The following is a 57,671-nucleotide window of genomic DNA, read 5'->3' on the forward strand; positions in this document are numbered from 1 at the left end:
GCAGCAAATACAGCAGAAGGTACACCGATCTATGGGATGCCAGTACTGAAGGCAGAAGAATCTAAAAATGTAATAGTGTTCAACCTTGATGATAAGCCAGGGTATTCAGGGGTAGAAAATGCCCTTTATAAAATGGAACACGTTCATATGATAATGGGTAATGCTTCTGAAACTGTTAATAAGCTGAATATAAGCATTTCAAATAATTAGATAAAAAATAAAGCTGACATAGATAATATTTATCATGTCAGCTTTATTTTAGTTGTATCATTATCATCAAACTGGATTAAACATCATATATATGTAAATAATATGGTTAGGTATTTTCAACTTAGATTTTATTTAAAATTATTACTTTTTAATAGTAAATAAGACTTGAGGTGATTTAATGAGAATTCCAAACCATATTGGGGTTATACCAGACGGAAATAGGAGATGGGCAGTATCAAATGGAATGACAAAAGAAAAGGGATATGCAGAAGGATTAGACCCTGGGCTAGCACTTTTTAGACTGTGTAAGGAGGTAGGAGTAAAGGAACTCACTTATTATGGATTTACTGCAGATAATACCAAGAGGCCATCTGTACAAAGAAAAGCCTTTACAGATGCATGCATAAATGCAGTACAGATGCTTTCGGTAGAAGATGCCTCTTTGCTAGTAGTTGGGAATATTGAATCTTCGATGTTTCCTAGAGAGTTGATTCCATATACTACAAGAAGGATCTTTGGAAAAGGTGGAATGAGAGTAAATTTTTTAGTGAACTATGGATGGGAATGGGATTTAAACCAACTAAAAGCAGTAAATGATAAAAAAAAGAACATTATAAAGCATATCAAATCTAGTGATGTATCACGAGTTGATTTAATAATTCGTTGGGGAGGTAGAAGAAGATTAAGTGGCTTTCTCCCAGTTCAATCAATTTATGCGGATTTTTATGTAATAGATGAATATTGGCCTGATTTCAAGGAAACTCACTTTTTCCAAGCTTTAAAATGGTATAATGAACAAGATATAACTTTAGGAGGATAATAAATAAGACTTGTAATAATAGGTCTTTCAATATAGACTATATTATATATATAAAATAACTTGAGCAGGTGAAAACATGTTCTTTGTTGGAATATTTGGTGTAGAATCAAAGGAAAAGAAAATTAAAGAACTACCTAGCTTTTTATGTAAAAATTGTAATAAAGAAGTAATTGGACAATTGATAAAAACATATAGTTACTTTCATTTCTTCCTTTTACCTATTTTAAAGTGGAATGAGAGTTACTACATAATGTGTAATAGCTGTAATACAATTTATGAAATAACAAGAGAGAAAGGTAAAAAAGTGGAACGAGGGGAAGATGAAAATATTTCATATTGGGAATTAAAAGAACTAAGAAAGTACAACAATACAAGAATTTGTAATTCGTGTAATTATGAGGTGGAGGATAGATTTTTATATTGTCCTTATTGTGGAAAAAACTTGAATAATTTTCTGGAGTGATAATATATGAACTCAAAAAAAATAGCAGAATTTAATGTTAATGAAAGGATAGAAGGATTTTACTTAATAAAAGAAATAGAAGCTAAGACAGCATCTAATGGAAATAGCTTCTTGGACATCAAATTAAGCGATAATACTGGAGATATAAATGCCAAACTATGGGATTGTAAGGAAGAAGATATATTCAATTATTCTAAGAATTCTATAGTAAAAATAAGAGGTGATGTCAGTGAGTGGCAAGGGAAAAAACAGATACGAATTGCTCTTATAAGGCTAGCTACAGATTCTGATAAAATTAATTTAGCAGAATATATACAAACTGCACCCTATGAACCTGAAGATATGTACAAACAGTTACAATACTACATAAGAAAAATTGAAAACGAAGATATTAAAAAAGTAGTTATAGATATTATAGAGGAATATAAAGATAAATTATTTTTTTATCCAGCTGCTAAGCAAAATCATCATTCTATTCGTTCAGGACTTCTTTATCATATCATGCGAATGTTAATGACAGCAGAGAGACTAATAGAAGTCTACACAAATATTAATAAGGATCTTCTATATGCGGGTATTATATTACATGATATAGCTAAAATAGATGAGATGGATGCAAATGAGCTAGGAATTGTTTCTGAATATACTGTTGAAGGGCAGCTGTTGGGACACATAATACAAGGAATAAAGATAATTGATAATGTCTCAAGGAGACTAGGAATAAATAGAGAAACCTCTATACTTTTACAGCATATGCTTCTTTCTCATCATTATGAGCCTGAGTTTGGAAGTCCTAAAAAGCCTATGATACCAGAAGGTGAGCTTTTACACTATATTGACATAATAGACGCTAGAATGTATGATATGGAAAAAGCATTATCAAGCGTTGGAACAAAAGAATTCACAGAAAAAATATGGATACTAGACAATAGAAAGCTTTTTAAATCAACCTTACACAATACAAACAATGAGCTAAAAGAAAAAGCAACTGATGAAGATATACGTAAAATATGTGTATTAGATAAGAATGAGATTTTTGACACTGAAACTTTTTCTAAACTGAATAAGTAATAAAATAGTAGTTTCTACTAGTAGAAAGGAAGTTATGAATGAATATTATTATTGTAGGTGCAGGAAAGCTGGGCTATATTTTAGCAGAATTTCTTTCCCAAAATGATAACAATGTTGTAATGATAGATATTAACGAAAAAGCACTTGAAAGAGCAAGCAATCAGCTCGATGTACTTATTTACAGAGGAAATGGAGCTCAGATATCAGTCCTTGAAGATTTCAATGTGAAAAATTCGGATTTATTGATTGCCACTACTAATAATGATGACACAAATATGTTAATTTGTTATCTTGCAAAAAAACTTGGCTGCAAAAGAGTTGTAGCGAGAATAAGAGACCCAGAGTACTCAGAACAAATAGAGATGTTAAAGAAACATTTAGATATTGATTATGTTGCTAACCCAGAGCTTGAGATGGCTAAGGAAATAGGAGCACATTTATTAAAAGGGCAAGCTCTTAATATGGAAGACTTTGCAAAAGGTAAGGTTAGCATAGTTAATTTTAGAGTAAATGATCTAGATGGCATGGAAGGCTTGAAAATTAAAGATATAAGAATACCTAAATCAGTTTTAATTGCTGCCATTCATAGAGGTGGTAAGATTATTATTCCTCATGGAGATACAGTATTACAAGGAAATGATACAGTTTATTTTATTGGTGAAAAAGAAAGTATTAGTCTATTTAAAAATAGTAGTCGCAATTTAGAAAATAATATTATTGTTAAGAAAGCTATGATACTTGGAGGCGGGAAAGCCACATATTATTTAGCAAAAAGATTAATAAGGCATGGTGTTTCTGTTAAAATCATAGAAATGGATGAAGGTAGATGTAGCTATTTAGCTCAAGAGCTTCCAGGAGCTCTTATTATTCATGGTGATGCAACGGATCCATATCTTCTTACAGAAGAGAATATTAGTGATGTAGATGCATTAGTTTCTCTAACCGGTTATGATGAAGAGAATCTCTTAATGACTTTATTAGCTAAAAAGTATGGTGTGGGAAAAGTAATTACTAAGGTAAGTAGATCTAATTATATTCCAATAATTGAGCAGCTAGGTATTAATAATTCAGTAAATCCAATAATGATAACAGCAGGAGAAATAATGAGATTTATTCAGGGCGGTAGAGTTGTTTCTTTATCTCTATTAATAGGTGGGCAGGCAGAAGTATTAGAACTTATAGCAAAAGAAAACTCTAGAGTTGTGGGAAAACCTTTAGTTGAACTTGGTTTGCCTAAGGGAATAATTATAGGTTCCATAGTGCAAAAAGGTAAGGTGATTATTCCAGATGGTAATTCAATAATTAATCCTGGTGATAGATTAATTGTTTTTTGTCTGCAATCAGAGGTTATAACCCTAGAAAAACTTTTTTATAAGACAAAAGGGGGATTAATTGATGAACTATGGGATCATTATAAAGGTTTTAGGGGACCTTCTTCTATTTGAGATTATAGCTCTTATTCCATCGCTTATAATATCTTTGTTTACAGGCGGAAAGGATCTCCTTGCCTTTGTGTATTCGATTTTATTGTTGCTCTTAATTGGTTTTCCTATGACTAAGGTTTCTGTAAAGACTAAAAGAATTAAAGCTAGGGATGCTTTATTGATAGTTACTCTAGGTTGGGTTTTTGCTTCTTTCTTTGGAGCTTTACCATTTGTATTTTCCTCAAGTATTCCATCTCTAGTAGATGCCTTTTTTGAAACTGTTTCTGGTTTTACAACTACAGGTGCCACTTTATTAAGTGATATAGAAGTGTTACCAAAAGGAATTCTTTTCTGGAGATCTTTTACACATTGGATTGGAGGTATGGGAATTCTTGTACTTACAATTGCAATTCTTCCAGCTATTGGAGTAGGAGGATATCAAATTTTTAAAGCTGAAAGCCCAGGTCCTATTACAGATAAATTAGTTCCTAAAATTAAAGATACTGCTAAAATATTATATACATTATATTTAGGATTAACTATTTTGCAGACTGCCTTGCTTTGTTTTGGTGGAATGTCTTTGTTTGAGTCCCTTATACATACTTTTGGAACAGTTGGGACAGGAGGATTTTCATCTAGAAATAGCAGTGTAGGAGCATTCAAAAGTAGTTATATAGTTTTTGTGATTGCAATATTTATGATAGCATCAGGGATTAATTTCCCACTTTATTATGAGATAATTAAGGGTAGATGGAAAAATGTTATCAAGAATTCCGAATTGAAGCTTTATTTAGGCATCATTGGAATTAGTACTATTTTAATAACTCTTAATCTATACGGAAAAGTTTATAGTTCTTTTTTTGAGACTTTTAAACATGCACTTTTTCAAGTTTCCTCAATAATTACTACTACAGGATATAGTACTACTGATTTCAATAAATGGACAGACTTTAGTAAAGGTATTCTGTTTCTACTGATGTTTGTTGGTGGAAGTGCTGGCTCTACAGGTGGAGGAATTAAAGTAATTAGATTACTAATTATGGGTAAGTTGGTTAAAAGAGAGATATTAAAACTACTTCACCCAAGAGCTTTTATACCTATTAAGCTCAATGGGAAAATTACTCAATCAGATGTTGTTGTAAGCGTCACAAGCTTTTTCTTTCTTTACATGGTTATTTTTGCTTTGTCAACACTGCTAATTTCTTTAGAGGGTATTGACTTTTTCAGCTCAGCAAGTGCTGTAGCTGCAACTCTTGGTAATATTGGACCTGGATTTGAAATGGTAGGCCCTACACAAAACTTTGGCTTTTTTAGTCCATTAAGCAAAATTTTATTTTCTCTTCTAATGCTTTTTGGTAGACTAGAATTATTTACGGTGTTTCTTTTCTTTGTACCTGAATTTTGGAAAAATAATTAATCTCATAAAAATGCGGTGAATGTTCATTTCACCGCATTTTTATGAGATTAATTATTCATCTACTTTTACAATCCAGCCTTCAGGTGCTTCTACATTGCCAAGTTGAATTCCATATAAGGTATCATATAGCTTCTTGGTTATTGGACCAACTTCTGTTTCACTATAGAAGACATGTAATTTACCTTCATACTCTATTCCACCAATAGGACTAATTACTGCAGCTGTACCACAAGCACCTGCTTCTTTAAACTCATCTAAATTATCTATAAATACATCTCTTTCTTCTACCTCTAGGTTCAAATAGTGCTCAGCTATATGCATCAATGAATATTTTGTAATACTTGGAAGTATAGAAGGCGATTTAGGAGTAACAAATTTATTATCATGAGTAATACCAAAGAAATTAGCTGCTCCAACTTCTTCTATTTTTGTATGAGTTGCAGGATCTAAATATATACAATCTGAAAATCCTCTTGCTTTAGCAATAGAATGAGGCATAAGACTACCTGCATAATTTCCTCCTACCTTTGCTGCTCCAGTTCCATAAGGTGCAGCTCTATCATATTCTGTTGTCACTACGAAATTCACAGGAGACATTCCACCTTTGAAGTAAGGTCCTACAGGAGAACAAAATAGGCAGAACATAAATTCTGGAGCAGTTTTTACTCCTAAATTATCTCCAATTCCTATTTCAAAAGGTCTTAGATAGAGAGTTGCTCCAGTACCATATGGTGGAACATAAGCTTCATTTGCCTTAATAACTTGTTTACAAGCATCAATAAATCTTTCTTCAGGGAATTCAGGCATAAGAAGACGTTTACAACTTCTATTTAAACGCTTTGCATTTTGATCTGGTCTAAAAAGCTGAACATGTCCTTCTTTTGTTCTATAAGCTTTTAATCCTTCAAAACACTGTTGGCCGTAATGAAGAGCTGTAGATGCTTCACTTATTGAAATTTTATTATCCTCAACAAGCTTTCCTTCATCCCACTTTCCGTTTTTCCATATAGACACGTACCTAAAATCTGTTTTTATGTAGCCAAACCCCAGTTGTTCCCAGTTAATGTTTACCTCTTTCTTCATAAAGTCCCCTCCTATTGATTTAATAAAATGAGTTCTATTTTAATTATATATTATAAATGGCACATAGTGAACATATATGAAAAAAGATTAATAAGTATTTGTAATAAAAACAAAATTTATAATATTATTTCACTAAATTGAAAATATCATTTTTATTCTTTAGTATTTTTTGTGATATTATATATTAGAGTATTGATAAATATATAATTTTTTGTAAGGGGGCAGATTATATGAAGTATAGAAAATTTGGGAAACTAGATTTTGAAGTATCAAACCTTGGCTTTGGATGTATGAGACTACCTACTTTAGATGGAGATAATGGAAAAATTGACGAAAATGAAGCTATTAAAATGATTAGATATGCTATAGATAATGGTGTTAACTATATAGATACAGCATATCCATACCATCAAGGCAATAGTGAACTATTAGTTGGGAAAGCACTTAAAGATGGTTATCGCCAAAAAATAAAGTTAGCAACAAAACTTCCAGTATGGCTATGTGAAACATTTGAAGATTTTGACAAGTATTTAAATGAGCAGTTAGAAAAACTTGAAACTCAATACATAGATTTTTATCTTTTGCATTCTTTAAGTAGCAAATCCTGGAACAATGCAAAAAAATTAGGTGTACTAAAATTTCTAGACAAAGCTTTAGCGGATGGAAGAATTAAATATGCTGGTTTTTCTTTTCATGATAATGTAGATGTTTTCAAAGAAATTGTTGATTCATATAATTGGTCTTTTTGTCAAATCCAATTAAACTACATGGATGAGCATTATCAAGCTGGCTTGCAAGGTTTAAAATATGCTTCTGAAAAAGATTTAGCAGTAATTATTATGGAACCAATAAAAGGGGGAAAACTAGCTAAACAGCCAGAAGGTGATTTGAAGATACTATGGGAAAAATCAGGAATAAAGAGTACACCTGCGGATCTTGCCTTAAGATGGGTATGGAATCATCCTGAGGTAACTTTATTATTAAGTGGTATGAGTACTATTGAACAAGTAAATGAAAACATAAAAACTGCCTCTAAAGCGCTCCCATTGTCTCTTGAGCCTAAAGAGCTCCAATTGATTAATGATATAAAAGATATTTATCATAAGCGTAACAAAGTTGGATGTACGTCATGTAGGTACTGTATGCCATGCCCAAATAAAGTAGCTATACCAGATATATTTGAAATATATAATAATTATTTCGTATATGAAGCTACAACTGTAGGTAAAAATAGCTATGAAAGAATGATAAAATCAGGTGTTGATTCATCAAATTGTGTAGAATGTGGTCAATGTGAATCTGTATGTCCACAAGGTCTACAGATAATTCATCATTTAAAGGAAGCTGATTTAGTATTAAAAAAATAAAAAAGGCTTCTGTTGAATCATTGGTACATTAAGACAGCCTTTTTTGAAACCTATTTTAGGAAAGTCTACACTAAGTAATTAGAACTTTCCTATGGTGTATAAGATAAATATCCGGTTGAAACCGGATATTTATCTTGTTAAAGGATTAATTCTTCTTAATATTTCTTCGATTTCAGCGGCAAAACCTGATAAAGGTTTACCATTTCTTATATCTTGACCAATATTGTCGATTCTCTTATATAGATCTGCATTTGCTGTAACAGATACATTTCTTATATTTTTATCAGTAGCTTTTACTGTGTCTTTAATTTTTTCTTTTAGATTATTTGTCATGTTTCCTTCTATATTATCAGCGATATTTACCCCTACTAAAGCAGTATTTCCTGAAATTACAACTGTTGCTCTATTAACTTCTTTTAGATCAGACACTTTATTAGTTATTTTATCTGCTCTATCTGAAGTTACAATATCCCTATTATTAATATTATTATCAGTTATATTTCTGTTGTTTAGGTTATTATCTAAATCTCTATTCATATCTGTTCTATCACCAGTAAAATTCATGTTTCTATTTAATTGAGTGTTATAAGGTGTATTTGGCCTAGCTGGATTTCTTGCACAGCCAACTGCACCAAGACTTATCACAAGTGCTATAATAGCAATAAGTGATATAATTTTAATTTGTTTTTTCATAATAACCACCTCCTATAATTATTTTGCTTTATTTTTTGTTTTTTATTATTAAAAGTGCATAGATAAATATGTAGAAGGAAGTAATTTTATCTATTAAAGCATTTTTTTATTATAAACAACATTTATTGCTTTTAAGAGCCTAATTATTAAAATTATATTTTGAAGAATAATATATATCATTACTTACTACAAGGTAAGAAAATAAATAAAAAGCTAATGTTTATATAATGAAGTGAAAAAATCTAAATGTATTTAAATGTCAAAAAAATTACAAATTAATTAATATTATATTTGTATAGAGGAGAAAGCATAAACCTGGCGAAAATATATATTATGTTAGCATAATATATTTTTTTGGAACTTTTTATTAATAAATTAGTCTAATTATTGACTAGTAGAAAAAGGGGTGAAACTAGATTGGCACTAATCGAATTAAACAATATTACAAAATGCTATAAGGTTGGACAAATACAGGTCAATGCATTAAATGGTATAGATTTATCCATTGAGAATGGGGAGTTTGTGTCTATTATGGGCCCTTCAGGGTCAGGTAAATCAACTCTACTTAATATTATTGGATGTTTAGACCAACCAACTACAGGTACATATAAGCTTGGAGATAAAAATGTAGAAAAGGTAAGCGATTGGCAATTATCTGATATTAGGAATCGTTCTATTGGATTTGTATTTCAGTCATTTCACTTATTGCCAGGCTTAACTGCCCTAGAAAATGTAGAACTGCCATTAATATACAGAGGCATTCTAGGAAAAGAAAGAAGAAAAAGAGCTATTGAGGCACTAGAGTCGTTGGATTTAGGTGATAGAATAAATCATCTGCCAACTCAGCTTTCAGGAGGTCAACAGCAAAGAGTCGCAATAGCTCGTGCCATTGTAGGTAATCCTTCTGTAATTCTTGCAGATGAGCCTACAGGTGCCTTAGATTCAAAGTCAAGTGTTAATATAATGTCAATATTTCAAAAGCTAAATAAGAATATGGGAATTACTATAGTACAAGTTACACATGAAGAAAATGTTGCTCATTATGGACACAAGATATTTAGACTTCTTGATGGGAAAATAGAAAAGATAGAATTGTTAGATGAACAATTATTAGCTATTGATTAATTCTTATTAGTATGAATTTGGAGGTGTTAGTTTTGACAAAAAGATTAATAATGATTTTAGTAGTAATTGCAATAGTAATTGGTGGAGGGTATTACGCTATTAAACAGCTTATGCCAGAAAAAACTGAAGAAGTACAAGGACCTATATACTCGACTTTCGAAGTGAAAAAAGGTGATATTTCTGCAGGAGTAGAAGTAACTGGACAATTAAATCCAACACAATCTGGTGGAATAAGAGCACCTGGGGATATGTATTCTGGAACATCTGTACAGTATGTTATAGAGGAGTTCTTAGTAGGTGAAGGAGATGAAGTTGTTCAAGGTCAAGTAGTAGCTAGGCTATTGGCAAATGACATAAATAATAAGATTAGCGATTTGATGGAAGAAATAGACTCGCAAAAAAAACAATTATCTCAGCTCACAGGATTATCAATAAATGAAGTGGATTACATTAATCCATCTCAGGGAATAAAAATCTTAGCACCTATTACTGGAAGAGTAGTAAATCTTGAGGCAACTGAAGGAAAGGAATTAACTCAAGGACAAATAGTAGCAAGTATAGTTGATGATTCTAAGTTTAAAATATCTGTAAAACTTACTCCTGTAGAATTTAAAAAGGTAAAAGAAGGAGATAAGGTAGTCTTGAACTTTTCATATTTTGATGGATTCTATGAAGGAAAGCTTACAGAGATTAATTCTAGTCCAATGCCAAATGATAAAGATGAAGATAAGTTTGGAACAAATTTTGTACATATGGCAACTATAGAGGGAGATAATCCAGGGTTAATACAACCTGGAATGGAAGTACGAGTAGGAACATCAGTAGGTAGTAATCCTGCTTCTGGTACAACATACTTCATGTATACAGGAAAAGTAGAAGGCTTTGTTGAAGAAGAAAAGATAGTTAATCAGGTAAAGGCTGTTGCAACTGAAGTACACGTGAAGAGTATGCAAGAAGTTAAAAAAGGTGATGTAATTATTACAATGTCAGGCTCTGATGTCAGAGAAATGATACAGGAAAAGGTTGACAAGATTAGAGAACTGAACAACGAGATTAGAGACTACTATGGAAAACTTGATCAATTAGAAATAAAATCACCAATGGATGGAATAGTTGCAGGAATATGGAGGCAACCAGGAGAAACTGTAAGAGGCGGAGAATGGCTAGGAGATGTCTACAATACATCAGATATGAGAATTTGGGCTGAAGTAGACGATATAGATGTATTACAAATAAAACAAGAGGCGCCAGTTACAGTTACTGTAGATGCTTTACCAGGTGAAAAATTTGAAGGAAAGGTAGTAAGAGTTTCTACTATGGGAAAAGATAGAAATAGCGGTTTAACTAGATTCCAAGTAGAAATAGAGGTAGTAGGTGGACCGCAATTAAGACCAGGTATGCAAGCACGTGCTAAAGTTGATGCAGGAAGTGCTCAAGATACTTTACTTATACCACTTGAATCTGTATTTGAAGAGGATGGTATTTCAAAAGTTGAAATCTTAGGTGATGATGGTATACCTAAAGTGGTTACTATCAAACTTGGACTTATGAATGATAGAATGGCAGAAGTCACAGAAGGACTTAAAGAAGGAGATAAAGTAATAACAGGAAGTACTGCAGACTTATTACCAAGTCAACATATTAAGTCAAATGATTCAATTCTCCCTTCTACTGGAGATAGCAATAATGAAAACAACGGGAGCAATGAAAACGGTGACGTCAATACTGATGGTAATAATTAAGGAGGGATATTTAAATGAAACAAAATAAAGGTTTATTTTCCTTCTTGATTAGACTATGGTTTACTGCCAAGATGGCTGCCCATGGGATTATTTCAAATACTTTAAGGTCATTTTTGACAATTTTAGGAGTAGCTATAGGAGTAGCATCTGTAGTAAGCTTGATGGGTATAGGAGAAGGTGCAAGACAATCTGTAGTAGAGCAATTTGAAAGCTTAGGGTCAAACGTAATTGAAATAAAGGCTCAGCATACAACTGTAGAGTTTGAACCTGAATTTGCAGAAGAGTTAGTTGAAAGAGTTCAAGGACTTGAAATGGCAACTCCTGTTTTCAATACTAATGCAACAATGAAATGGAGAAGAGCTAGGGGAACTGTAGATGTAGTAGGAGTAAATAATGACTTTCATAGAATAAGAGATATTGCTTTGCTTTCAGGTAATTTCTTTACTGAACTACATGTAAAGCAACGTTCACCTGTTGCAGTCTTAGGTTATAATATGGGTGTAGGACTTATGAATGGAAGAAATCCCGTTGGTCAGTCTTTTACATTGGATGGCCAGACATATAGAATTGTAGGAGTACTTGAGCAAAAAGGATCAGGCAATGCAGAGGATATAGATGATAAAATTATAATCCCATATAGTTCTGCATTAAAGATTGCAGATAAAAGAACGGTAGACCAGATATGGGGAAAGGCAGCTTCAAAAGAAGAAGCTGATTTAGTAGTGGTCCAGCTAGGTAGAATTTTTAAAAGAAAACTTGGTTTAGATCAAACAGCTCCTACTGGTTCCAAAGGAGAAGGAGAAGGTGATGGAGCTGTAGTTGAATCTGTAGATTATTATTATGACCCTTACTATGGTTATTATGATGAAGGACAAACACAGCCTGAAATCCCAAGCAGTGGAGAAGATCTTGTTACCATAACTAGTTTAAATCAACTAGTTGAAGAAGCAGATAATGCAAATAGGGTTATGACATTATTATTGGGAGGAATAGCTGCCGTATCCTTACTAGTAGGTGGATTAGGTATAATGAATATAATGCTAGTAGCTGTTACAGAAAGAACAGAAGAGATTGGTCTTAGAAGAGCAATAGGGGCTAAACAATCAGATTTACTTTTACAGTTTATTCTTGAAGCACTTTACTTGAGTGCTATAGGAGCTATTGCAGGTACTGCTTTAGGAGTATGGGGATTAGGTTTATTTGAAAGATATGGATTTAGCACAGCAATAAACTTCCAAGCTATTGAAATAGCAACAATTGTAGCTTTATGTTCAGGACTACTCTTTGGGGTCTATCCAGCAATTTCAGCTTCATCATTGCCACCAGTACAGGCTTTGAAAAGACAATAGTAATTCGATATAATGTCAGAGAAAGTATTTTCTCTGACATTTCTTGTTAGAGAAGTAAATTAACATTTAATATAGTACTTTAGTCTCATATATAGTATAATGTTTTTAATAAAGAGACAAAAGTAAAATAACTATGAGATATAAGGAGAATACGATGTACATAGATTCAGATACTAAACTTTACTGCTTAATAGGCAATCCTATTACCAAAAGTTTGTCGCCAATGATTCATAATTTAATATTTCAACTTAATTCGATAAATGCAAGATATTTAGCGTTTGATGTTAAAAACATAAGTAAACTAGAAATGGCTATCAATGGTATTAGGGAATTAGGAATACAAGGATTTAATGTAACAATTCCATACAAAATTGAAGTAATGAAATATCTTGATGAAATAGATGAAAAAGCTAAAATGTTGGGGGCAGTTAATACTGTAGTGAATTTAAATGGAACACTTAAAGGTTTTAATACTGATGGAGATGGATTTATCAAATCTTTAAGAGATATAGGAGTTAATCTGAAGAATAAAAGAATAGTTTTAGTAGGTGCAGGAGGTGCTGCATATTCAATTGCAGCGTCTTTAGCCTATGAAGGAATAAAAGAACTAATAATCCTTAATAGAACTCTTGAAAAGGCTAATAAACTAAAGATGCTAATAGAGAATTATTTTCCATCACTTAATGTAATTTGTTATGAAATGGGAGAAGAAAGAAATATGCCTAAACATATAGATATTTTAATAAACGCAACTCCTATGGGAATGTATCCTAACATTAATGACATGCCTATTTCACCCAAATTGTTTTCAAATGATACTTTGTTCTATGATATTATATACAAACCTAGTAAGACAAAATTACTATTAGATGCTGAGAAACTGGGCTTTAAAACTCTTAATGGACTAGACATGCTAGTTAATCAAGCTATATATGCTCAAAAAATTTGGACCAATAAATTACTAAGAGAAAATATTGATTGGTCATATATAAAAAGAAAAATAGTTGATGAAGTGATATTAAAACCATAGAATTTTACTTTTATTTCAATTAATTAAAAAATTATGAAAATTGATTTGATTTTGAAGGAAATCTTCTTTTTATGTAGAAACAATTAGAAATATTATTTATTTTGTCATACTATTTTATATGCAGTAGAGGTGGATAACATGAACAGAAATTTGAAACTAGGAGACTTATTAGTTTCTACAAAAAAAATAAATATAAATCAATTAGAAGAGGCTTTACGACATCAGAAAAAAATCAAGACTAAGCGTATAGGCGAGGTCTTAGTAGATATGGGTTTTGTTAAAGAAGAAGATATACTAGAAGTTTTAGAAGAACAACTAAAAATACCTTCTGTAGATTTAGCGAACTACAAAATCAATCCTAGAGCAACTGCTTCAATACCTGAGAATATTGCTAGAAGATATAATTTAATACCCATAGACAAAATAGACAATACACTAATTTTAGCTATGAGTGACCCATTTAATATTTTTGCAATTGATGATGTTAAGCTTCTTACAGGTATGGATATTAAAGTTGTGATTTCATTAAAATCTGTAATATTAAAGGCTATAGATAAATTTTACATAGAAGAGAGTACAAAAAAAGTTTTAGAGGAATTTGAAGAGGCATACATACCTAGTAGTATAGATGACTTAGATGATGAAGATTTGTCTGATGTTAACAGTGCTCCAGTAGTTAAGCTAGTGAACTCTATTGTTAGCCAAGCTATCGGTATGAAAGCTAGTGACATACATATTGAACCATTTGAAAGCTATATTAGGATAAGGTACAGGATAGATGGAGATTTACAGGAGATAATGAGACTTTCAAGCAGAAGTCATATGTCAATAGTCACTAGAATTAAAATAATGGGTAAAATGGATATAGCTGAAAGAAGAATCCCACAGGATGGAAGGATAGAAACTGAACTAGATGGTAGAGAGGTTGATATGAGAATATCTACCTTACCTACTGTTTATGGCGAAAAAATAGTAATTAGATTATTAGATAGAAATAGCTTTAGCTTTTCAAAAGAAGACTTAGGATTTGCAGATAGCGATTTGGAAATATTTAATAGAATACTTAAGCAACCTAATGGGATAATCTTAGTAACTGGACCGACTGGTAGCGGGAAAAGTACAACACTTTATACTATTCTAAAGGATTTGAATAATGAGGAGAAAAATATTATTACTGTAGAGGACCCTGTGGAATACAAGCTTGAAGGAATTAATCAAGTACAGGTAAATAATAAATCAGGATTAACCTTTGCAAAGGGCTTAAGGTCAATATTAAGACAAGACCCTGATATAATAATGGTTGGAGAAATAAGAGATCCTGAAACTGCTGAAATTGCTGTAAGAGCTTCTATTACAGGACATCTTGTTTTATCTACATTGCATACTAACGATACTGCTTCATCTATAGTTAGGCTTATTGATATGGGAATAGAACCATATTTAGTATCTACAGCTGTCTCAGGAATTATATCTCAAAGACTAGTAAAAAAACTATGTCCTAGTTGCAAGAAACCTTATGAAGCTAGTCCTCAAGATAAAAAGATATTAAGTAAAAATATAAATGAAAACATTACTCTTTATAAGCCAGTTGGATGCAATAAATGCATTAAAGGATATAGAGGGAGAGTTTCTATTCATGAAGTAATGCATATTGATAAAGACATGAGAAGACTTATAGATAATAGAGCTACTACAGATGAATTGAAAGGAGCTTCTATAGAAAAAGGCATGACAACTATTTATGATAATGTTGTGAAGTTGGCATTAAATGGTATAACCTCAGTTGAAGAAGTCTTTAGAATAGGATATACCATTGACTAAGGAGGAGACCAAGTTGGATTTTTTAGAGCTAATCAAAGATGGCATAAAAAGAAACGCTTCAGATATACATATTACAGTAGGCGTACCGATAATATATAGGATAAATGGTAAGCTTGTGAAGGTAGGAGAGGATATTTTAAAACCAGCAGCAACAGAGGAAATTATTCATAAAGTACTAAATGATAGACAATTAAATGAACTTTTAGATAAAGGTGAGATTGACACATCTTTCTCTAGCCCTGGCATAGGAAGGTTTAGAATTAATATTTATAAACAAAGAGGAAGCTATTGTTTAGCAATCAGAATTATCCCACCAATTATACCTTCTATGGAAGAACTAGGATTACCTAATATTGTAAGAGACATAGCAAGATTACCTCGTGGGTTAATACTTGTAACTGGTCCTACAGGAAGTGGTAAATCCACTACTCTTGCTTCAATGATTGATTTAATTAATAATGAAAGAAACTGCCACATATTGACATTGGAGGATCCTATTGAGTATTTACATAAGCATAATAAGAGCATAGTTAATCAGAGAGAAATAGGGAATGATTCTTTAAGTTTTTCTAATGCTCTTAGATCTGCATTAAGACAGGATCCAGATGTTATTTTAGTTGGAGAGATGAGAGACTTAGAGACAATAGGCATTGCACTGACTGCTGCTGAAACAGGGCACTTAGTTTTATCTACCTTACATACTTTAGGAGCTGCTAAGACTATTGACAGAATAATAGATGTGTTTCCTCCTTATCAGCAACAACAAATTAGAATACAATTTTCATCAGTAATTCAGGGAATCATTTCACAGCAATTATTACCTAAGACAGACGGAAAAGGAAGGGTGGCTGCTTTTGAAATTATGATTGCTACTTCTGCAATTAGAAACTTAATACGAGAAGAAAAATCTCATCAAATTGATACGGCGATTCAAACTGGAGCAAAGTTTGGTATGCAGACTATGGACAATTCACTTTTGGCATTATATAAAAGAGGATTAATCAGCGGAGAAATAGTATTAAGCCAGTGTGCAAATCCTGACATTGTAAGAAATTATGTATTATAATCAGGCGGTGATTTAATGCAATTTAAATATAAAGCAGTTACAGATAGCGGACAAGTTATAGAGGGAATCCATGATGCATATAACGAACAAGAAGTTTTAGCTATGCTAAGAAGTAATGATTATATTCCTATATCAATAGAGCTTGAGGTAGAAGAAAAGCCTGTTTCTTCATATTTTTCTAGTAAGGTTACCAAAAAAGATATAGCTGTTTTCTGTAGACAATTTTATACGATGCTAAATGCAGGTGTAAGTATAGTGAAATGTTTAGATGTCCTACAATCTCAGACTGGAAATAAAGTACTGAAAGATGCAGCAAGAGCTGGACTAGAGGATGTGCAAAAAGGAATGACTTTATCAGAGGCAATGAGAAAACATAGAAGAGTTTTCCCTAGCTTACTGGTTAATATGGTTGAGGCAGGAGAAGTAAGTGGTAGCTTAGACGTAATTATGGAGAGAATGGCAATACATTATGAAAAAGAAAATAAAATTGAAAATAAAATAAAAGGAGCTATGATTTATCCTATTGTTTTAGGAATTGTATCTATAGCAGTAGTGATTTTCTTATTAGTAGCAGTTATGCCTACCTTTATTGGAATGTTTGAAGGTAGCGGAGTAGAGCTTCCAGCTCCAACCAGAATACTTTTAAATGTCAGTAATTCTCTTAAAAATTATTGGTATATGTATCTGACTATAGTAATTGTGCTGACAATGGGAATTGGGTATTTTGGCAAAAAAGAATCTGGAAGGTTATTTATTGATGGATTAAAATTACGTATTCCAATCTTTAAGGATACAAATATTAAGGTAGCTACTTCAAGATTTACAAGAACATTATCTACACTATTGTCTAGTGGTATACCTTTACTTCAAGCTTTAGATGTAGTATCTAAAATTTTAAACAACAAGCTTCTAAGCAATAGACTAGAAAACGCAAAAGAAGAAGTCAGAAAGGGAGTTCCTTTATCCAAGACTATAAAAGATATAAAATTATTCCCTCCTATGGTAGATTCAATGATAAAAATAGGAGAAGAATCAGGTTCACTAGACGAAATACTAAACAAAAGTGCAGATTTCTATGACGAAGAAGTAGAAGTAGCCATTCAAAAAATGACAGAAATGCTCCAGCCACTACTTGTAGTTTTTATGGCATTGATAGTAGGATTCATAGTTATAGCTATGGCATTGCCAATGTTTGATATGGTTAATACAGTACAGATGTAATTGTAAGAAATAGACTAGAATAGCTGTAAATTTTGCATAGACAAGCTACATTTATTTAAATACCCTAAAGTAGATACTAATAAAATATTTGGCAAAGCTATTGAAAAATAGCGACGCAAAACTAGAGTCTAAAGCTATTTGTTTAAAGTAGTCATGATCGTTCAGTTGCATAGATAATTTAATATTATTTGTGCAGCTTTTTTAAACTAAACAATTTATATAATATTTTTGAAGGGCGGTGGTTTAGAAAAGAGATATTCAGTGTATCTATAGTATTATATTGAAAAACAAAAAAGGAGGAACAAAAATGTTCGAATTTATTTTAAAACAGTTAAAGAAAAACAAAAAAGGGTTTACATTAGTTGAGTTAGTTGTAGTTATAGCTATATTGGGTATTCTGGCGGCTATTGCTGTGCCTAAGTTAGGATCTTTACAGGATGAAGCAAGGATAAAAGCTGATGCGACAACTGCAGCACAGTTAGTTAACTTAGCAAGAGTACAGGAAGTAAACAGAAATGATGGACAAGTAACAATCAAGACACAAGAAGGTGATTCTACAGCTGAAAATGAGTGGGATGATAGCTATATGGAATGGCCAACTCCACAATCTGGTGGTAATTTTGAATTATCCGGTGGTTTGGATAGTCTATATGTAGTAACTTGGACGCCTACAAAAGGCGCTACAAAATACCAAAAACCTCAGATTGTAACAGAAGGTAAAGAATTTATACTGAATGACCTAACTGCCCCAGATGTCCCAGCTGAGGAATAAACTGATCGGAGGGGACACAGGGACAGGAACCTTGTCCCACTACAATGTGATTCATGATATTCAGAAGCACATAATTTGTATTTATAAGAGTATCAATAAAAATAATATAACAATTCTTATAATACTAACAAATTTCATTCGTACTTAAAAACTAGAGTTAAGGAGAGATTACATGTACATATTAATATTCATATTCGGAGCTATTATTGGTTCTTTTCTAAATGTATGCATATACAGAATACCTAGAGAAGAGTCTATAGTCTATCCTTCATCTCACTGCCCAAAATGTAATACTCCATTAAAATGGTACAACCTTATTCCAATACTTAGTTTTCTGTTACAAAAAGGAAAATGTAGATATTGTGGGGAACTTATTTCCCCACAGTATCCCATTGTTGAATTATTAAATGGTATTTTATATACTATAATATTTTATTTATATGGAGCATCAGTTGACTTTGTTTTCTATAGCTCCATAATGAGTATTTTAATTATCATTAGCTTTATTGATTACTACTATCAGATAATACCTGATGCCTTAGTAGCTGTTACTTTGGTATTAGCTATTGTTTACAAGTTTACTTTACTTATATTGTATAAAATGCCGTTTAATTCATTAGACAGTTTATTAGCATTATTATTAGGAGGAGCTTTGTTTTTGATAATTGCCATAGCATCAAAAGGTGGTATGGGTGGAGGAGATATAAAGCTCATAAGTGCTTTAGCCTTTATACTAGGAGTTAAAAAAACTATTTTAAACATTTTATTATCATTTATAATCGGTGCAGTTTTTTCTATATTTTTATTACTACTAAAGAAAAAGGGTAAAAAAGATACTATTCCTTTTGGCCCATTTATAAATATAGCATTTGTTACTACTTTGTTATTAGGAGATAAAATTATTGAATGGTATATTAGTTATTTTTTTTGGGGGTAAGCTTATGAATAATGACAAGGGGAATATCTTAATATCTTTAGTTGTGATAATAATGGTACTATCAGTGCTATCAATTGCAGCGTATGGCATTAGTCATGCAGCTAATAGAGAAGCTAAAATTACTAGAGATAACAGTCAAGCATATTATATTGCTAAATCAGGAGCTGATTTAGTCATTAGTGACATAGACAATATAATAAACGATATAGATGAAGATAATGAAAAAATCTATGAAATAAACTTCTTAAATGAAGGCAAAGCTATAGTACAAGTAAAACTAGTTAAAGAAGACAACGTTTTAATGAAGATTGAAATCAACTCAGAAGGTAAGGCAAATGGTAGCAAAAAAAAAATAAGTGCAAGGTTAACAGGTAATAAAAGTTCGGAAGGAAATGTAACAATTCTTGGAGTTGATGAAAATGGTAATTTATATGAATTTGACGAAGATTTTGAAGAAGTCTCAGGAAGTATCATAAGTGATGAGCTAAAGTATGAATTTAAAAACAAAATTAATGGCAGCCCTAGCGCGCTTGCTTGGAATGGTAGCAATAAACTGGTCTTAGTTGGAGAAGGAAGTGGGAGAAATAAACCAGATACTGCAATATATAATTTAGATACAAGAGAAGTAGATTATTTATATACAGGAGGAAATGGTAAACGATATATTACATACTCAGGAGATATTAATAGTTTTTATGCTATTAATTCAAGTAATGACAAAGTACTTCTCTTATCAAACAATGAATGGGAAAATTTACACAAAATAACTGCAGGTTTTAAAATACAAAGACTAGCACAAGGAAATAGAACAATTGTTGGTATTTCTCAGCAAAAAAAAGGTAAAATAGCTTATATTAGTGAAAATATAAATGAATGGTCAGAAAAAAATACCAATATTTATGGTACTTATAATGACATTACTTATGGTAATAAAAGATTTGTAATTATTGGCAGTGATGGGGGACATCCACTGATTATTTATTCAGATGATGGAGTTTCATGGAAAAATGGAGAAATAAAGACTCTTGGAACTGGATTCGAATTATACAGTATAACATGGACAGGGGAGAAATTTGTTGCCGTAGGTGAGGCAAATACTATTTATTCATCACCTAATGGTAAGGAGTGGTATAGGTATCCAAGAGAAGATATCACACATATAGTGGGACATGAATACTATTATGACTTAAAAAACATTTCGTCAAGTGGAAATTATATAATAGCTTATAGTAAAGCTGGAAATTCAGTTCTGATATCAGATGATGGAGGAGCTAACTGGAAACAAAAGAATGACAACACATATCCTAAACTAGAAGAAATCATTGTAATAAATAAAGGTGATGGACAACCTAATTTTTATAACCCAAATATTCAATGGTCCAAATAATAAGAAGGTGATTAGTATTAAAAATAAGGGCTTTACATTAATAGAAACATTAATTTCCTTAGCTATATTAGGCATTATAATTGTATCATTTATTAGCCTATTTACAAATTCGAACTTAATTATTAGCTATTCTGGCAAAAAGGTTAATGCCATATCCGAAGGGAAAAGTATATTAGATGAAATACATTCTAAGGCTACTAAGAGTGATAAAGAAGCAATTAATATAATAGCAGAAGAAGTATTAAATAAAAAATACTCAAGCAATTATGAAATATTTAATGAAGATAAAGATCTGTACATATATAAAAATAAAAGAATTCATTTAACAATTTCCGAGGAAGAAATATTAATTAAGCCTATTTCAAAAAAATATACAACAGTAAAAATGAAAGTTATAGTTTTTTATAATAATGGAGAGAAGAAAATAGAACTTTTTACCTATATACCAAATAAGGAGAACTAATTATGAAAAAGGAATTATTAGACAACGAAGGGCTAACTTTAATAGAATTGATTTTAACTGTAGTCTTACTTGGAATAATTATTTCTCTTATATTTGCTTTTTTTCAATTTAACTATTCTACTTTTTTTAGGAGCATTTCAAAGTATGACATTCAAAGTAATTTAAATAATGTAAGTAGATTTATTGAAAAAGAGCTAAGATATTCAAGTGAAACAAATGTTTACGAAGATAAAAATGAAATTTCTAATGGGAAAAAGTATATTTATTTTGAGAATGATTCAATTATTTTAAGGACACAAGATGGTACTAAAAATAAGTTAACTGACAAAAAACAAGTAACTATCGAAAACTTGCAATTTATCTTGAATGATAATTTGATTACTTATGAGATAAAAGGAAAATCTACAAGCAACAATCAAGAATATACTGTGAAATCAACGATTCAATTGTTAAATATAAAGAGTAACCGTAATAAAGAAGGTAGCATTATTGAATATATCTATAAAGGAGAAGATTAACATTGAAACTACCTATTTTTTTAAACAAAAACATAATCTCCATAGACATAGGCTCCTATGAAACAAAAATAATAGAAGCTAAGAAAAGCAACAATAGCATACAAGTGCATAAAGCGTTCTCATTTCTTACACCTGATGGCTGCTATGAAAATGGACATATTAAAAACGAAAGAGCTTTGATAGATGCGATGAAAACTATTTTGAAAAAAAACAAAATTTCTTCAAAAATAGCCTATCTGACCATAAAAAGCACTGAAATTATTACAAGAGAAATCCCTTTTCCAGTAGTGGAGCCAAAAGAAATAGAGGGTATGTTAAAATATCAAGTCGAAGAATATTTACCTATGGACGTAAGTAGATATGTAGTTCAGCATAAAATAATAGGTAAAGTATTCGATGGAGAGAAAGAGAGAGTTAATGTACTAGTAGTAGCTATTCCTAAGGAAATTGTAGAAAAACACTTTTTCCTGTTAACAGAGCTTAACCTAAAACCAGCAGTATTAGACTATCAATCTAATTCAATTAGTAAGCTTATCTGGTTTGCTGATTCTATTAATGATGGCACATTTATTTCTGATAAAACCATAGCAGCTATTGACTTAGGTAATAACAGTACAAATGTTTCTATTATTAAGAATGGAAGGCTCCAAACAAGTAGAGCTATAGAAATAGGTGGAGAAGATTTAGATAATAATATATTGAGTTTTTTTGAATTAAGTAAAAAAGAACTATTAGAAGAAAAGTTAAAAATAGAAGATATAAGCGTTATTGAGGAAGGTTATACAGACTACAATCGTCTTATTAATATAACAAAAACAACAATTGAGAATATAATTGATAAAGCAGAAAGAATAGTCAAATATTATACTAGTAAAGAAATTGAAAATGAAATCAACGTAATTATATTATATGGTGGATTATCAAAACTTAATGGTGTGGACAAGCTATTTTCTAGCTATTTTAGTATTAATACTGTAATTCTTGATAGCATAAATAAAGTAAATATTCAGGTTGATCCAATTAAATATCTAAATTGTATAAGTTCTTTACTAAGGGATGAAGAGGTGTAATCATATGAGTGATTTAAACTTTTTTGAATCTTATCATAAAAAAAACGATAGAAACCTGAATAAAGATTTTATTATATATGGTTTAGCTTTACTTGTTATTATTGGAATGGTAATGTACACTTTTATAAATTTTATAAAAATAAATAAACTTACAGTGGAAGTCACTTCACTAAAGCAGCAAGTAGAAACTAAGAATTCAAATGAAAAGATAAAAGCAATTCTTAAAAAGGAAAAGGAAATTGACGAACTAACAAAAACTTATAATCAATTAAAAAAATTAGATGAATTTATTGATTCTCAAGACATAATAAATGAATACTTATTAGATGCTATTACCTCTAGAGTACCTGAAAATGTTTTTTTGAAATCTATGATTTTTAACTACAATTTAATATCTATAGAAGGAACTGCAAAAGATAAAAAGTCAATTTCAGATTTTCAATATAGACTAGCTGAAATTGAGTATTTTAATGACGTTTTTATACCAGCCATTTCCTTTGAGAAGGACTATTATAACTTTAGCATTAACATAATACCTAAGGGGGTGGAGGAAGATGGAAGCCAAGATAGCAATTAAAAACCTAGGGAAAAGAAAAATAAAACTAAGTAAAAAAGAGAAAAACTTACTTATTTTATTGGCTTTAGTTATTTTATATTGGTTATTATATAAGTTTGTTTTTTCAATTCAATTAGCCAAATTGTCTGAGTTAAAACAAGAAAGAGATACTTATAAAGAAGAATTACTTAAAATTGATTCAATACTTTCTAAAGATGAAGCAATAGATAGTGAATGGGCTAAAATGAATAGAGAAGTAGAAGGTATTAATAAGAAGTATTTTCCTACCATAGAACAGCCTGAGATTATGCATATGTTAAATGAAATAATAGATTATAATAGCTTAAAAATACCTGGTATGTACTTTAATGGTCCAGACTATGCCACTCTAGATGGCATAGAGGCCAAATATCTTGGAATATCAATACCTTTTGAGGGAAGATATAATGAGCTAGGGGTATTTTTATCTCAGCTAGGAAAATCTCCAAAAAGGTTTTTAGTTAACCAGCTTACAATGTCGAAAAATGATGATAGTATTCTAAGTGGAGAAATAAACTTAAATACTTATAGTTACGACGAAATTATAAATAGCACTGGTGACTCAGCATACAGGGCAGAAGTACAAAAAGTTATTAAAGAAGATCCTTTCAAGCCTTATGATGGCTATATAGAAGAATCAGAAGAGGAATTTTATGAAGAAAATGATATTGATACTGAAAAAAGAACTGTGTTAGAAGAATTTGAAAATGAAGAACTATATTTTATGTCCACTAGCACAGACGTTACTGGAAAGGTTTCTAAATTTAGCAGTTCAAAACATGGCAAATACAGCTTACGTACTGAATACTTTATATCTACTGGAATAAAAGAGGAAAGAGCCTATGTGCTCCTTGATGATAAGGAAATATATTTAAAATATCCACCATCATCTATAGGTATTTGGGTCCATTCATATGGATATTCGCCAGTAACTTTAGGGTTTAGATTTCAGGATCAAGAAGGTAATAAAATTGATTTAGAGTTAACAAAGGGTATTAATTGGACAGGATGGGAATACGTTGAGGCAATGCCACCTCAAGATATAAAAGTATATCCCTTAAAGTTAGATAGAATATATATAGAATTAGAAGCTAACAGAGATGATTATGGAGTAATTTTATTCGATAATCTAGAAGTAACATATCCTAAAAATGAGATTGAGGTAGAAAAAGACAATAAAGCATATACATTCTATATAGTGGAATATGGTGACACATTTGAGTCTATTAGTGAAAAAATGTATGGTACAAAATCTAAGTACAAAGTTATTATGAAGCAGAACGGTATTAGTAGCAATAGTGATTTAGAGTTTGGGCAAATCTTGGTCATACCCAATTAATAGCAATGAAAGGTGATGAATATGAATACATTTTTAAAAAGATTATGTATACTAACTATTTTTTTTAGTATGTTTCTGGTATTTCCTATTACAATTTCATTCTCAGCAACTTCTGATGAAGGCTATAGTGATGGATATTCTGAAGGATGGTTAGAGGGAATAGAAAAGGCAGAAAGGGATATGGCAAAAGGTAATAGTAAAAATTATTCTAGGTCTATACCTAGCGACAATAGAATTATTGAAACATATGATTTGAAAACTAAAAGCACTAAGTACAAAAATGCTTTTTTAGATGGTTTTAAAGATGGCTTTAAGAATGGCTACAATGAAACATATAAATCTTCAGATGATGACGAAGATGATAGCAATGAAGATAACGAAGAAATAGGACATGCAGAAATTCTTGGACTTGCTATGGGAGAAACATACGGTTATAGAGATCATTATGCTGGGAAAACAAATAAGTGGAGCAGGGCTATACCTTCTAACTCTGAGATAGTAGAGGTTTTTGACTTAAAAAAAGAAACTAATAATTATAGAACTACATTCATAAGTGCATTTAAAGCTAAGTTTGAAGAGGGTTATGAAGAAGGGTATAGAAAAGCTAAATTTGAACCTTTTGAGAATTCCATTGATCAAGGACAAAGAGATGGAGAATATTTTGGTAGATTACTAGGTAACATGTATGGGAAAAGGGACTATTTTTTTGACAGAGACAGTAATTGGGAAAGAAACTTACTATCTAGAGCAAAAATTATCAATGATTTTTCTTTGTTTGACGACTCCGAGGAGTATAAAGACTCATTTGTAGAAGCTTTTATTTATGCTTTTGAAGAAAAGTATAATGATTCATATAGAGAAGCAAATTCAAATGTTAGTAAACTAACTTATGAGAATGGTTATAGTCAAGGCAAAGAAATTGGGCTTAAAAGAGGACAGGGCTTTGCGAATACGGATGTTTTACTTGGAATGCCAAGCAGCTTATTAAGGTATTTATCTAACGAATTTGAAGTTACCAATGAATTTGAATTATATTTAGAAAATGATAAGTATAAGGAAGGATTTATTAGTGGTTATAACGAGGGACTTAATGAAGGGTACATTAAAACATATCAAGACCTTAATTATACCAGCTCTTTAACTAAATTGAAAACTCAAGTTATTCCAATTAGTGGAGGAGAAATAGCCACTGATGATAATAGAATTTCATTAAAAATAAATAGTGGAACATATTATAATGATGTTGCAGTTTCCATTGATGGGCTTCCAGATGTACACAACTTGTATTTACCATCAAAGAATAGATTTATTAAAGCTTCAGAGCTATATACTATTAGAGTTGCTAATTCTTCCTATCAAATTAATAACGGAAAATTAATTGAACTAAGCTTTGAGTATTATGGTCCGCAAAATGGTGGAATTTATAAATATAATAACAATAGTTGGACATATATACCTAGTAAAATATCTGAAAATAGAATAACTACTTATATTCGTCCAAGTTCATTAAATGCAACTAATGGAATGTACGCAGTATTTATAGATGAAAGTTTTAAAAACATAAAAGATATCAGGGGTCATTGGGCAAAAGATGAAATCAATGCTTATGCCAGAAGAGGTCTTGCTGGTCTATTTAGTGACAACACCTATAGACCGGATTCTTCTATTACTAGAGGACAAATGCTTGCACTCTTAAGTAGAGTATATAACTGGAACTTAAATGATCTTGATAAAAACATAAAAGAACTAGCAAAGCTAGAGGATTATGAAAGTATGGGCGCTTATAAGTCACTTATTTCATATGGCTTAAGACATGGGTATATGAGTTTATATCCGGACAATACCTTTAAAGTAAATAATAAAGTAACATATAAGCAAGTTGAATATATAATGAAAAAAGTAACAGGGGATATTAATTTTACATGGAATAATGTTGCAATTAACATGATGCAGCACAAGGATACACGATGCAAAAGCTATAACTCTATGGACAACACCATAACTAGAGCTGAGGCAATTTTTATGCTTTACCTACTAAATGAATGATAATATCAGAACTTGCTAATTAGCATATCTCAAATAAAAGATATGCTAATTTTTTTACATTTTTACAGAATACGTAGAAATTTCTAATTATTATGAAAAAAATGAAGGATTTTTGTAAAATATGGTGAATATATTTTATAATTGTTTATCACCAAGTAAATTAAATTTGAGAAAAATGTAAATCATATTTTGGAGTATAGATATGATCAAAATATTAAGAAATAGTTCAGGTCTTTCATTTATAGAGTTAATTATTACTCTAGCTATATTAGGTATAACTATGATTTCCTTTTCATCCTTACTAGCCAATACAAATAAAATAAATAAAAAGTCTGAACTCCAATACATGGCCACTTTATTAGCACAAAGCTATATGGAAAGAATTAAAGCTTCAGATACTATCAATGTTGGGCAAACTGTTGATAGTCTTGAAGATACTAAAGTTTTTGTTGATATAGTAAAAATTGATAAATACAAGTGTAATATTTATAGAATTATAATTGAAATTTCAATATGTGACGAGACTTATGAAAAGCTAGAGGGATATAAAATAATTTATAAGTAGGAGAGTGTCTTTGTGGAGAGGGTAAGACTTGACTGCAGGGGTTCTACACTTGTAATATTATTACTTATACTATCAGTAATATTTTTGATGGGAATTACTGCTTTATCACTAGCTGTTACGAATTACAAAATGAAAAAATTGAATAGTGAGCTTAAGAAAACTTTTTATCTTGCAGAAGCAGGCACTGAAGAAGCTTATATAATTACTAGTGATTTTGTTATTGAGGCTATAGATTATGCCATATCAAAGGTGGAAGAATTAGAAGAAACTAAAAGGGAAAGTGACGAGAACGCTTTATCAGAAGAAGTAGATATTATTTTTAGAGGTGCTTTTAAGAGCTTTATAAAAGGAAACTGTATTGATGTCAGTCCTAATACTAGTCTTATTTCTATACTAAAGGATAATAAGTCTTATACAATCTACAGGGATGGTTATCCCAAAATTGACCCCAAAATTACTGAACTAGAAGAAGGTTTCTTGTTAGAAGTAAAGTCAACATATGTAAAAGGGAATATCAATAAAGCAATAATTATAAAGTGTTCAATAGATATTCCTAATTATAATTACTGTATTTTAAATGATGATTTTAAACTTGGAGATATCACTAGAATTATTGAATGGAGTATAGAAAGGTAGATAATGAGAATGAATTATTCATCAAGAAGAATTAGTAATGGATTTACTCTAATAGAGTTAATAATAACTTTAGCGTTAGCAGGCATTATTATTACAATAATTTATTCATTCTTTTTTTCAAGCATTACTATGTTTCATAGGAACGATAAAGATATTGAACTACAGCAACAAGGTCAATTTATAATTGGTTTTTTAGAGGAAAAAATAATTGAATCTTGTGGCATAACATATCTTCAAGACATGAATGGTCATGTAAAAAATGAAACTAATGAGGTTATTAATCTAAAAAAGATAATTTTTAAAAATATTCCAGGAGCATCAGACAAAGGATTTGTTTTTCAATTGAGTAAGGAACCTAATTTTAATACTTATAGTTTGAAGTATGGAGTGGGATTGTCAGGTACTCCAACAATAGAGGCAGGTAATTATATTGAAAAAATTCAAGTCAGACCAATTCCTTCTGACAAGATTTATATAGAAGCTAAAGGACTAGACTTAAAAATCTTTTTTTATTTTGATGGACAAAAGAAGTCTTTTGAAACTCAATTTTTTTTTCGAAATAGGCCTGGGAGGTAAATAAGGGTGAAAAGAAGAAAATATAATGGTGGAATGACTTTAATAGAACTGCTATTAGTTATTTCGATCTTAGCTCTTTCTCTATCCATAATTATTCCCAAAATCGAAAGACGAGATTATCATTTAATGACTAACAGTAGGATGCTAAGAGATGATATAAGAAGTATTAGGTATATAAAGATGGTTGAAGGTAAGAATGTAAAAATTTCACTAGAAAAAACTCAATATACTATTATGGAAAATGTAAGAGTAATCAAAAGAGTAAGACTTGAAAAGGATTACAAAATTACATATACAGATACTTTTAAAGGCGGCGATATAATTTTTGGCTATAATGGAGCACCTACATACGGAGGAGGTACTATAACAATATTCGATAATAGAACAAATAAATATTGTGAGATTACAGTGGTACCTGCAACAGGAAGAATATTATTAAAAAAAGAGATATTTAAAGGAAAAAGTAAAAGTAAGTAGAATTATACTCTATAATGCTTCACATAAGTTGAGGAGGGAATAAATTGAATTTACATAATTCTATGGAAGATGTTGTTTACAGATACCTAGATAGTGTATTAAGTAAGTATAATAATGTATGTAAGTGTACGAAATGTAAGTTGGATATTGTAGCTTTAGCATTAAATAATTTACCACCACAATATACTGTAACAGAAAAGGGAAAGCTGTTTACTAAGGTTAAAGAAATGGAAGCACAGTATGAAGTTGATATTGTTAGGGAAATAACTAAAGCAATAGAAATAGTATCTAGAAAACCTCATCATGAAAATGGATAACTAAAATTAATATTATAAAAGATTGAATTTTTGTATTCAAAAATAGAGAATTGTGGTATTATAGTATAGAAAATAGGAACAATCTATAAAAAGTACATAAAATTATAATAAAGTCTAAATTAAACTGTTATAAAGAATAGCTTCTAGTAAATAATAAGTATTAGATGCTGTTTAACGTTTTAGGACTTAATGTACAACTATATAAACATGAAGTAGGAGGTTAAAACATGATTTCAGCAAATGATTTTAAAAAAGGTGTTACATTTGAAATGGATGGAGATATTTATCAAGTAGTAGATTTTCAACATGTTAAGCCTGGAAAAGGTGCAGCATTTGTAAGAACAAAAATTAAAAATATTATTACAGGTTCACAAAAAGAAACTACTTTTAATCCTACAGATAAATTTCCAAAAGCTCACATTGAGACTAAGGAGATGCAATACCTTTATAATGATGGTGAACTATATTATTTTATGGATACTGAAACATATGAACAGGTACCTTTTAATTATGACCAAGTTGAAGATGCAGTAAAATACATTAAAGAAAATGATACTACTTTAGTAAGATTTTATAAAGGAAAGGCATTTGATGTTCAAGCGCCTAACTTTGTAGAACTAGTAGTAACACATACTGAGCCCGGAGTTAAAGGGGACACTGCAACTGGAGCTACAAAACCTGCAACAGTAGAAACAGGGGCAACTATTTTAGTACCATTATTTATTAATATTGGAGACAAAATTAAAATTGATACAAGGACAGATGAGTATTTGTCAAGAGTTTAGGTAACAATATGGAATGAAAAAGATTCTTAGAGGGAGGGTTAGTTATGGAATACTTATATGAAAGAGTTGCATATCTAAAAGGTTTAGCCGAGGGATTGGAAATTGAAGAAAAGAGTAAGGAAGGCAAGCTTTTGGTACATATTATTGATGCACTAGAAGATTTTGCTGACGCTATTTCAGATTTAAACGAGGAGCAAGAAGAATTAAATGAATATGTTGATTTTATTGATGAGGATTTAGCAGATGTAGAAGAAGAAGTTTTTGGGGAATTTGATGATGAGTTCGACGATGAATTTGACGATGAAGATGATATTGATTATGTAGAGGTTGAATGCCCATATTGTAATGAAGTTGTATACCTAGATTCAGAACTAGTGTCTGATGAAGGCAAAGTCGAGTGCCCAAATTGTCAAAGATTGATATCCTGTGACTGTGATTCTGAATGTGATTGCGAATAATAAAAAAACCTGGTGTGAAAACATCAGGTTTTTTTTATTTGATTTAGCATATTATTAGATGCTCATCATAATTATATATAAAAGGAGGGACAGGTTGTAGTTATGAGAGTAAATAATAACTTTAGCAAGTCAGTTCAATTTGATAAGACAAATGCTTATAATGAAGTTTTAGATTATATAGATCCTGAACTAACAAATGTTCTGTCTAAGCTTCCTAGAAATATTATTGAAAAAGTAGAAGAAATAAGATTACGCAACGGGAAACCTCTCATGATAAGTCTTGGAAGTGGAGATTACTTTGTTTCTAAAAATGGTACATCAGTATTAGAACCGACTAACTGTATACACGTTACTAATAAGCATGTTTTAAAAACCTTTCAGCTTATTAGCAACTATTCTATCTATTCAATTGAAGAAGAACTCAAATACGGATTTGTAACAGTAAGAGGTGGTCACAGAGTTGGCGTTACAGGGAAAGCAGTTTATGGGACTAAAGGTTTAGAAACTATAAGGGATATTTCCTCATTAAATATAAGAATTGCTAAGCAAATGATAGGAGTTTCAAATAATATAATTAGGTTTATTATTAAAAAGCCTAATACTGTTTATAACACTTTACTAGTATCACCTCCTCAATGCGGTAAAACTACTTTACTTAGGGATATTATTAGAAATATTAGTAATGGAATAGATGCTTACAATTTCCATGGAATTAAGGTTGGTGTAGTAGATGAAAGATCTGAGATTGGAGGAACTTATAATGGCTGTCCGCAAAATGATGTAGGCGTCAGAACAGATATAATAGACAGCTGCCATAAACATGAAGGAATTATGTTGCTACTAAGATCTATGTCACCTAATGTAATAGCAACAGATGAAATTGGTGATGAAAGAGATATTAAGGCTATACATGAAGCAATAAAAGCTGGAGTAAGAATAATTTCAACTGTACATGGAGATGGAGTAGAAGATATTTTAAACAAACCAAAGCTAAGAGACATTATAACAGAGAAGGTATTTGAGAGAATAATATTAATAGATAATACTCATGGTGTTGGAACTATAAAAGATATAGTTGATGGAGTCAACTTTAAATCGGTAATGAGTTAATACGGAAAGGAAGAAAGAGTATGCTTTTAGTCAAGACAATTGGGTGCCTGATAATAATCATATCATCATCAACTTTAGGATTTTATTACAGCAGGCTATATAGTGAGAGAGTGAATAATCTTATTAATTTACAGAACTGCATTCAAATTCTTGAAACAGAGATTATTTATGCTGCGACACCTTTACCAAAGGCATTTAAAGAGGTTTATAGAAAAGGAAATAAAAAAGTATCATTCATATTCAATGAAATAAGAGAATATTTAATTAATGATAAAAATTCAAGTGTATATGATGGCTTTCTACACATAGCTTCAGAACTAAAGGAAAGTCTATGTTTTAAGGAAGAAGATATAGAAATAATATTATCATTTGGACGTAGCCTAGGATTATCTAATAGGATAGACCAGGAAAAACATTTTAAAGTAATATTATTACAGTTAAAAAATCAACAAAGGGAAGCAGAAGAAGAAAAGGCTAAAAATGGTAAAATGTACAAAAGCTTAGGAGTGTTAATAGGTTTTGGTATAGTGCTAGCATTATATTAGAGGGAGGATATTTATGAATGTAGATTTAATTTTCAAAATTGCAGGAATAGGAATTGTAGTAGGAATACTTCATACTGTTTTGGCAAAGGTAGGAAAAGAAGAGTATGCCTATATTGTAACTTTGGCAGGTGTAGTAATAGTGCTTACCATGGTACTTAATCTCATTAGTAAGCTTTTTGATAGTGTTAAAACCATTTTTCAGTTATATTAACGAAGGTGATTTTAAATGGAAATAATTCAAATTGTAGGTATTGGAATTATAGCTACTGTTTTATCAGTAATATTAAAGCAACAAAAACCTGAATTTTCACTTCAAATAAGCATAGTCACTGGTTTAGTCATATTCATTTTTGTTATAAGCAAGCTTAATTATGTAATAGAGGTACTTAATAGTCTTGCTAAGAGGGTAGATATGGATCTGTTATATTTTTCAACAATTCTTAAAGTAATAGGGGTTGCTTACATAGCTGAATTTGGCGCACAAATTGCAAGAGATGCAGGAGAAGGCGCAATTGCTTCAAAAATAGAATTGGCCAGTAAAATATTAATAATGGTATTAGCAGTTCCTATACTAACTTCACTATTAGATTTAATTATTAAAATAATACCATAAGGTGAGTACAAAATGATAAAGAAGATAGTGCTATTAGTTTTATCAATCTGCATAACTTTGTTTTTTTCTTCTGTTGTATTTTCAGATGATGAAGATATTTTAAACTTAGATCATATAATTGAAAAACAAATGGAAAATTTAAAAATTGATGAACTAGAGCATTTAGTTAAAGAGATTAATAAAACAACTGGAGATATATTACCTAAAATTGACTTCAAAAGATTTTTGATTTCTCTTATAAAAGGCGAAAATGTTCTTGATGGTGAAAAAATATTAACTAGTATTTTCAAGCTAATGTTTAGAGAAGTCATAGCAAACTCAGAACTTCTTGTTAAATTATTAATTCTTGGTATAATATGTTCATTATTTACAAATATTCAAAGTGCTTTCGAAAGTGACACAGTAGGAGAAGTAGCATTTTATGTTTGTTATTTAATACTAATTTCTTTATCTGTTAAGAGTTTTGTAATGGCTATGCAGATAACATGGAAGGCCATAAATGATATGGTGATTTTAATGCAGGTTCTTTTGCCAATACTTTTAACATTACTAGTTGCAGTCGGTGGAATAACAACATCTTCATTATTTAAACCAATAATTTTGGGAGCAGTTAGTATTATAAGTACATTGATGAAGGATATGATATTGCCTCTTGTTTTTTATGCTACTGTTATAGGAATAATATGTAGAATATCCTCTAGAATCCAAATAACAAAGATTTCAAGCCTTATTCGACAGGTATCAACTGCAATTATTGGTATTTCCCTTACTATATTCATAGGGATTATATCTATACAGGGTACTATGTCAGCTAAGGTTGATGGAGTAACAATAAGAACTGCTAAATTTGCTGTAGATAAATTTGTACCAATAGTTGGTAAATTCTTATCTGATGTTATGGAAACAGTAGTTGGTTGTTCTATGGTTTTAAAAAATGCAGTTGGGGCTATAGGAATGATTTCTTTGTTTTTTATATGTGTTATACCAGTTATAAAAATACTTTCATTAATATTTATTTACAAAATTGCAGGCGCTTTAGTAGAGCCTATTACAAACAAAAGAATAGTTGATTGTTTAAATGAAATTAGTAAATCTCTAGTAATGCTACTAGCAACTGTTACTTCAGTAGGAGTAATGTTCTTTATTGCAGTGACTATTATTATAGGAGCAGGAAATGCTACTGTAATGTTAAGGTAAAGGTGATATTATGATTGAATTTTTAAAAAATTGGGTTGTAAATATTGTTGTAGTTATTTTTTTTATTGCATTTATAGAGATTATGCTACCTTCAAACAATATGAAGAGATACATAAATATTGTTCTCGGACTTTTAATCATAATTGTTTTGATAAATCCAATCATAAAATTATTATCTAGTGATATAAATATAGAAAGAGAGGTTTTACTAAATATAAAAAACTATAATACTTTCAGAGTAGATAGTGATTCAAAGTATGTCGAATCTCAGAACAAACAAATAGCAGAGTTATATAAAAGTAAACTTGAAACCGAAATAGTCGAGCTAGTAAAAACAGAAGAAAAATATGATGTTCTAAAAGTTATTGTTTCTATAGAGGAAAATACTCAAAGTGAAAACTTTGGTAAGATTAAAGGTATTGAGGTGCATTTAGGAGCAAGTAACGACAAAAGTAATAGTAAAGGAAATGTAAAAGTAGATAAAATAGAAAATGTCTCTATAAACATAGATAAGTCAAATATATCAAAAGACAGTATAGCAAGCTCAGAAGGATTTGACGAATTAATAGAATCTATTTCATCTTTTTATAGAATCCCTAAGGAAAAAATTATTGTAATTATGAATACGTAAAGTTATAACAAGGGGGATGAGTTGAGTGTTAGAGAAATTAAAAGAATTTTTTAATCCTAAGAATCAGAAAAAAACTGTATCAAATTTAATTATTTTGTTATTTGTCGGTGCAATTGTTTTGCTGTTATCAAATTTCTTTTTGTCAGACAAAAATGATAATAGTAGTTTAGAATATGACGAAAAAGATAATGATTTTAATGAGCATTATGAATATAGCATAGATGAAGAATGTTATGCTAGTAGTATTGAATCAAGGCTTGAGGAAATATTAAAGAAAATAAAAGGGGTAGGAGATGTCAATGTGATGATAACATTTGAGGATACCGCAGAAAAGGTCCCAGTGTTTAATACTACACAAACAATTGAAAGAACAGATGAAAAAGATGCTCAAGGAGGAACAAGAGAAATAACAAGAGAAGATCTTTCACAGCAAATTGCTTATGAAAGTGGTAGTTCTTCATTAATGATAGCAAAAGAAACAAATCCAAGAGTTAGGGGTGTTATTGTTGTTGCTGAAGGTGCAGAAAATATAGAAATAAAGGAGAAACTTTATTCAGCAGTAAAAACAGTATTGGGAGTTACAGGAAACAGGGTAGAAGTATACCCTAGTAATTAGGAGGGATTATATGTATATTAAGAAAAAAACAGCCTTAATTGTATCTCTTATTTGTCTTTTAGTTGTTGTTGGGTATGTGAACCATGAATTAACAAAAAGATCGCTAATGCAATCTTCAAGTGATTATCAACAACACGAAGAAAATCAACTTATGGAACTTAGCAAAACTATAGCAGATGATACAGTTGAAATATCTCTTGAAGATTTGAGTACTAATGAAGAAGTAGAAATTGTAGATAGTAAAAACGACACAATAAAAGATTTAAGAATGGTAACAGAAGATAATATAGAAAGTGTAATTACTAAGGAAGAGAGTTTAAATAGCAACAATTATTTTATTGAGCATAGATTATCTCGAGATAAGCTAAGAGCAACACTAATTGATAGACTATATGAAATAATAAATAATGAGAACACTAATGAAGATATAAGAACTAAGGCACAAAATGAAATAATTGAATTAGGACAAGTTGCAGAGCTAGAATTAAATATTGAAGGATTAATTAAAGCAAAAGGATTTGAGGATGCTTTAGTGTTTTTAGGAGATAATAGTGCTAGAGTGGTAGTTTCAGTTGACGAATTAACCGAGCAAGATGTGGTTAAAATATATGAAATCATTAAAAGCGAAGCTAATATCGAAACTACAAATATTAAAATCATGAAAAAGCTTTAGTAATGTTTGTAAATACTATCACCTTTTGATATAATATATACGTAAGGTTTAAACTGAAGCAGGGGGTGAAATACTTGTCAAATAACTTAGAAAATAATGATGAAATAATAGACTATGGACAAATAAAAATATCAGATGAAGTAGTAGGTATTATTGCTAGTTTGGCAGCAACAGAAGTAAAAGGTGTAGCTGGAATGAGCGGTGGTATTGCTGGTGGTATATCTGAAATTTTGGGAAGAAAAAACTTCTCAAAAGGAGTTAAAGTAGAAGTTAAAGAAAAAGAGGTTATTATTGGTTTATACATAATAGTGGAATATGGAGCTAAAATTCCAGAGGTAGCTTGGGAGATACAAGAGAGTGTTAAAAGCACTGTTGAGACTATGACTGGATTAAATGTAGTTGAGGTAAATATAAACATTCAAGGTGTGAATATTGAAAAGGAACAGAAGGAAGAATAATGCATATAATTAATAAATTAATTTATAACCCTCTGATTTTCAGAGGGTTAAATTAACTAAGGTTAAAGGAGGTTAGCTATGGGAAGAAAGCTAGCAAGAGAATCTGCAATGAAATTACTATATCAGATGGATATAAATAATGATTTTACGTCAGAATCCATTGATATTTTTCTCGCAAATCATAAACTTACTGATGATGAGAAGGAATATCTAATACATACAATTAATCAAGTAAATGATAAATTAGATATTGTAGATAAAAAAATTGAAAAATATGCTTTAGGTTGGAAGATCAATAGAATACCAAAAGTTGACTTATCCATTTTAAGAATTGCAATTTATGAAATATTATTTAGGGAGGATATCCCAGTTGAAGTATCTATTAATGAAGCTATTGATATAAGTAAAAAATATAGTACAAGTGAATCTAGTAAATTTATTAACGGTTTGTTAGGCTCTATTGTTAGAGACGGGAATGATTTAAATGGGTAGCTACTATATGGGTATAGATACAAGTGCTTATACTACATCTATTGCTGTAGTTGATGAGTTTCATAAATTAATGTTTGATGGTAGAGCTTTATTAAAAGTAAAGCACGGAGATAGAGGATTGCGACAGCAAGAGGCAATTTTTCAACACATTAGCAATATTCCTTGTATTATTGATTCATTGTCTAATGAAATAGATATTTCTAAGATAAAAACTGTATCAGCAAGTGTCAAACCGAGAAATAATAAAGAATCGTACATGCCTGTTTTTAAAGTAGCTCAAGGACAGGCTTTTATTATATCTAAAATTATAAATTCTGAGTATAAGGAATTTAGTCATCAAGAGGGTCATATAGCAGCAGGGGTGTTAGGTAGTAATTTGATTAATTCAGAAAAATTTTTAGCTTTTCACATTTCAGGTGGAACTACAGAATTACTACTTGTAGAAGATAACATAAGGAATTATAGTATTAAAATTATTGGTGGTACAAGAGATATTAGTGCTGGTCAGTTAATTGACAGAATAGGAGTAAAACTTGATCTAATGTTTCCATGTGGGAAAGAAATGGATATTCTATCAAGTGATGGGTTTATTGTTCAAAAAAAAATACCTATTAATACTTATGGAACTTGGATTAATTTCTCTGGTGCAGAATCATTTTTTTATAGAATAATTGAAGAGAAAATATATAGTAAAAAGGATATATCAAATAGTGTCTTTTTCTGTGTTGCTAATTCATTAGCGAATGTTGTCATTCAGGCAATAAAATTATATGATATAAATGATGTATTAATTATTGGAGGCGTTGCCTCGAATACATTTTTAAGAGAAGTTTTATGTGAAAAAATTAATAAATCTGGACTAGGCAATGTCTATTTTCCAATAGAGAGTTACTGTACAGATAATGCCATTGGCACTGCTTTTCTTGGTGCTGTAAAAGATGGCGAAAAAACTTTTGGAGGATTATAGAATGGAATTAAGGCCATTTAAGGTAAGTGAGATAACTCAATATATAAAGAGGATACTTATAGGAGATCCTTTGCTGTATGATGTAAGCGTAGAAGGAGAAGTCTTCAACTTTAAGAATCATTACACTGGGAACATGTATTTTACTCTAAAAGATGAAAAGAGTCGAATAAGATGTGTTTATTTCAGCAACGAAAGAAATGATGATTTTTTCATTCCAAGGGATGGAATGCATGTCACTGTTAACGGCTATGTTTCTTTATTTGAAAGAGATGGCACATATCAATTATACGTAAGAAGCATAAGAAAAAAGGGTATTGGAGAGTTATTTGAAGCTTACGAAAAGCTTAAAAAAAAGCTTGAATCGGAAGGTTTATTCAACACTGAAAACAAAAAATCTATTAAATATTTTCCGAAAAAAATTGGAGTAGCTACATCATCTTCGGGGGCGGCTATAAGAGATATAATCTCAGTTATTAAAAGAAGGATGCCACCTGTTGATATCCTTATATATCCAGTATTAGTTCAAGGAGAAAAAGCGCCTATGGAAATATGCCAAGCTATCAATTACTTTAATACTAGAAAGGATATCGATTTAATTATTGTAGGTAGAGGGGGAGGAAGTATTGAAGAATTGTGGGCATTTAATGATGAAAAAGTAGCAAGAGCTATTTATAACTCAGAGATACCAATAATATCTGCAGTTGGTCATGAGACTGACTTTACTATTGCTGATTTTGTTGCTGATTTAAGAGCCCCTACTCCTTCTGCAGCTGGAGAAGTCGCAGTTCCAGAAATTAAAGATTTAAACTATAGAATAAGCTCGAACCTAACAAGCTTAATTAACTCCTTTAATGCAACTATAAGTACAAGAAATAATGAAATAAAATACATGTATGAAAAGCTTATGTTAAACAATCCTTCTAATGTCTTAAATGAAAACAGACAAAGACTTGACTTAGTATTAAAAGATTTAATTAAAGCAATGGATAAGAGTTTTACTGATAAAAGAAACAAGATAGAGTACTTAGGCAGTAAACTAGATTCATTAAGTCCACTTTCAGTATTAAGCAGAGGATATTCAATAGTAGCAAAAAATAATGGATATGTGATTAAATCAGTTAAAAAGATATTTGCTGATGAAGTTCTAGATTTAATTCTTAGTGATGGAAAAGCTAAAATTAAGATAATGAAAAAAAATGACAATGAAAGTTGGTGATAAATTGGTTAGAAAAAAACAAAGCCTATCTTTTGAAGAAGCTATGCTTGAATTAGAAAGTATTTTATCGAAACTTGAAAGTGGTAACTTAAGCTTAAACGACTCATTAAACGAGTTTAGTAATGGTGTTGAATTATACAAATATTGTTATGAATTACTAAATAAAGTAGAAGGAAAAGTTAAAATAATATTAGAAAAAAATAATGATGATTTCGAGGAATTAGATTATAGTCCTAATTAGTAGGAGGAATTTATGAATATAACAGATGAATTAAATAAATATAAAAGCATAATTGATTCTGAGTTGGAAAAAATAATGCCTAATGAAGATTCATTACAGAAAAAAATTTTTGAAGCAATGAGATATAGTATTTTTGCTGGTGGAAAACGATTAAGACCAATTTTGACATTAAAGACAAGCGAGCTTATTTCAGGCAGTTATGAGGGAGCTCTAAAAATTGCGTTAAGTATTGAAATGATTCATACTTACTCACTAGTACACGATGATTTGCCTCCTATGGATAATGATGACTTTAGAAGAGGAAAACCGACAAACCACAGAGTTTTTGGTGAAGATATTGCTATATTAGCTGGGGATGGGTTACTTAATCTAGCTTACGAAACAATGCTTAAAAGCATACCTCTAAATAGAGAATATTATAAAAGATATATATCGGCCATAAGAGAAGTAAGTAAGGCGGCTGGTGTATTTGGAATGATAGGCGGACAGACGGTTGATATTCAATCTAAAGATGATGTTTTAGAAGAAAAAAAACTTGAATTTATTCATAATAAAAAAACATCTGCATTAATTGAGGCTTCTATAGTATCAGGAGCAATACTGGCAGGTGCTAGCAATGAGCAGATAAATAACCTTAGATGTTATGGACAGGCAATAGGTTTGTGTTTTCAAATAAGAGATGATATTTTAGATAGAATTGGTGATAAAAAAATGTTAGGCAAAAATATAGGTAGTGATGAGACAAATCACAAACTTACCTATTTAAGTATCTATGGTATGGAAAATTCAGTCAGAGAAATTCAAAGACTCAATAAAAAAGCAATAGAATCTTTATCAGTATTTGATGATAAAGAATCCTTGTTTTTAAAAGAATTGGCAAATTATTTAGCTAATAGGAAGAGCTAGAGAAATTGTGGAAATCAAAAATAAAATAAACAAACAATAAATACTGCGTTAATTTCATAGAATATGTTATATTTGATATTTACTAATTATTTGAAATTGAAGATAGTCTATGTTATAATTATTCTAGTCTAGAGTGGTGCAGTATTCTAGTCAGTACAGCTAATTTTGAAGGCGGGGCTAAAAATCCGTCGAAGGGCATATCGATGAAGTTCCTGGTTTCGGCTGCTGACGCCCAGTTGGGGGTCGTTTCTGGGAGTAAGGGGGATGGGGCGATCTGCAATGGCATGCAGGCGATGACCCTACCCTCGTGGAGACCCGGGCAATTTTATACTGCACGGGATTAACCTGCATTGTGGTGCAAGCTACTTGCAGCGTAGCCTGCCTTGAGTGAAATAGGCGGAACATGGTTGTGGCTTTAGATCTCATGGGCCCATGAGAAATAGGCTTTGTCATGGAAACCTATTTTGCAAAAGAGGCTAGAAATTAGTATGACTGTAGAGGAAATCTCCTAGACTGTTCTCACCATGAGAGGTATATTTGGGATTACAGTGCGGACTAAGTGGCAATCTAGCCCTATTTTTGGCGACAATATAGAGATAGGATTAAAGGGAAACCGCTGGACTGGCGACAGACAGTTCTTATCTGGGAAATCCTGCTAGACCTTAAGCCGTAAAATTTACTTAATATACCACCACTTAAATGCTGATAGCTATGGCTATCAGCATTATTTCTATATAAGGTTACTTATTATAACTGGGGGGTATAATTTGTCTAGTAAAAACAAAAAAAATTATAAGAATGAGAATGATATAAAAAAAAGTAATATTAGATGGGTACTAATTATAACACTATGGACTTTTATATTATCAATTAGTGTAAGTATAGTGTCAGAAAGCATACTTAGAAACTTCGATATTATTTTAGCGTTCATAAGCTTAATAATAGTAATTATTTTTGGAGTATTTTTTGATATAATTGGAATTGCAGTAACTGCTTCTGATGAAAAAACTTTTCATTCAATGGCAGCAAATAAAATTAAAGAAGCAAAATATGCAGTTAAGCTTGTTAGAAATGCAGGGCGTGTATCAAATTTCTGTAATGATGTGATTGGAGATATTTGTGGAATAATTAGTGGTGCAGCAGGGACCATAATCGTAATGAAGCTAGTAAGTGAGTATGGATTTAGTAGAATAACACTGATAAGTGTTGTAATGACTGGAATTATAGCCTCGCTTACTGTTGGAGGAAAAGCAATAGGAAAAGAATTTGCAATTAATAAGTCTGACAAGATAATATTTTTTACAGCCAAAATTGTTATGATATTAGATACAAAACTGAGGATTGATGTATTACCAGAATTAAGAAGCTATAAGAACAAATGAAAGTAGGTTGGTAGTAATGAAAAATATTCTTTCGGGATATAATGATTTGAGAGATTTAAAAACCATGAGTAATGATGAACTACATGTTCTTGCAGAAAACATTAGAGAATTGATAATTGATGTTGTATCTAAAAATGGTGGACACTTAGCTTCAAATCTTGGAGTAGTGGAGTTAACAATTGCTCTACACAAGGTTTTTAATAGTTGTTATGATAAAATAATATGGGATGTAGGACATCAATCTTATGTTCATAAGATTCTTACTGGAAGAAAAGATTCATTTAATACTTTAAGAAAATATAAGGGAATTAGTGGTTTTCCTAAGAAAAAAGAAAGCCCTCATGATATTTTTGAAACAGGACACAGTTCTACATCAATTTCTGCTGGATTAGGATATGCCTTATCAAGAGATATTAAGGGAGAAAAGTATAGTGTAGTTAGTGTAATCGGAGATGGCGCTATGACAGCTGGAATGGCCTTTGAGGCTCTAAATCATGCTGGAGATACAAGAACTAGTCTAATAGTAATTTTAAATGACAACGAAATGTCTATTTCTCAAAACGTTGGAGGGTTATCTCAATACTTAAACAAAATCAGAACTGCTCCAACATATTTTAAAGTAAAAGAAGATGTTGAAGCAATTCTAAACAGTATACCGGGTATTGGTAAGCAAGTTTTCAAGACAGCAGAGAGAGCAAAAGATAGTGTAAAATACTTCCTTGTTCCAGGAATGTTTTTTGAAGATCTTGGTTTTAAGTATTTAGGGCCTATTGATGGACATAACATTAGTGATATGGTAAGAGAACTAGAGAGAGCGAAGAAAGTTGGAGGACCAGTGCTAGTCCATGTTGTTACCAAAAAAGGAAAGGGTTATAGGCCAGCTGAAGAAAATCCTGATAAGTTTCATGGCTCATCTCCATTTGATATAAATACTGGTAAGCCCATTAAAAAACCAAATCATCCTTCTTATTCTGATGTGTTAGGAGACACATTAATATGTCTTGCAGAAAATGATGACAGAATAGTAGCAATAACTGCTGCTATGCCTGAAGGTACAGGCTTAAGTAAATATAGAGAAAAGTACAAAAAAAGATTTTTTGATGTAGGAATAGCTGAGCAGCATGGAGTTACATTAGCCGCTGGATTAGCCTCTAATGAATTAAAGCCTTATTTTGTTGTTTATTCCTCATTTTTGCAAAGAGGATATGATCAAGTTCTTCATGATGTTTGTATACAAAACCTCCCTGTTGTTTTCGCTATTGATAGAGCAGGATTAGTAGGGAGTGATGGTGAGACTCATCATGGTATATTTGATTTATCATACCTAACTCATATCCCGAATATATCAATAATGGCTCCAAGGGATAAATCTGAGTTTGTTAAGATGCTTGAGTTTAGCAAAGATTATAATGGACCGTTAGCCATAAGATATCCTAGAGGAGATTGCTATGATATTATTGAAGAAAAACCTAGAACAGAAATAGAATTAGGGAAAGCTGAAGTTTTAACTAAAGGAAAAGATATAGCTCTAATTGCTATTGGGAAAATGGTTGAAATTGGTTATAAAGTTGCAAAAGAGTTAGATAAACAAGGGAAAAATATAACATTAGTAAATGGTAGGTTTGTTAAGCCATTAGACGAGGATTTGATTATAAAAATTGCCAAGGAACACTCTTTCATTGTAACTTTAGAGGACAACGTTAAAACCGGAGGATTTGGCAGTCTTATTAATGATTTGCTAATAGAAAACGGTTACAAAGGCGAAACGTTGAATATTGCTTTTCCTGATGTATTTATTGAACACGGTAGTGTAGATGAATTATTTAAACAATATAATATGGATACAGAAGGAATTCTAAATAAAATATATGAGAAAATTTGGTAAGCCTAGGAGCGATTAGATGAAAATAGAGAAAGAAAGAATAGACACCTTACTTGTAAACAAAAAAGTTGTTGATACTAGAGAAAAAGCAAAGAAATACATTATGGCGGGATTAGTTTATATAAATGACGAAAGAATTGAGAAGCCAGGTACAAAAGTACCTATTGAGAGTAATATTGTTGTTAACGGAAACCCTATTCCGTATGTTAGCAGGGGTGGTTTAAAACTTGAAAAAGCTTTAAACACATTTTCCCTGCAAATTAAAGATAAAGTTGCATTTGATGTTGGAGCATCCACTGGAGGTTTTACCGATTGTATGTTAAAAAATGGGGTGAAAAAGGTTTATGCTATTGATGTAGGTTATGGACAACTAGATTGGAAACTTCAAAACGATAAAAGAGTTGTTGTAATGGATAGGACAAATGTTAGATATTTAGAAAAAGAAGAAATAGAGGAATTGGCAGACTTAGTAAGTGTTGACGTATCTTTTATTTCTTTAAAGCTTGTCTTGCCTAAAATAAAGGAACTAACTACTGAAGATGTAGATATCATTGCATTAATAAAGCCACAGTTTGAAGCTGGAAGAGAGAAGGTAGGCAAAAAAGGTGTTGTTAGAGACATGAAAGTTCATAAGGAAGTAATAAAAGAAATATATGACTTTTGTTTATCAATTGGACTTAATTTTGCAAATTTGACTTTTTCCCCAGTCAAAGGTGCAGAAGGTAACCGTGAATATCTAGCTCATATAGTAAAAGACAATAAGATAAATGTATTTGACATATATAAACAAATAGAGCATGTAGTTAATGAATCTCATGAAGAGTTATAATTTTTAAAATCCAATAGATTTCGGTCTATTTTTTTGTTTTTTCATTTGATATAATAACCATTAGGGGAATAGATACTAAATATTCTTTATATGCTATGGAATCTTTAATAGGTTTTTATGAAAGCCATAGGAAAAGGGGATAGTTAAAATGAAAAAATATGCTAGACAATCTAAAATATTAGAGCTCATTGAGAACAATGAAATAGAAACTCAGGAGGAGCTAGCTGATTACCTAAAAAAACTAGGAATTGAAGTAACTCAAGCAACTGTATCAAGAGATATTAGAGAATTAAGACTTATAAAAGTATTAGCCAAAAGTGGTAAGTACAAGTATGCAGCAATGGGACAAAATGCTGAAGGAACAACTGATAGGTTGATTAAAATATTTAAAAATTCAATTGTTTCAGTTGACATAGCAGGTCATTTATTAGTTGTAAAAACGTTACCAGGAGCCGCTCAAATATGTGGTTCTGCTGTTGACTCCCTAGGAATAGAAGAAATTGTAGGAACAATTGCAGGAGATGATACTATTTTTATTGCAATTAGCAATTCTAATAAGATAGAAGAAATAAGAGAAATATTCCTTAAACTTCTCAGTTAGTTAGGAGGTGAATAACATGCTCCTAGAGTTAAATATTGAGAACTTTGCAATTATTGACAAGATAAGGGTTAATTTTACTAAGGGATTGAATGTATTAACTGGAGAAACAGGCGCAGGAAAGTCAATAATTATTGATGCTATTTCATTAGTTTTAGGTGGCAGAGCTGATAAAGAATATGTTAGGTCAGGATATGAAAAAACTACAATAGAAGCCCTTTTTTCTATTGAGTACATAAAAGATATAGAAGAATTGCTTAAGGAGTATGGTATACAAAATGAAATAGATAATACATTACTTATTACTAGAGAGATATTTAACACTGGAAGAAGTACGTCTAGAATTAATGGCAGAACTGTCACATTAAGTATGTTGAATAATATTACTGACAAATTAATTGATATTCATGGACAACATGATCATCAGTCTCTTTTAAGAAAAGAAAAACATTTAGAATTTATAGACTCACTAGGAGACGAAGAACTGACAAAAAATATAGAAAAGGTAAAAAAAGAATTTGAAAGTCTACAAGTACTCAAAAATAGACTTAAAGCTTTAGCTCAAGATGAAATGGAAAAAGAAAGGAAAATAGATTTACTAAGGTTTCAAATTGAAGAAATAGATGAAGCAAGGCTTGTAGAAGGTGAAGAAGAATCTTTAATTTTAGAACATAATGTATTATCTAATTCAGAAAGTATCATGCAAACTTTATCTGAGGTTTTAACGAGTCTGGATTCGGATTACCGTGGGGAAAAATCTATCATAGATGAACTTAACAATATTTATTCTAACTTATTTAAGATTTCTAAGCATAGCGATAATATTTTCAGCTTTTCAAATATAATTGAATCAATAATTTATCAACTTGAGGATTTGATTAGGGAAATCCGACATTATAAAGATATGGTTGAATATAATCCTGAAAAGCTAAGATTTCTTGATGAAAGATTAGAACTAATAAATAGACTAAAAAGAAAATATGGTAAAACAATAAAAGAAATTCTCGAATATAGAAATGAGGTTAATAAAGATTTAATAGTACTTTTAAATTCTGAAGAAGAAATAAAAGAAATAAGAAATAAAATAGAAAAACTTGAAGCAAATATGAATATTCTCTGTCAGGAATTAACAAAAAAAAGGACATGCATAGCCAAAGAATTTGAGATAGAGATAACAAAAGAACTTAGTGAAGTTAATATGCCAAAAGTCAAGTTTAAGGCTATGATTGAAAAAAATAATTATTTTTCACAGAATGGTTTAGACAAGATTGAATTTTTAATTTCAACAAATCCAAACGAGCCTTTGAAATCATTATCTAAAATAGTATCTGGTGGAGAAATGTCTAGAATCATGCTTGCCATTAAGAGTATTTTGGCTGAAATTGACAAGATACCCACATTAATATTTGATGAAATTGATACTGGAATAAGTGGTAGAACTGCACAAATAGTAGGTGAAAAAATAGCTAAAATATCTAGAAATCACCAAGTAATTTGTATTACACATTTACCTCAAATTGCAGCTTTAGCAGATAGCCATTATTTAATTAGTAAAAAATTTGTAGATGATAAATCAATAACTGAAATACTTAAACTGAATTATGATGAAAGAATAGAAGAACTATCAAGGTTACTAGGTGGAGTTAGTTTAACCGAAACAACTAAGCAACATGCAAGAGAAATGATAGAAATGTCAAAAAAAATAATTTAAAAAATAAGAAAACATCTATATGTATAGATGTTTTCTTATTTTTTGAATTATTTTTAATGTATAATACGGAAATAAAGATTTTACTTTACATTTTAATAAATATTTGTTTCGAATAAATGTAGATTAAAAAGGTCAAATTAATCTTAAAGAACTAATTAAAAATTTAGTCTTCTGCTCATGAAGACTAGTGTTTTTTTGGAGGTGAAGTAAAAGTCACAGGCAAGTGGGAGAGTGATTTTGATTGCGTAATATGCCAAGATACAGAAAGTTATTTTACTTTGCTTTACTCCTAATTATACTAATTTACTCAGTTCAAATGCTAAATATTGCCAATTTCCCTTCTGAGATTGATATTATTAAAGGTGATAGTAGAAATCTGAATATTTTTTTCCCTTTCTCTTTAGAAATAATGGAAGATTCTATTGATATAGTAAGACTCCAAGATTCCAGTAAAATGGGACTTAATGTTGGTCTAAAAAACTCCTATAAATTAGAGTCTACCAATAATGGAATAGCAAAGCTTAAATTCAAACTTCTTGGTATTTTCTCAATAAAAAATATTAAGGTAAATGTAGTTGATCAAACTTATGTAGTTCCAGGTGGCGAAGCTATAGGCGTTAAGTTAAATACTAAAGGAGTACTAGTGGTGGCTACATCAGAGATATCGGGAATAGATGGTAAAATATATAATCCAGCAAAAAAAGCGGGTATAAAAGTTGGGGATTCAATAACTACGATTAATGGCATAAAGATTAAAGATGCAGAACATGTAATTCAATTATTAAATAACATAAAAAGCAATAAAGTTAAAATTGAGATTGAAAGAAACAATGTAAGTTTTGTTACAGAAGTATTACCAGTTAAAAGTAAACAGGATAATAGTTATAGATTAGGTATATGGGTAAGAGATAAGACAGCAGGAATTGGGACTCTAACATTTTATGAGCCAAAAACTAAAAAATTTGGTGCACTAGGTCATGCTATAACTGATGCTGATACTGGCACATTAATGAAAGTTGAAAATGGAGAAATAATGAGGGCAAAAGTTTCGTCTATTGAACAAGGAAAAAAAGGTAGTCCTGGTGAGTTAAGAGGAATGTTTTTTGAAACGGAAGATGTACTAGGTAAAATTGAAAATAATACTGCTTTTGGTATATATGGCATCATTTATGACTATAATAAAATTTTAAAACAGAAAAAGACGATGCCAATTGGTTTTCAAAGTGAAGTTAAGATTGGAAAGGCACATATACTTGCAAATATTGATGGGGATAATATAGAGAAATATGAAGTAGAATTAATTAAAATGGAAAAGCAAAATGTTCCTCAATCCAAAAGTATGGTCATAAAAGTAACGGATAGTAGATTAATTGAAAAAACCGGGGGAATAGTTCAAGGAATGAGTGGAAGTCCTATAATCCAGAATGGAAAAATTATCGGCGCTGTGACGCATGTTTTTGTTAATGACCCAACAAAAGGTTATGGTATATACATTGAATGGATGCTTAAAGAAGCAGGAGTACTCGTTAATAATAATTCTGAGTTTGCAGAAGGTAAATAAATGAACTACAAGAGATAAGGAAGTTTTCCATATCTCTTTTCTTTATGATAAAAAAAGAATAAATCTAAAAAAAAATAAAAAAAAGAAAAGTGAGAAGGAAATATATTACTTTTGTCGAATTTATTAATATGTTCAATTTTTTTGAGAAAAAGATTTCAGGGGGGTAATTTGTTGTGAATAGTGAAAAAATAAGCATATTAATTGCTGATGACAACAAGGATTTTTGTAGCATTCTTAGCGATTATTTAACAACTCAAAATGATGTAGAAGTAGTTGGAATAGCTAAAGATGGGATAGAGGCTTTAGAACTCATTAATGAAAAAAAACCAGATGTATTAGTTCTTGACATTATTATGCCGCATTTAGATGGATTAGGAGTACTAGAAAAACTTAATTCAACTGATTTAGATAAATTTCCTAAGATTATTGTTTTATCTGCCGTTGGACAAGATAAAATTACACAAAGAGCTATTAATTATGGTGCAGATTATTATGTAGTTAAACCTTTTGATTTTGAGATTTTTATGAAGAGAATTAGACAAGTAACTGGAACAACACCAGCAATCATTGAGAGAAGAAAGCAGATGGAAATGCCATCAAGTTTAATTAATACTACAAATGCACATAAAAGTCTTGAAGCCAAAATCACTAATATTATACATGAGATTGGAGTTCCTGCGCATATTAAAGGTTATTTATATTTACGCGAGGCTATAACTATGGTAGTAGATAATATTGAACTACTAAGTGCTGTTACAAAAGAACTATACCCAAATATCGCAAAAAAATTCAATACGACACCAAGTAGAGTAGAAAGAGCCATTAGACATGCAATAGAAGTAGCTTGGAGTAGAGGAAAAGTAGATACAATCAATAATCTTTTTGGCTACACGGTTAATACAGATAAAGGTAAGCCAACTAATTCTGAATTTATAGCGATGGTTGCTGATAAGTTGAGACTAGAGCAGAAGATTTCTTAGAAATAATTTTTATTAATAATTTTCAAAATCTCTTTTTCTTAAATAATAGAAAAAGAGATTTTTTAGTTAACTAATGCTATAAAAAATGTTATTATAAATAATAGTTGTATTTTTCATAAAAGTATTCATATATGAAAGTTGGATAAAATAGAAGTAAGTATTATTTTTGTTGAATTTTCTATTTTTTGGAGGAAATCGAATGTATATAAAAGGAACAATAAAAAAAGATAAAAGAACAAAAAACCTTATTAAAAGACTTAAACCAGGAGATATTGCTATTATAGACCATAAAGACTTAGACGAGATTGCTTCGATCTCCCTTGTCGAATCAAAGGTAAAGTGCGTTTTAAATTTGAATATGTCAGTTAGTGGAAAGTATCCCAATAAAGGACCTTCTATTCTTATTGAGTCTGGAATCATATTATTAGAAAGTGAAAACAAAGAAATATTCGATATTGTTACTGAAGGAGATTTGCTTGAATTAAAAGATGGTATAATAATTTACAGAGATAAAGAAATCGGGACTTATAAAGAATTAAATTCTGAAATAGTTGAAGAATTGTTGAAAGTCGGATATAGTAATCTAGAAAAGGAATTAGATAAATTTATTGAAAATACCCTTGAATATGCTAAGAAAGAAAAAGAATTAGTACTTGAAAAAGGTAACATTCCTAAAATTAAAACGAAAATGACAAATAGGCATGTTTTAGTTGTTGTTAGAGGGAAAGACTATAAAAAAGACTTGATAGCTATTCAGAATTATATAAGTGAAGTTAAACCAATACTAATAGGAGTAGATGGTGGGGGCGATGCCTTATTAGAATTTGGATATATCCCTGATATTGTAATTGGTGATATGGATAGTATTAGTGATAAATGTTTACAATTATCTAAAGAGATAATTGTACATGCATACAAAGATGGAAGAGCACCAGGACTTGAAAGAGTAAAGAATTTAGGACTAGAGGCAAAAATTTTTCCATCTGCTGGTACAAGTGAAGATATTGCATTTTTGCTAGCATATTCATATAATGTTGATTTGATAGTAGCTGTTGGAACTCATAGTAATATGATTGATTTTCTTGAAAAAGGCAGAAGTGGAATGGCAAGTACATTCTTAGTTAGATTAAAGGTAGGATCAAAATTAGTTGATGCAAAAGGTGTTAATATGCTTTATAGAAGTAGTCTTAAGCTAAAATATGTTATTGGTTTAGGAATTGCTGCATTAATTCCGATTATAGTTTTATCACTGATGTTTCCACCAATGAACGAATTAATTAAGTTAATTCAAATTAGATTTAGAATTCTATTTGGATTCTAGGAGGTTATTAAATGCTGACTAATATTAAATATTATGTTTTAACTATTGTTTCTATATTTTTAGCACTTGCTATTGGTATCTATATAGGATTCATGTTTGATGCACAGGATATTTTAATGTCACAAAAAGAAGATATAGTTACTCAGCTTGAAGAGAGATTTGATTACTTGGAAGAAGAAAATAAAATGGTTAAAGAGGAAATAGAAAAAGTAAATAAAGAGAACAATCAAATAAAAGAGTTTAATAGGGCAATTTACAGTGATGTTATAAGGGATAAACTAAATGGAATTAAAATAGCAATTATAGAAACAAGTGATGACTATATATATAAGGGGGTAAGCCAGACTCTGGAATTAGCTGGAGCAGATGTAACATCAATAACAACAATAAAAAACAACTTTTATACTGATCTAGATTTGTTGAAAGAAAACTACGAAGAAGAAAATCAGATTGAAAATGTAGATAATAATATCCCCAATCTTTCAATTGACTCAATAGTACAAGAAATCATAACTGGTCAAAATAACAAGGTTATAGAAACATTTAAGGCAGAAGGACTAATTGATGCTAATGGAGAATACATTACAGCTATTGATTACATAGTATTAGCAGGAGGAAGAAAAGAAAAAGATGATACAAGATTTGATACCATAGATAAAAAAATAATTGATATCTGCAAAAAGGCTAATATTCCTGTTATAGGAATAGAAAAGGAGAGTGTTGATTATTCATACATTGAAAAATATAAAGACAATAGAATTTCATCAGTAGATAATGTGGATACAATCATGGGCAAAGTTGCACTTGTTCTAGCCGTAGATGGGAGACCAGGAAATTATGGGGTAAAACCAAGCGCAGAAAGTTTAGTACCCAATTTAGGTACTACAATTATTGAGTAATAAGGAGAATTAAACATGGATAATACTAAACCTAAAGTTGTAGCAGTAATACCTGTTTATAATGAAGAAAGTTTTATTAAAAACACAATTTCAAATATTAAAAAAATTGATTTAATAGATGAAATAGTAGTTGTGGATGACGGTTCTACAGATAGAACAAAAGAAATAGTTAGTAAATTAGATGTTATTTATATTAGATTAGATAAGAACAGAGGAAAGGGATATGCTATTAGTACAGCTATCAAGAATACTAAATTTGATTATTTAGCTTTAATAGATGGAGATTTAGGAAGGACTAGTGATGAAGTTATAAAGCTAATAACTCCTGCTATAAACAACGAAGCAGATGTAATAATAGCTAGGTTCCAAAAACCCAAAAAAAGAGGAGGGTTTGGATTAGTAAAAAAGCTAGCTAATAGAGGAGTATATTTTTATACCAGTAAAAACATAACCTCTACTTTATCGGGACAAAGGGTTTACAGTAAAAGAGTAATAGATAATATTGACTATATACCTAATAGATTTGGGGTTGAAGTTGCAATGACTATAGAAGCATTAAGAAAAGGATTTACCATCAAAGAAGTTGATGTAGAAATGACACATAGAGAAACAGAAAGAAACCTAGAAGGGTTTATACATAGGGGCAAACAGTTTGTGAATATATTAATTACTTTAATAACTTTAGCATTCAGAAGGTGAATAAATGAGAGTTTCAAACATTATAGTTTTTTTACTTAGTGCATTTTTAAGCTTAATTGCTATCCCTCTAATTTATAATATGCTTTTAACTAATAACTGTATAGAGCTTAATTATAAGAAAAAACAGATTCCTATAGGAATGGGACTTGTTTTCGTTATTGTTCAAACATTTATTATTTTAATGGTTGTCTTATATAGTAAAACTGAGGAGAGTTACATTTTTCTCTATATTATTTCAATACTAATAATTGGGATAGTAGGAATAGTTGACGACTTAATTGGAGAAAAGGAGGTTAAGGGGTTTAAAGGTCATATATCTTCGTTAATAAAAATGAAACTAACAACAGGTGGATTAAAACTCGTAGTTGGAGGCATTGCATCTATTATTGTTTCATTAACCATATCAAAAAATGTAATAGATTTTATTATTAATGTTTTAGTAGTAGGACTTTTTACTAATTTGATTAATCTTTTTGATTTAAGACCTGGTAGAGCTGGTAAAGTATTCATATTTTTATCAATTATACTAATTTTGACTACAAGTTTAAGTAGATATAATTATATTATTATTTCTTTATTAGGTATACTTTTAGTCTATATGCCTTATGATTTAAAAGCAGAATCCATGATGGGGGATATCGGCTCTAATGTATTGGGAATGACTCTTGGGATATTTTGTGCTGGAACACAGTTTATCTGGACAAAAGTATTGTACTTAGTTCTACTAATAATTATTCACATTGTTTCAGAATATTTATCACTTACAGAAATTATTGAAAAAAATAGAATATTGTGCTATATTGATAAACTGGGAAGAAAATAGGAGGTAATTAGACTGATATCATATAGAAATGGGATTGTAAAAAGTATAATTGAATCTGATGATCATGTGACGTGGATTATTGTAGAGGTAGAAGGAGTAAACACTAAAGCCGTTAATTATAACTTTATGACTGGGTATGTGGATATTGGCGATAAAGTTGTTTTAAATACTACAGCAGTAGAGCTTGGACTTGGAACTGGAGGCTACCATTTTGTCATATATAATTATAACAATAAATCTAAGGAAACCTCAGAGGAATTAGGACATATTATGAAATTAAGATACACACCCATACAGCTTAAGTGTCTTGCTGCTGAAGAACAGAAAAGCAAATATCATGATGCATTTAAAGACTTTAAAGACTTAAATGGTTCATTGTATATTGTTGGTACATTACATAGTATGCTAGCACCTATTGCAGCTATGTTAAAGTGGCTTAAACCTGAATTAAACATATCATACATAATGACTGATGCAGGAGCTTTACCCCTACATTTTAGTAAAACAATAAAAATATTGAAAGAAAAAGATATCATAAAAAATACAATTACAGTAGGCCATGCCTTTGGAGGAGACTTTGAATGTATCAATATCTATACTGGCATAATAGCAGCGAAAGTTGCAGCTAAAAGTGATGTTACAATAATAACTATGGGACCAGGTATTGTAGGAACTGGTACTAAATATGGTTTTAGTGGAATTGAACAAGGCTACATTATTGATGCTGTCAATAAATTAGGAGGACAAAGTCTTGCAGTGCCAAGAATAAGTTTTGCAGACAAAAGAGAGAGACATAAAGGTATTAGTCATCATACTTTGACAACATTAAATGAAGTCACAAATACAAAAACTAACTTGGTATTTCCTGTCCTTGACGAAATGCATGCAGAATTTATTAACACGCAAATTAGAGAAAGCAATATGAATAATCAGCACAATATTATTTTCGAAGATGGTAAAGATGTATTAAAGGCTCTAAAACACTACCAGCTCGAAATAAAGACTATGGGAAGGGGTTATTATGATGATGAAGCCTTCTTTTTAACATTAGGGGCTGCAGCAAAAGCAGGTATCAAGCTTTTAGATAATGCTTTATAATTTCTGCTAATGTGGCATTTTCACCATATGTAATTAGCATATTATCAATAGCCTCTATTACTTCGTCTACTTTTCCAATAAAAAACAGATTATTTTTTGATGTAATTTTTATCATTAAAAACAACTCCCTTTTTAATATATAGTAATATATGAACATTTTCATTTTTTATTCCATAAAGGAGGATAAATAATTATGATTTTTGAGGAAAAAACTATGAAAAGTGAAAAGATATATGAAGGTAAGATTTTAACCTTAAGAGTAGATACCGTTGAATTGCCTGATAAAAAATATTCAAAAAGAGAAATTGTTGAACACCCTGGAGGTGTTGCAATTGTTCCAATAACTAATGAAAACGAAATTGTTTTTGTCAAACAGTTTAGAAAAGCAACTGAAACCGTATTACTTGAAATCCCAGCGGGTAAGTTAGAGATTAACGAACATCCTCTTGATTGTGCAATTAGAGAACTCAAGGAAGAGACAGGCTTAGAAGCTAAAAAAATAGAACACATTATTGATTATTTTTCATCTCCAGGCTTTACGAATGAAAAAATCCATATTTTTATTGCAACTGAAGTTATATTTGGAGAAGCTACTCCAGAAGAGGACGAATACATGGACGTTGTAAAAGTAGATATTAATGAAGCTATGGATATGATTAATAATGGTACAATAATAGATGGTAAGACTATAATTGGGATTTTTATGGCTTACGAATCAATGAAAAAAAACAGTAGATCTGAAATTGAATAAAAAAGTAAATATTGCACTGTAATATTATCTCCCGAAGTAGCATATTAATGTATATAGGCTTGTATGAAAGGGGGATATACTTTTTTTGAAGATGAAAGATATTATTTACAAGAACATTAAAGATAACTTTGTAGTATATTTTTTATTAGTTCTTATACTAATGGTGGGAATCTCCGCAGGGGCAATAACTATAAATGTATTAAACAAAGAACAAAGTCAGAGTCTTATAAGTTTTTTAAATTCTTTTTTTAAGGTACTAAGTCAAGAAAAAATCGAGAGTTTTACTTTGCTTAAGCATTCACTAGCTAATAATCTACAAACTATAATATTAATTTGGATTTTAGGGATAACAGTTATAGGTTTGCCTATTATTATTTTTATAGTAGCTTTAAGAGGATTTATTGTTGGATTTACTGTAGGTTTCTTAATAAATGAACTAGGGTTTAAAGGTTTTGCTTTTTCTATGCTAACCATATTACCTCAGAATATTTTTGTAATACCTGGAATTATAGTTTTGGGTTCATTATCGATAAGTTTTTCTAAAAAAATTGTTACAAGCAAAACAAAGCCTGGTATAAAGTTTAGTTTTTTATCTGAGTTAACAAGATATTCACTATTAACATCTCTTTTTTCACTATTGATTATTGTGGGAAGTTTAGTAGAGGCTTATGTAACTCCTATTTTTATGAAACTGTTATTAGGATATGTCATGTAGGTGTTTCATACATGAACTAATAATATATTATGTAATTTTTTTTATAATAGTAATACTTTTTTCTCTCTGATAGGTAAAATAAATAACAATATGAAGGATTTTATAAACAAATGTTGAATTATAACTATACTTAAGATTATAAAGGGGAAATACTATGGACAGCAATATACTAAAGTTTAATGGTTATCTGGAAGTTGAAAAAGAGTTGTCTCAAAATACAATAGAATCTTATATTAGGGATTTAAGGCAATTTAATGCTTATTTGGAGGAAAATAATTTATCTGATATTATTCATGTTAATAAGACATTAATAATAACGTATCTCATGAGTTTACAGAAATCAGGGAAATCTGTTTCTACAATTTCAAGGAATATTGCATCCCTAAGATCTTTTTATCAATTTCTTTTAAATGATGGTATTATAAATAAAGATCCTACTATTAATCTTCAATCGCCTAAACAGGAGAGGAAACTTCCAAGCATATTGACGCCAAAAGAAGTTGAAATATTACTTGAACAGCCTAATTTGAATTGCTCAAAGGGAATAAGAGACAAGGCTATGCTGGAACTATTATATGCATCTGGGATTAGAGTTTCAGAACTCATAGCATTGAATGTAGATGATATAAATTTATATATGGATTACATATTAAGTTCCAGAGACACTCCCAATGAAAGGGTAATTCCAATTGGGAAAATGGCAGTGGATATTTTAAGCTTATACATAGAAAAACATAGAATGAGCTTCGTAAAAGATTGTGATGAGAAATCTTTATTTGTTAATTATCATGGGAAGAGACTTACTAGACAAGGTTTTTGGAAAATAGTGAGAGGTTATACGAATCAAGCTAAAATTAATAAAAATATAACTCCACATACATTGAGACATTCTTTTGCGGCTCACTTATTACAAAATGGAGCTGATTTAAAATCAGTACAGGAGATGTTAGGACATGCTGATATTTCTACAACACAGGTTTATACTTTAATTACAAAAAATAAAATCAAAGAAGTATATAAAAAAGCCCATCCAAGAGCCTAATTCCCACCTTTTTGGTGGGTTATCTTTTCTTTAAAGAACTTATTTGATTTTGGGTATAATATAAGCAGGGAGGATGAGTACTATGATTAAAAACATAACTTTAATTGTTCTAGATAGTGTAGGAATTGGAGAATTACCAGATGCCTATAAATATGGAGATGAAGGCAGTAATACATTAAGCAATATACTTAAGAATTCAACTAATGTTAAGTTACCAAATTTAAATAAACTAGGCCTTGGCTTAATAGAAGGGGTTGAAGGTTTAGAGCATGTAAAAAGTGCAACTGGTAGTTATGGAAGGTTGTCAGAGAGTTCAGTTGGTAAAGATACAACTACAGGACATTGGGAAATAGGAGGTATTATTCTTAGTGAACCTTTTCCTACTTTTCCAAATGGATTCCCAGATGAGTTAATATCTAAATTTGAAAAACTTATTGGAACAAAAAGCTTAGGTAATAAAGTAGCTTCAGGAACAGTAATTATTGAGGAGCTCGGAGAAGAACATATGAAAACTGGATATCCAATAGTATATACTTCGGCTGATAGTGTTTTTCAAATAGCTGCACATGAAAATATTATTTCTATTGAAAGATTATATGAATTGTGTAAAATAGCTAGAAAAATATTAATTGGTAAATATGCCGTAGGTAGAGTTATTGCTAGACCATTTAATGGGAAGCCTGGTGAGTTTTCAAGGACATCTAACAGAAGAGATTTTTCATTAAAACCAGCAGAAAAAACTATGCTTGATATTATTAAAGATGCTGGGCTAGAAGTTATGGCTGTTGGTAAGATTGAAGATATATTTAGTGGACAAGGAATAACCAAAAGTGTTCACACTGTAGATAATATGGATGGAGTAGATAAAACAA

Annotated in this window: 63 protein-coding genes and 1 riboswitch (1 of these 64 running past the window's edge); of the genes, 60 read left to right on the plus strand and 3 right to left on the minus strand. The window is 30.5% G+C overall.

Annotated features, from left to right (window positions below; all coding sequences use genetic code 11):
• The 6 genes from ABV008_RS11610 to ABV008_RS11635 form a co-directional block, all read left to right on the plus strand.
• A partial coding sequence (locus ABV008_RS11610; RefSeq protein ID WP_352419988.1) for an NAD(P)(+) transhydrogenase (Re/Si-specific) subunit beta occupies positions 1 to 210 on the plus strand: 210 nt, incomplete at its 5' end.
• A 178-nt stretch (positions 211 to 388) separates the two neighbouring features.
• Positions 389 to 1,030: an undecaprenyl diphosphate synthase family protein gene (locus ABV008_RS11615; RefSeq protein ID WP_352419989.1), complete on the plus strand. Its 642-nt coding sequence runs from the start codon at positions 389 to 391 to the stop codon at positions 1,028 to 1,030.
• A gap of 76 nt (positions 1,031 to 1,106) precedes the next feature.
• Positions 1,107 to 1,493, plus strand: a complete 387-nt coding sequence (locus tag ABV008_RS11620; RefSeq protein WP_352419990.1) for a zinc ribbon domain-containing protein — start codon at positions 1,107 to 1,109, stop codon at positions 1,491 to 1,493.
• 6 nt (positions 1,494 to 1,499) lie between these two features.
• Positions 1,500 to 2,564, plus strand: coding sequence for a 3'-5' exoribonuclease YhaM family protein (locus ABV008_RS11625; protein WP_352419991.1), 1,065 nt, complete (start codon positions 1,500 to 1,502; stop codon positions 2,562 to 2,564).
• Between the two features lie 38 nt (positions 2,565 to 2,602).
• The gene (gene trkA / locus ABV008_RS11630) at positions 2,603 to 4,009 is read left to right on the plus strand and encodes a Trk system potassium transporter TrkA (RefSeq protein ID WP_352419992.1); all 1,407 of its coding nucleotides are present in this window, start codon (positions 2,603 to 2,605) and stop codon (positions 4,007 to 4,009) included.
• A complete protein-coding gene (locus ABV008_RS11635; RefSeq protein ID WP_352419993.1) occupies positions 3,960 to 5,405 on the plus strand; it encodes a TrkH family potassium uptake protein in 1,446 nt (481 codons plus the stop codon). The genes trkA and ABV008_RS11635 overlap by 50 nt, the downstream gene beginning before the upstream one ends.
• 51 nt (positions 5,406 to 5,456) lie before the next feature.
• On the opposite strand, the gene ABV008_RS11640 is transcribed toward ABV008_RS11635, so the two are convergent.
• Positions 5,457 to 6,488, minus strand: coding sequence for a branched-chain amino acid aminotransferase (locus ABV008_RS11640; RefSeq protein ID WP_352419994.1), 1,032 nt, complete (start codon positions 6,486 to 6,488; stop codon positions 5,457 to 5,459).
• 230 nt (positions 6,489 to 6,718) lie between these two features.
• Between ABV008_RS11640 and ABV008_RS11645 the strand changes: the two genes are divergently transcribed.
• Positions 6,719 to 7,855 (plus strand): aldo/keto reductase, encoded by a 1,137-nt coding sequence (locus ABV008_RS11645; protein WP_352419995.1) that lies wholly within the window; start codon positions 6,719 to 6,721, stop codon positions 7,853 to 7,855.
• 129 nt (positions 7,856 to 7,984) lie between these two features.
• Here ABV008_RS11645 and ABV008_RS11650 read toward each other — a convergent pair whose 3' ends face one another.
• Entirely contained in the window at positions 7,985 to 8,548 is a 564-nt protein-coding gene (locus ABV008_RS11650) for a YhcN/YlaJ family sporulation lipoprotein (protein ID WP_352419996.1), read from the minus strand.
• 417 nt (positions 8,549 to 8,965) lie between these two features.
• Here ABV008_RS11650 and ABV008_RS11655 point away from each other — a divergent pair, with 417 nt between their 5' ends.
• The 49 genes from ABV008_RS11655 (at position 8,966) to ABV008_RS11895 (ending at position 54,291) form a co-directional block, all read left to right on the plus strand.
• Entirely contained in the window at positions 8,966 to 9,673 is a 708-nt protein-coding gene (locus tag ABV008_RS11655) for an ABC transporter ATP-binding protein (RefSeq protein WP_352419997.1), read from the plus strand.
• 32 nt (positions 9,674 to 9,705) lie between these two features.
• Complete coding sequence (locus ABV008_RS11660) at positions 9,706 to 11,415, plus strand: efflux RND transporter periplasmic adaptor subunit (RefSeq protein WP_352419998.1); 1,710 nt, start codon at positions 9,706 to 9,708, stop codon at positions 11,413 to 11,415.
• A 14-nt stretch (positions 11,416 to 11,429) separates the two neighbouring features.
• Entirely contained in the window at positions 11,430 to 12,764 is a 1,335-nt protein-coding gene (locus ABV008_RS11665) for an ABC transporter permease (RefSeq protein WP_352419999.1), read from the plus strand.
• Positions 12,765 to 12,918: 154 nt separating this feature from the next.
• Positions 12,919 to 13,794 (plus strand): shikimate dehydrogenase, encoded by an 876-nt coding sequence (gene aroE / locus ABV008_RS11670; protein ID WP_352420000.1) that lies wholly within the window; start codon positions 12,919 to 12,921, stop codon positions 13,792 to 13,794.
• Positions 13,795 to 13,932: 138 nt separating this feature from the next.
• Positions 13,933 to 15,615 carry a GspE/PulE family protein gene (locus ABV008_RS11675; RefSeq protein ID WP_352420001.1) on the plus strand — a complete coding sequence of 561 codons (1,683 nt, stop codon included), beginning with the start codon at positions 13,933 to 13,935 and terminating at the stop codon, positions 15,613 to 15,615.
• 13 nt (positions 15,616 to 15,628) lie between these two features.
• The gene (locus ABV008_RS11680; protein ID WP_352420002.1) at positions 15,629 to 16,681 is read left to right on the plus strand and encodes a type IV pilus twitching motility protein PilT; all 1,053 of its coding nucleotides are present in this window, start codon (positions 15,629 to 15,631) and stop codon (positions 16,679 to 16,681) included.
• A 15-nt stretch (positions 16,682 to 16,696) separates the two neighbouring features.
• Positions 16,697 to 17,902 carry a type II secretion system F family protein gene (locus ABV008_RS11685; protein WP_352420003.1) on the plus strand — a complete coding sequence of 402 codons (1,206 nt, stop codon included), beginning with the start codon at positions 16,697 to 16,699 and terminating at the stop codon, positions 17,900 to 17,902.
• An 80-nt stretch (positions 17,903 to 17,982) separates the two neighbouring features.
• Positions 17,983 to 18,075, plus strand: a riboswitch (cyclic di-GMP riboswitch).
• Between the two features lie 134 nt (positions 18,076 to 18,209).
• On the plus strand, positions 18,210 to 18,674 hold the full coding sequence (locus ABV008_RS11690) for a pilus assembly FimT family protein (RefSeq protein ID WP_352420004.1): 465 nt from the start codon (positions 18,210 to 18,212) through the stop codon (positions 18,672 to 18,674).
• 172 nt (positions 18,675 to 18,846) lie between these two features.
• Positions 18,847 to 19,611, plus strand: a complete 765-nt coding sequence (locus ABV008_RS11695; RefSeq protein ID WP_352420005.1) for a prepilin peptidase — start codon at positions 18,847 to 18,849, stop codon at positions 19,609 to 19,611.
• A 4-nt stretch (positions 19,612 to 19,615) separates the two neighbouring features.
• A complete protein-coding gene (locus ABV008_RS11700) occupies positions 19,616 to 20,998 on the plus strand; it encodes a pilus assembly PilX N-terminal domain-containing protein (RefSeq protein WP_352420006.1) in 1,383 nt (460 codons plus the stop codon).
• A 7-nt stretch (positions 20,999 to 21,005) separates the two neighbouring features.
• A complete protein-coding gene (locus tag ABV008_RS11705; RefSeq protein WP_352420007.1) occupies positions 21,006 to 21,461 on the plus strand; it encodes a type IV pilus modification PilV family protein in 456 nt (151 codons plus the stop codon).
• Positions 21,462 to 21,463: 2 nt separating this feature from the next.
• Positions 21,464 to 21,979: a PilW family protein gene (locus ABV008_RS11710; RefSeq protein ID WP_352420008.1), complete on the plus strand. Its 516-nt coding sequence runs from the start codon at positions 21,464 to 21,466 to the stop codon at positions 21,977 to 21,979.
• Positions 21,980 to 21,981: 2 nt separating this feature from the next.
• On the plus strand, positions 21,982 to 23,049 hold the full coding sequence (gene pilM / locus ABV008_RS11715; RefSeq protein WP_352420009.1) for a type IV pilus assembly protein PilM: 1,068 nt from the start codon (positions 21,982 to 21,984) through the stop codon (positions 23,047 to 23,049).
• Between the two features lie 4 nt (positions 23,050 to 23,053).
• Positions 23,054 to 23,626 carry a PilN domain-containing protein gene (locus ABV008_RS11720; RefSeq protein ID WP_352420010.1) on the plus strand — a complete coding sequence of 191 codons (573 nt, stop codon included), beginning with the start codon at positions 23,054 to 23,056 and terminating at the stop codon, positions 23,624 to 23,626.
• The gene (locus ABV008_RS11725; RefSeq protein WP_352420011.1) at positions 23,604 to 24,983 is read left to right on the plus strand and encodes a LysM peptidoglycan-binding domain-containing protein; all 1,380 of its coding nucleotides are present in this window, start codon (positions 23,604 to 23,606) and stop codon (positions 24,981 to 24,983) included. The genes ABV008_RS11720 and ABV008_RS11725 overlap by 23 nt, the downstream gene beginning before the upstream one ends.
• Positions 24,984 to 25,004: 21 nt before the next feature.
• Positions 25,005 to 27,029: an S-layer homology domain-containing protein gene (locus ABV008_RS11730; RefSeq protein WP_352420012.1), complete on the plus strand. Its 2,025-nt coding sequence runs from the start codon at positions 25,005 to 25,007 to the stop codon at positions 27,027 to 27,029.
• 202 nt (positions 27,030 to 27,231) lie between these two features.
• Positions 27,232 to 27,594, plus strand: a complete 363-nt coding sequence (locus ABV008_RS11735) for a type IV pilus modification PilV family protein (protein ID WP_352420013.1) — start codon at positions 27,232 to 27,234, stop codon at positions 27,592 to 27,594.
• 12 nt (positions 27,595 to 27,606) lie between these two features.
• Positions 27,607 to 28,230, plus strand: coding sequence for a hypothetical protein (locus ABV008_RS11740; RefSeq protein ID WP_352420014.1), 624 nt, complete (start codon positions 27,607 to 27,609; stop codon positions 28,228 to 28,230).
• A 9-nt stretch (positions 28,231 to 28,239) separates the two neighbouring features.
• Positions 28,240 to 28,806: a PilW family protein gene (locus ABV008_RS11745; RefSeq protein ID WP_352420015.1), complete on the plus strand. Its 567-nt coding sequence runs from the start codon at positions 28,240 to 28,242 to the stop codon at positions 28,804 to 28,806.
• Between the two features lie 6 nt (positions 28,807 to 28,812).
• Positions 28,813 to 29,283, plus strand: coding sequence for a pilus assembly FimT family protein (locus ABV008_RS11750; protein ID WP_352420016.1), 471 nt, complete (start codon positions 28,813 to 28,815; stop codon positions 29,281 to 29,283).
• A gap of 44 nt (positions 29,284 to 29,327) precedes the next feature.
• Positions 29,328 to 29,600, plus strand: coding sequence for a late competence development ComFB family protein (locus ABV008_RS11755; protein ID WP_352420017.1), 273 nt, complete (start codon positions 29,328 to 29,330; stop codon positions 29,598 to 29,600).
• A gap of 227 nt (positions 29,601 to 29,827) precedes the next feature.
• Positions 29,828 to 30,385, plus strand: a complete 558-nt coding sequence (efp, locus tag ABV008_RS11760) for an elongation factor P (RefSeq protein ID WP_352420018.1) — start codon at positions 29,828 to 29,830, stop codon at positions 30,383 to 30,385.
• Positions 30,386 to 30,429: 44 nt separating this feature from the next.
• Positions 30,430 to 30,843 carry a CD1247 N-terminal domain-containing protein gene (locus ABV008_RS11765; protein ID WP_352420019.1) on the plus strand — a complete coding sequence of 138 codons (414 nt, stop codon included), beginning with the start codon at positions 30,430 to 30,432 and terminating at the stop codon, positions 30,841 to 30,843.
• A gap of 102 nt (positions 30,844 to 30,945) precedes the next feature.
• Entirely contained in the window at positions 30,946 to 31,953 is a 1,008-nt protein-coding gene (spoIIIAA, locus tag ABV008_RS11770; RefSeq protein ID WP_352420020.1) for a stage III sporulation protein AA, read from the plus strand.
• Between the two features lie 20 nt (positions 31,954 to 31,973).
• A complete protein-coding gene (spoIIIAB, locus tag ABV008_RS11775; protein ID WP_352420021.1) occupies positions 31,974 to 32,498 on the plus strand; it encodes a stage III sporulation protein SpoIIIAB in 525 nt (174 codons plus the stop codon).
• Positions 32,499 to 32,511: 13 nt separating this feature from the next.
• A complete protein-coding gene (gene spoIIIAC, locus ABV008_RS11780) occupies positions 32,512 to 32,709 on the plus strand; it encodes a stage III sporulation protein AC (RefSeq protein ID WP_352420022.1) in 198 nt (65 codons plus the stop codon).
• A 15-nt stretch (positions 32,710 to 32,724) separates the two neighbouring features.
• Positions 32,725 to 33,111: a stage III sporulation protein AD gene (gene spoIIIAD, locus ABV008_RS11785; protein WP_352420023.1), complete on the plus strand. Its 387-nt coding sequence runs from the start codon at positions 32,725 to 32,727 to the stop codon at positions 33,109 to 33,111.
• A gap of 12 nt (positions 33,112 to 33,123) precedes the next feature.
• A complete protein-coding gene (gene spoIIIAE, locus ABV008_RS11790) occupies positions 33,124 to 34,308 on the plus strand; it encodes a stage III sporulation protein AE (protein WP_352420024.1) in 1,185 nt (394 codons plus the stop codon).
• A gap of 10 nt (positions 34,309 to 34,318) precedes the next feature.
• A complete protein-coding gene (gene spoIIIAF, locus ABV008_RS11795; protein ID WP_352420025.1) occupies positions 34,319 to 34,939 on the plus strand; it encodes a stage III sporulation protein AF in 621 nt (206 codons plus the stop codon).
• A 25-nt stretch (positions 34,940 to 34,964) separates the two neighbouring features.
• Positions 34,965 to 35,555 carry a stage III sporulation protein AG gene (spoIIIAG, locus tag ABV008_RS11800; RefSeq protein ID WP_352420026.1) on the plus strand — a complete coding sequence of 197 codons (591 nt, stop codon included), beginning with the start codon at positions 34,965 to 34,967 and terminating at the stop codon, positions 35,553 to 35,555.
• Positions 35,556 to 35,565: 10 nt separating this feature from the next.
• Positions 35,566 to 36,228, plus strand: a complete 663-nt coding sequence (locus tag ABV008_RS11805; protein ID WP_352420027.1) for a SpoIIIAH-like family protein — start codon at positions 35,566 to 35,568, stop codon at positions 36,226 to 36,228.
• A gap of 74 nt (positions 36,229 to 36,302) precedes the next feature.
• Positions 36,303 to 36,686 carry an Asp23/Gls24 family envelope stress response protein gene (locus ABV008_RS11810; protein ID WP_352420028.1) on the plus strand — a complete coding sequence of 128 codons (384 nt, stop codon included), beginning with the start codon at positions 36,303 to 36,305 and terminating at the stop codon, positions 36,684 to 36,686.
• A gap of 78 nt (positions 36,687 to 36,764) precedes the next feature.
• The gene (nusB, locus tag ABV008_RS11815; RefSeq protein ID WP_352420029.1) at positions 36,765 to 37,178 is read left to right on the plus strand and encodes a transcription antitermination factor NusB; all 414 of its coding nucleotides are present in this window, start codon (positions 36,765 to 36,767) and stop codon (positions 37,176 to 37,178) included.
• Positions 37,171 to 38,145, plus strand: coding sequence for a peptidase M22 (locus tag ABV008_RS11820; protein WP_352420030.1), 975 nt, complete (start codon positions 37,171 to 37,173; stop codon positions 38,143 to 38,145). Before nusB ends, ABV008_RS11820 begins: the two co-directional genes overlap by 8 nt.
• 1 nt (position 38,146) lies before the next feature.
• Positions 38,147 to 39,361 carry an exodeoxyribonuclease VII large subunit gene (gene xseA, locus ABV008_RS11825; RefSeq protein WP_352420031.1) on the plus strand — a complete coding sequence of 405 codons (1,215 nt, stop codon included), beginning with the start codon at positions 38,147 to 38,149 and terminating at the stop codon, positions 39,359 to 39,361.
• Entirely contained in the window at positions 39,342 to 39,602 is a 261-nt protein-coding gene (gene xseB / locus ABV008_RS11830) for an exodeoxyribonuclease VII small subunit (protein WP_352420032.1), read from the plus strand. The genes xseA and xseB overlap by 20 nt, the downstream gene beginning before the upstream one ends.
• Positions 39,603 to 39,614: 12 nt before the next feature.
• A complete protein-coding gene (locus ABV008_RS11835; protein ID WP_352420033.1) occupies positions 39,615 to 40,508 on the plus strand; it encodes a polyprenyl synthetase family protein in 894 nt (297 codons plus the stop codon).
• Positions 40,509 to 41,275: 767 nt separating this feature from the next.
• Positions 41,276 to 41,890 (plus strand): CNNM domain-containing protein, encoded by a 615-nt coding sequence (locus ABV008_RS11840; protein ID WP_352420034.1) that lies wholly within the window; start codon positions 41,276 to 41,278, stop codon positions 41,888 to 41,890.
• A gap of 16 nt (positions 41,891 to 41,906) precedes the next feature.
• Positions 41,907 to 43,775, plus strand: coding sequence for a 1-deoxy-D-xylulose-5-phosphate synthase (gene dxs / locus ABV008_RS11845; RefSeq protein ID WP_352420035.1), 1,869 nt, complete (start codon positions 41,907 to 41,909; stop codon positions 43,773 to 43,775).
• 16 nt (positions 43,776 to 43,791) lie between these two features.
• Entirely contained in the window at positions 43,792 to 44,601 is an 810-nt protein-coding gene (locus ABV008_RS11850) for a TlyA family RNA methyltransferase (protein WP_352420036.1), read from the plus strand.
• A 148-nt stretch (positions 44,602 to 44,749) separates the two neighbouring features.
• On the plus strand, positions 44,750 to 45,202 hold the full coding sequence (locus tag ABV008_RS11855; protein WP_352420037.1) for an arginine repressor: 453 nt from the start codon (positions 44,750 to 44,752) through the stop codon (positions 45,200 to 45,202).
• A 16-nt stretch (positions 45,203 to 45,218) separates the two neighbouring features.
• Entirely contained in the window at positions 45,219 to 46,910 is a 1,692-nt protein-coding gene (gene recN, locus ABV008_RS11860) for a DNA repair protein RecN (RefSeq protein WP_352420038.1), read from the plus strand.
• Between the two features lie 250 nt (positions 46,911 to 47,160).
• Positions 47,161 to 48,471, plus strand: coding sequence for a SpoIVB peptidase (gene spoIVB, locus ABV008_RS11865; RefSeq protein ID WP_352420039.1), 1,311 nt, complete (start codon positions 47,161 to 47,163; stop codon positions 48,469 to 48,471).
• Between the two features lie 173 nt (positions 48,472 to 48,644).
• The gene (gene spo0A / locus ABV008_RS11870; protein WP_352420040.1) at positions 48,645 to 49,451 is read left to right on the plus strand and encodes a sporulation transcription factor Spo0A; all 807 of its coding nucleotides are present in this window, start codon (positions 48,645 to 48,647) and stop codon (positions 49,449 to 49,451) included.
• A gap of 199 nt (positions 49,452 to 49,650) precedes the next feature.
• The gene (steA, locus tag ABV008_RS11875) at positions 49,651 to 50,772 is read left to right on the plus strand and encodes a putative cytokinetic ring protein SteA (RefSeq protein WP_352420041.1); all 1,122 of its coding nucleotides are present in this window, start codon (positions 49,651 to 49,653) and stop codon (positions 50,770 to 50,772) included.
• A gap of 11 nt (positions 50,773 to 50,783) precedes the next feature.
• Positions 50,784 to 51,671 carry a copper transporter gene (locus ABV008_RS11880; protein WP_352420042.1) on the plus strand — a complete coding sequence of 296 codons (888 nt, stop codon included), beginning with the start codon at positions 50,784 to 50,786 and terminating at the stop codon, positions 51,669 to 51,671.
• Between the two features lie 15 nt (positions 51,672 to 51,686).
• Entirely contained in the window at positions 51,687 to 52,370 is a 684-nt protein-coding gene (locus ABV008_RS11885) for a glycosyltransferase family 2 protein (RefSeq protein ID WP_352420043.1), read from the plus strand.
• A 4-nt stretch (positions 52,371 to 52,374) separates the two neighbouring features.
• On the plus strand, positions 52,375 to 53,193 hold the full coding sequence (locus tag ABV008_RS11890) for a hypothetical protein (protein ID WP_352420044.1): 819 nt from the start codon (positions 52,375 to 52,377) through the stop codon (positions 53,191 to 53,193).
• A 66-nt stretch (positions 53,194 to 53,259) separates the two neighbouring features.
• Positions 53,260 to 54,291: a DUF3866 family protein gene (locus ABV008_RS11895; protein WP_352420045.1), complete on the plus strand. Its 1,032-nt coding sequence runs from the start codon at positions 53,260 to 53,262 to the stop codon at positions 54,289 to 54,291.
• Here the strand turns inward: ABV008_RS11895 and ABV008_RS11900 are convergent.
• On the minus strand, positions 54,266 to 54,406 hold the full coding sequence (locus ABV008_RS11900) for a hypothetical protein (protein ID WP_352420046.1): 141 nt from the start codon (positions 54,404 to 54,406) through the stop codon (positions 54,266 to 54,268). The two genes, ABV008_RS11895 and ABV008_RS11900, sit on opposite strands and share 26 nt — an antisense overlap.
• Positions 54,407 to 54,484: 78 nt before the next feature.
• Here ABV008_RS11900 and ABV008_RS11905 point away from each other — a divergent pair, with 78 nt between their 5' ends.
• The 4 genes from ABV008_RS11905 to ABV008_RS11920 form a co-directional block, all read left to right on the plus strand.
• Complete coding sequence (locus tag ABV008_RS11905) at positions 54,485 to 55,042, plus strand: NUDIX hydrolase (protein WP_352420047.1); 558 nt, start codon at positions 54,485 to 54,487, stop codon at positions 55,040 to 55,042.
• Positions 55,043 to 55,133: 91 nt separating this feature from the next.
• On the plus strand, positions 55,134 to 55,757 hold the full coding sequence (spoIIM, locus tag ABV008_RS11910; protein WP_352420054.1) for a stage II sporulation protein M: 624 nt from the start codon (positions 55,134 to 55,136) through the stop codon (positions 55,755 to 55,757).
• A gap of 154 nt (positions 55,758 to 55,911) precedes the next feature.
• Positions 55,912 to 56,799 (plus strand): site-specific tyrosine recombinase XerD, encoded by an 888-nt coding sequence (gene xerD / locus ABV008_RS11915; RefSeq protein ID WP_352420048.1) that lies wholly within the window; start codon positions 55,912 to 55,914, stop codon positions 56,797 to 56,799.
• Between the two features lie 82 nt (positions 56,800 to 56,881).
• A protein-coding gene (locus ABV008_RS11920) for a phosphopentomutase (RefSeq protein WP_502929782.1) crosses the window boundary here: on the plus strand, positions 56,882 to 57,671 show its 5' portion. It continues 386 nt past the right edge of the window; 790 of the gene's 1,176 nt are visible here — the first part of the coding sequence; its start codon is at positions 56,882 to 56,884; its stop codon lies off the right edge, out of view.

This window comes from Proteiniborus sp. (genome assembly GCF_040308045.1).
Taxonomy (GTDB): Bacteria; Bacillota; Clostridia; order Tissierellales; family Proteiniboraceae; genus Proteiniborus.

Coding starts and splice junctions, on each gene's coding strand:
- ABV008_RS11615 (WP_352419989.1), top strand. CDS start 389: ATGAGAATTCCAAACCATATTGGGGTTATACCAGACGGAAATAGGAGA.
- ABV008_RS11620 (WP_352419990.1), top strand. CDS start 1,107: ATGTTCTTTGTTGGAATATTTGGTGTAGAATCAAAGGAAAAGAAAATT.
- ABV008_RS11625 (WP_352419991.1), top strand. CDS start 1,500: ATGAACTCAAAAAAAATAGCAGAATTTAATGTTAATGAAAGGATAGAA.
- trkA (WP_352419992.1), top strand. CDS start 2,603: ATGAATATTATTATTGTAGGTGCAGGAAAGCTGGGCTATATTTTAGCA.
- ABV008_RS11635 (WP_352419993.1), top strand. CDS start 3,960: ATGAACTATGGGATCATTATAAAGGTTTTAGGGGACCTTCTTCTATTT.
- ABV008_RS11640 (WP_352419994.1), bottom strand. CDS start 6,488: ATGAAGAAAGAGGTAAACATTAACTGGGAACAACTGGGGTTTGGCTAC.
- ABV008_RS11645 (WP_352419995.1), top strand. CDS start 6,719: ATGAAGTATAGAAAATTTGGGAAACTAGATTTTGAAGTATCAAACCTT.
- ABV008_RS11650 (WP_352419996.1), bottom strand. CDS start 8,548: ATGAAAAAACAAATTAAAATTATATCACTTATTGCTATTATAGCACTT.
- ABV008_RS11665 (WP_352419999.1), top strand. CDS start 11,430: ATGAAACAAAATAAAGGTTTATTTTCCTTCTTGATTAGACTATGGTTT.
- aroE (WP_352420000.1), top strand. CDS start 12,919: ATGTACATAGATTCAGATACTAAACTTTACTGCTTAATAGGCAATCCT.
- ABV008_RS11675 (WP_352420001.1), top strand. CDS start 13,933: ATGAACAGAAATTTGAAACTAGGAGACTTATTAGTTTCTACAAAAAAA.
- ABV008_RS11685 (WP_352420003.1), top strand. CDS start 16,697: ATGCAATTTAAATATAAAGCAGTTACAGATAGCGGACAAGTTATAGAG.
- ABV008_RS11690 (WP_352420004.1), top strand. CDS start 18,210: ATGTTCGAATTTATTTTAAAACAGTTAAAGAAAAACAAAAAAGGGTTT.
- ABV008_RS11695 (WP_352420005.1), top strand. CDS start 18,847: ATGTACATATTAATATTCATATTCGGAGCTATTATTGGTTCTTTTCTA.
- ABV008_RS11700 (WP_352420006.1), top strand. CDS start 19,616: ATGAATAATGACAAGGGGAATATCTTAATATCTTTAGTTGTGATAATA.
- ABV008_RS11710 (WP_352420008.1), top strand. CDS start 21,464: ATGAAAAAGGAATTATTAGACAACGAAGGGCTAACTTTAATAGAATTG.
- ABV008_RS11720 (WP_352420010.1), top strand. CDS start 23,054: ATGAGTGATTTAAACTTTTTTGAATCTTATCATAAAAAAAACGATAGA.
- ABV008_RS11725 (WP_352420011.1), top strand. CDS start 23,604: ATGGAAGCCAAGATAGCAATTAAAAACCTAGGGAAAAGAAAAATAAAA.
- ABV008_RS11730 (WP_352420012.1), top strand. CDS start 25,005: ATGAATACATTTTTAAAAAGATTATGTATACTAACTATTTTTTTTAGT.
- ABV008_RS11735 (WP_352420013.1), top strand. CDS start 27,232: ATGATCAAAATATTAAGAAATAGTTCAGGTCTTTCATTTATAGAGTTA.
- ABV008_RS11745 (WP_352420015.1), top strand. CDS start 28,240: ATGAATTATTCATCAAGAAGAATTAGTAATGGATTTACTCTAATAGAG.
- efp (WP_352420018.1), top strand. CDS start 29,828: ATGATTTCAGCAAATGATTTTAAAAAAGGTGTTACATTTGAAATGGAT.
- ABV008_RS11765 (WP_352420019.1), top strand. CDS start 30,430: ATGGAATACTTATATGAAAGAGTTGCATATCTAAAAGGTTTAGCCGAG.
- spoIIIAA (WP_352420020.1), top strand. CDS start 30,946: ATGAGAGTAAATAATAACTTTAGCAAGTCAGTTCAATTTGATAAGACA.
- spoIIIAB (WP_352420021.1), top strand. CDS start 31,974: ATGCTTTTAGTCAAGACAATTGGGTGCCTGATAATAATCATATCATCA.
- spoIIIAC (WP_352420022.1), top strand. CDS start 32,512: ATGAATGTAGATTTAATTTTCAAAATTGCAGGAATAGGAATTGTAGTA.
- spoIIIAD (WP_352420023.1), top strand. CDS start 32,725: ATGGAAATAATTCAAATTGTAGGTATTGGAATTATAGCTACTGTTTTA.
- spoIIIAE (WP_352420024.1), top strand. CDS start 33,124: ATGATAAAGAAGATAGTGCTATTAGTTTTATCAATCTGCATAACTTTG.
- spoIIIAF (WP_352420025.1), top strand. CDS start 34,319: ATGATTGAATTTTTAAAAAATTGGGTTGTAAATATTGTTGTAGTTATT.
- ABV008_RS11805 (WP_352420027.1), top strand. CDS start 35,566: ATGTATATTAAGAAAAAAACAGCCTTAATTGTATCTCTTATTTGTCTT.
- nusB (WP_352420029.1), top strand. CDS start 36,765: ATGGGAAGAAAGCTAGCAAGAGAATCTGCAATGAAATTACTATATCAG.
- ABV008_RS11820 (WP_352420030.1), top strand. CDS start 37,171: ATGGGTAGCTACTATATGGGTATAGATACAAGTGCTTATACTACATCT.
- xseA (WP_352420031.1), top strand. CDS start 38,147: ATGGAATTAAGGCCATTTAAGGTAAGTGAGATAACTCAATATATAAAG.
- xseB (WP_352420032.1), top strand. CDS start 39,342: ATGACAATGAAAGTTGGTGATAAATTGGTTAGAAAAAAACAAAGCCTA.
- ABV008_RS11835 (WP_352420033.1), top strand. CDS start 39,615: ATGAATATAACAGATGAATTAAATAAATATAAAAGCATAATTGATTCT.
- dxs (WP_352420035.1), top strand. CDS start 41,907: ATGAAAAATATTCTTTCGGGATATAATGATTTGAGAGATTTAAAAACC.
- ABV008_RS11850 (WP_352420036.1), top strand. CDS start 43,792: ATGAAAATAGAGAAAGAAAGAATAGACACCTTACTTGTAAACAAAAAA.
- ABV008_RS11855 (WP_352420037.1), top strand. CDS start 44,750: ATGAAAAAATATGCTAGACAATCTAAAATATTAGAGCTCATTGAGAAC.
- recN (WP_352420038.1), top strand. CDS start 45,219: ATGCTCCTAGAGTTAAATATTGAGAACTTTGCAATTATTGACAAGATA.
- spoIVB (WP_352420039.1), top strand. CDS start 47,161: ATGCCAAGATACAGAAAGTTATTTTACTTTGCTTTACTCCTAATTATA.
- steA (WP_352420041.1), top strand. CDS start 49,651: ATGTATATAAAAGGAACAATAAAAAAAGATAAAAGAACAAAAAACCTT.
- ABV008_RS11880 (WP_352420042.1), top strand. CDS start 50,784: ATGCTGACTAATATTAAATATTATGTTTTAACTATTGTTTCTATATTT.
- ABV008_RS11885 (WP_352420043.1), top strand. CDS start 51,687: ATGGATAATACTAAACCTAAAGTTGTAGCAGTAATACCTGTTTATAAT.
- ABV008_RS11890 (WP_352420044.1), top strand. CDS start 52,375: ATGAGAGTTTCAAACATTATAGTTTTTTTACTTAGTGCATTTTTAAGC.
- ABV008_RS11900 (WP_352420046.1), bottom strand. CDS start 54,406: ATGATAAAAATTACATCAAAAAATAATCTGTTTTTTATTGGAAAAGTA.
- ABV008_RS11905 (WP_352420047.1), top strand. CDS start 54,485: ATGATTTTTGAGGAAAAAACTATGAAAAGTGAAAAGATATATGAAGGT.
- spoIIM (WP_352420054.1), top strand. CDS start 55,134: ATGAAAGATATTATTTACAAGAACATTAAAGATAACTTTGTAGTATAT.
- xerD (WP_352420048.1), top strand. CDS start 55,912: ATGGACAGCAATATACTAAAGTTTAATGGTTATCTGGAAGTTGAAAAA.